At 74.6% G+C, this 53969-nt stretch carries 59 protein-coding genes and 1 tRNA gene; 31 read left to right on the top strand and 29 right to left on the bottom strand.

All coding sequences use genetic code 11. The features are described 5' to 3' along the window. Nucleotides 1-91: 91 nt before the first annotated feature. Genes ACI79U_RS16080 through ACI79U_RS16070 form a run of 3 tightly spaced genes read right to left on the bottom strand, consistent with a single transcriptional unit; the run spans nucleotide 92 to nucleotide 2322 of the window. Nucleotides 92-802: a DUF3618 domain-containing protein gene (locus tag ACI79U_RS16080; protein ID WP_457068464.1), complete on the bottom strand. Its 711-nt coding sequence runs from the start codon at nucleotides 800-802 to the stop codon at nucleotides 92-94. A 33-nt stretch (nucleotides 803-835) separates the two neighbouring features. After that, nucleotides 836-1513, bottom strand: coding sequence for a phage holin family protein (locus tag ACI79U_RS16075; RefSeq protein WP_457068462.1), 678 nt, complete (start codon nucleotides 1511-1513; stop codon nucleotides 836-838). Then, nucleotides 1510-2322 (bottom strand): hypothetical protein, encoded by an 813-nt coding sequence (locus ACI79U_RS16070; RefSeq protein ID WP_457068460.1) that lies wholly within the window; start codon nucleotides 2320-2322, stop codon nucleotides 1510-1512. Before ACI79U_RS16070 ends, ACI79U_RS16075 begins: the two co-directional genes overlap by 4 nt. 343 nt (nucleotides 2323-2665) lie before the next feature. On the opposite strand from ACI79U_RS16070, the gene ACI79U_RS16065 reads away from it, so the two are divergent. Then, nucleotides 2666-3529 carry a siderophore-interacting protein gene (locus ACI79U_RS16065; protein WP_457068458.1) on the top strand — a complete coding sequence of 288 codons (864 nt, stop codon included), beginning with the start codon at nucleotides 2666-2668 and terminating at the stop codon, nucleotides 3527-3529. A gap of 39 nt (nucleotides 3530-3568) precedes the next feature. Here the strand turns inward: ACI79U_RS16065 and ACI79U_RS16060 are convergent, their stop codons facing one another. After that, nucleotides 3569-4234 carry an NADPH-dependent F420 reductase gene (locus ACI79U_RS16060; RefSeq protein WP_457068456.1) on the bottom strand — a complete coding sequence of 222 codons (666 nt, stop codon included), beginning with the start codon at nucleotides 4232-4234 and terminating at the stop codon, nucleotides 3569-3571. 225 nt (nucleotides 4235-4459) lie between these two features. Between ACI79U_RS16060 and ACI79U_RS16055 the strand changes: the two genes are divergently transcribed. After that, complete coding sequence (locus ACI79U_RS16055; protein ID WP_457068454.1) at nucleotides 4460-4906, top strand: nitroreductase family deazaflavin-dependent oxidoreductase; 447 nt, start codon at nucleotides 4460-4462, stop codon at nucleotides 4904-4906. Between the two features lie 41 nt (nucleotides 4907-4947). After that, a complete protein-coding gene (locus ACI79U_RS16050) occupies nucleotides 4948-5757 on the top strand; it encodes an SDR family NAD(P)-dependent oxidoreductase (protein ID WP_457068452.1) in 810 nt (269 codons plus the stop codon). A gap of 1 nt (nucleotide 5758) precedes the next feature. On the opposite strand, the gene ACI79U_RS16045 is transcribed toward ACI79U_RS16050, so the two are convergent. Next, a complete protein-coding gene (locus ACI79U_RS16045) occupies nucleotides 5759-7342 on the bottom strand; it encodes an FUSC family protein (RefSeq protein WP_457068450.1) in 1584 nt (527 codons plus the stop codon). A gap of 182 nt (nucleotides 7343-7524) precedes the next feature. Between ACI79U_RS16045 and ACI79U_RS16040 the strand changes: the two genes are divergently transcribed. Next, entirely contained in the window at nucleotides 7525-8457 is a 933-nt protein-coding gene (locus tag ACI79U_RS16040) for an ABC transporter substrate-binding protein (protein WP_457068448.1), read from the top strand. A gap of 39 nt (nucleotides 8458-8496) precedes the next feature. Here the strand turns inward: ACI79U_RS16040 and ACI79U_RS16035 are convergent, their stop codons facing one another. The 3 genes from ACI79U_RS16035 to ACI79U_RS16025 are packed head-to-tail and all read right to left on the bottom strand — an operon-like array spanning nucleotide 8497 to nucleotide 11127. Next, nucleotides 8497-9468, bottom strand: a complete 972-nt coding sequence (locus tag ACI79U_RS16035) for an aldo/keto reductase (RefSeq protein ID WP_457068446.1) — start codon at nucleotides 9466-9468, stop codon at nucleotides 8497-8499. A 55-nt stretch (nucleotides 9469-9523) separates the two neighbouring features. Beyond that, on the bottom strand, nucleotides 9524-10576 hold the full coding sequence (locus tag ACI79U_RS16030; RefSeq protein WP_457068444.1) for a winged helix DNA-binding domain-containing protein: 1053 nt from the start codon (nucleotides 10574-10576) through the stop codon (nucleotides 9524-9526). Between the two features lie 38 nt (nucleotides 10577-10614). Beyond that, nucleotides 10615-11127: a GNAT family N-acetyltransferase gene (locus tag ACI79U_RS16025; protein ID WP_457068442.1), complete on the bottom strand. Its 513-nt coding sequence runs from the start codon at nucleotides 11125-11127 to the stop codon at nucleotides 10615-10617. Nucleotides 11128-11246: 119 nt separating this feature from the next. Here ACI79U_RS16025 and ACI79U_RS16020 point away from each other — a divergent pair, with 119 nt between their 5' ends. Continuing rightward, nucleotides 11247-12200, top strand: a complete 954-nt coding sequence (locus ACI79U_RS16020; RefSeq protein WP_457068440.1) for a 2-oxoglutarate and iron-dependent oxygenase domain-containing protein — start codon at nucleotides 11247-11249, stop codon at nucleotides 12198-12200. A 32-nt stretch (nucleotides 12201-12232) separates the two neighbouring features. After that, on the top strand, nucleotides 12233-12358 hold the full coding sequence (locus tag ACI79U_RS16015; RefSeq protein ID WP_457068438.1) for a hypothetical protein: 126 nt from the start codon (nucleotides 12233-12235) through the stop codon (nucleotides 12356-12358). On the opposite strand, the gene ACI79U_RS16010 is transcribed toward ACI79U_RS16015, so the two are convergent. After that, nucleotides 12341-13027, bottom strand: coding sequence for a phosphoribosyltransferase (locus ACI79U_RS16010; protein WP_457068436.1), 687 nt, complete (start codon nucleotides 13025-13027; stop codon nucleotides 12341-12343). The genes ACI79U_RS16015 and ACI79U_RS16010 overlap by 18 nt on opposite strands. 184 nt (nucleotides 13028-13211) lie before the next feature. On the opposite strand from ACI79U_RS16010, the gene ACI79U_RS16005 reads away from it, so the two are divergent. Next, nucleotides 13212-13454, top strand: a complete 243-nt coding sequence (locus ACI79U_RS16005) for a three-helix bundle dimerization domain-containing protein (protein ID WP_457068434.1) — start codon at nucleotides 13212-13214, stop codon at nucleotides 13452-13454. 43 nt (nucleotides 13455-13497) lie between these two features. Further along, entirely contained in the window at nucleotides 13498-15117 is a 1620-nt protein-coding gene (locus ACI79U_RS16000; protein WP_457068432.1) for an ABC-F family ATP-binding cassette domain-containing protein, read from the top strand. A gap of 62 nt (nucleotides 15118-15179) precedes the next feature. Here ACI79U_RS16000 and ACI79U_RS15995 read toward each other — a convergent pair whose 3' ends face one another. The 4 genes from ACI79U_RS15995 to ACI79U_RS15980 form a co-directional block, all read right to left on the bottom strand. After that, nucleotides 15180-16424, bottom strand: coding sequence for an amino acid deaminase/aldolase (locus ACI79U_RS15995; RefSeq protein WP_457068430.1), 1245 nt, complete (start codon nucleotides 16422-16424; stop codon nucleotides 15180-15182). 67 nt (nucleotides 16425-16491) lie between these two features. Then, a complete protein-coding gene (locus ACI79U_RS15990) occupies nucleotides 16492-17385 on the bottom strand; it encodes an oxidoreductase (RefSeq protein WP_457068428.1) in 894 nt (297 codons plus the stop codon). 35 nt (nucleotides 17386-17420) lie between these two features. After that, nucleotides 17421-18629: an MFS transporter gene (locus ACI79U_RS15985; RefSeq protein ID WP_457068426.1), complete on the bottom strand. Its 1209-nt coding sequence runs from the start codon at nucleotides 18627-18629 to the stop codon at nucleotides 17421-17423. 182 nt (nucleotides 18630-18811) lie between these two features. Beyond that, nucleotides 18812-19993 (bottom strand): zinc-dependent alcohol dehydrogenase, encoded by a 1182-nt coding sequence (locus ACI79U_RS15980; protein WP_457068424.1) that lies wholly within the window; start codon nucleotides 19991-19993, stop codon nucleotides 18812-18814. Nucleotides 19994-20305: 312 nt separating this feature from the next. On the opposite strand from ACI79U_RS15980, the gene ACI79U_RS15975 reads away from it, so the two are divergent. Both ACI79U_RS15975 and ACI79U_RS15970 read left to right on the top strand, forming a co-directional pair. Then, a complete protein-coding gene (locus ACI79U_RS15975) occupies nucleotides 20306-21472 on the top strand; it encodes a M23 family metallopeptidase (protein WP_457068422.1) in 1167 nt (388 codons plus the stop codon). Nucleotides 21473-21809: 337 nt separating this feature from the next. Further along, on the top strand, nucleotides 21810-22739 hold the full coding sequence (locus tag ACI79U_RS15970; protein ID WP_457068420.1) for a cation diffusion facilitator family transporter: 930 nt from the start codon (nucleotides 21810-21812) through the stop codon (nucleotides 22737-22739). Between the two features lie 58 nt (nucleotides 22740-22797). Here the strand turns inward: ACI79U_RS15970 and ACI79U_RS15965 are convergent, their stop codons facing one another. Then, nucleotides 22798-24345: an MFS transporter gene (locus ACI79U_RS15965; protein ID WP_457068418.1), complete on the bottom strand. Its 1548-nt coding sequence runs from the start codon at nucleotides 24343-24345 to the stop codon at nucleotides 22798-22800. 78 nt (nucleotides 24346-24423) lie between these two features. Between ACI79U_RS15965 and ACI79U_RS15960 the strand changes: the two genes are divergently transcribed. Together ACI79U_RS15960 and ACI79U_RS15955 are read left to right on the top strand one after the other, a co-directional pair. Beyond that, a complete protein-coding gene (locus ACI79U_RS15960) occupies nucleotides 24424-24939 on the top strand; it encodes a metallophosphoesterase family protein (RefSeq protein WP_457068416.1) in 516 nt (171 codons plus the stop codon). After that, on the top strand, nucleotides 24936-25784 hold the full coding sequence (locus ACI79U_RS15955) for a putative RNA methyltransferase (RefSeq protein WP_457068414.1): 849 nt from the start codon (nucleotides 24936-24938) through the stop codon (nucleotides 25782-25784). The genes ACI79U_RS15960 and ACI79U_RS15955 overlap by 4 nt, the downstream gene beginning before the upstream one ends. A 103-nt stretch (nucleotides 25785-25887) precedes the next feature. Here ACI79U_RS15955 and ACI79U_RS15950 read toward each other — a convergent pair whose 3' ends face one another. After that, a complete protein-coding gene (locus ACI79U_RS15950; protein ID WP_457068412.1) occupies nucleotides 25888-26181 on the bottom strand; it encodes a GlsB/YeaQ/YmgE family stress response membrane protein in 294 nt (97 codons plus the stop codon). A gap of 287 nt (nucleotides 26182-26468) precedes the next feature. On the opposite strand from ACI79U_RS15950, the gene ctaD reads away from it, so the two are divergent. Next, nucleotides 26469-28229: an aa3-type cytochrome oxidase subunit I gene (gene ctaD / locus ACI79U_RS15945; RefSeq protein ID WP_457068410.1), complete on the top strand. Its 1761-nt coding sequence runs from the start codon at nucleotides 26469-26471 to the stop codon at nucleotides 28227-28229. A gap of 160 nt (nucleotides 28230-28389) precedes the next feature. Continuing rightward, nucleotides 28390-29631, top strand: coding sequence for a phosphoserine phosphatase SerB (gene serB / locus ACI79U_RS15940; protein WP_457068408.1), 1242 nt, complete (start codon nucleotides 28390-28392; stop codon nucleotides 29629-29631). A gap of 202 nt (nucleotides 29632-29833) precedes the next feature. Here serB and ACI79U_RS15935 read toward each other — a convergent pair whose 3' ends face one another. After that, complete coding sequence (locus ACI79U_RS15935) at nucleotides 29834-30403, bottom strand: nicotinamidase (protein ID WP_457068406.1); 570 nt, start codon at nucleotides 30401-30403, stop codon at nucleotides 29834-29836. Between the two features lie 100 nt (nucleotides 30404-30503). Further along, the gene (locus ACI79U_RS15930) at nucleotides 30504-31799 is read right to left on the bottom strand and encodes a nicotinate phosphoribosyltransferase (RefSeq protein ID WP_457068404.1); all 1296 of its coding nucleotides are present in this window, start codon (nucleotides 31797-31799) and stop codon (nucleotides 30504-30506) included. 78 nt (nucleotides 31800-31877) lie between these two features. On the opposite strand from ACI79U_RS15930, the gene clpS reads away from it, so the two are divergent. Together clpS and ACI79U_RS15920 are read left to right on the top strand one after the other, a co-directional pair. Then, the gene (clpS, locus tag ACI79U_RS15925; RefSeq protein ID WP_457068402.1) at nucleotides 31878-32174 is read left to right on the top strand and encodes an ATP-dependent Clp protease adapter ClpS; all 297 of its coding nucleotides are present in this window, start codon (nucleotides 31878-31880) and stop codon (nucleotides 32172-32174) included. Continuing rightward, nucleotides 32171-32668 carry a DUF2017 family protein gene (locus ACI79U_RS15920; RefSeq protein ID WP_457068400.1) on the top strand — a complete coding sequence of 166 codons (498 nt, stop codon included), beginning with the start codon at nucleotides 32171-32173 and terminating at the stop codon, nucleotides 32666-32668. Before clpS ends, ACI79U_RS15920 begins: the two co-directional genes overlap by 4 nt. On the opposite strand, the gene ACI79U_RS15915 is transcribed toward ACI79U_RS15920, so the two are convergent. Beyond that, complete coding sequence (locus tag ACI79U_RS15915; RefSeq protein WP_457068398.1) at nucleotides 32607-32960, bottom strand: hypothetical protein; 354 nt, start codon at nucleotides 32958-32960, stop codon at nucleotides 32607-32609. The genes ACI79U_RS15920 and ACI79U_RS15915 overlap by 62 nt on opposite strands. 111 nt (nucleotides 32961-33071) lie before the next feature. On the opposite strand from ACI79U_RS15915, the gene ACI79U_RS15910 reads away from it, so the two are divergent. The 7 genes from ACI79U_RS15910 (at nucleotide 33072) to ACI79U_RS15880 (ending at nucleotide 38388) form a co-directional block, all read left to right on the top strand. Next, a complete protein-coding gene (locus ACI79U_RS15910) occupies nucleotides 33072-33506 on the top strand; it encodes a Mov34/MPN/PAD-1 family protein (RefSeq protein ID WP_457068396.1) in 435 nt (144 codons plus the stop codon). Nucleotides 33507-33719: 213 nt separating this feature from the next. Further along, on the top strand, nucleotides 33720-33998 hold the full coding sequence (locus ACI79U_RS15905; RefSeq protein WP_457068394.1) for a MoaD/ThiS family protein: 279 nt from the start codon (nucleotides 33720-33722) through the stop codon (nucleotides 33996-33998). Nucleotides 33999-34070: 72 nt separating this feature from the next. Next, entirely contained in the window at nucleotides 34071-35021 is a 951-nt protein-coding gene (locus ACI79U_RS15900; protein ID WP_457068392.1) for a PLP-dependent cysteine synthase family protein, read from the top strand. After that, nucleotides 35021-35740 (top strand): HAD-IA family hydrolase, encoded by a 720-nt coding sequence (locus ACI79U_RS15895; RefSeq protein WP_457068390.1) that lies wholly within the window; start codon nucleotides 35021-35023, stop codon nucleotides 35738-35740. Before ACI79U_RS15900 ends, ACI79U_RS15895 begins: the two co-directional genes overlap by 1 nt. A 37-nt stretch (nucleotides 35741-35777) precedes the next feature. Then, on the top strand, nucleotides 35778-36596 hold the full coding sequence (murI, locus tag ACI79U_RS15890; protein WP_457068388.1) for a glutamate racemase: 819 nt from the start codon (nucleotides 35778-35780) through the stop codon (nucleotides 36594-36596). Continuing rightward, nucleotides 36593-37333, top strand: coding sequence for an MBL fold metallo-hydrolase (locus ACI79U_RS15885; protein ID WP_457068386.1), 741 nt, complete (start codon nucleotides 36593-36595; stop codon nucleotides 37331-37333). The genes murI and ACI79U_RS15885 overlap by 4 nt, the downstream gene beginning before the upstream one ends. A gap of 101 nt (nucleotides 37334-37434) precedes the next feature. After that, on the top strand, nucleotides 37435-38388 hold the full coding sequence (locus tag ACI79U_RS15880) for a DNA polymerase domain-containing protein (protein WP_457068384.1): 954 nt from the start codon (nucleotides 37435-37437) through the stop codon (nucleotides 38386-38388). A 60-nt stretch (nucleotides 38389-38448) separates the two neighbouring features. Here ACI79U_RS15880 and gndA read toward each other — a convergent pair whose 3' ends face one another. Continuing rightward, on the bottom strand, nucleotides 38449-39888 hold the full coding sequence (gene gndA / locus ACI79U_RS15875) for an NADP-dependent phosphogluconate dehydrogenase (protein WP_457068382.1): 1440 nt from the start codon (nucleotides 39886-39888) through the stop codon (nucleotides 38449-38451). Between the two features lie 372 nt (nucleotides 39889-40260). On the opposite strand from gndA, the gene ACI79U_RS15870 reads away from it, so the two are divergent. Beyond that, the gene (locus tag ACI79U_RS15870) at nucleotides 40261-41268 is read left to right on the top strand and encodes a zinc-dependent alcohol dehydrogenase (RefSeq protein WP_457068380.1); all 1008 of its coding nucleotides are present in this window, start codon (nucleotides 40261-40263) and stop codon (nucleotides 41266-41268) included. A 29-nt stretch (nucleotides 41269-41297) separates the two neighbouring features. On the opposite strand, the gene bcp is transcribed toward ACI79U_RS15870, so the two are convergent. Together bcp and ACI79U_RS15860 are read right to left on the bottom strand one after the other, a co-directional pair. After that, on the bottom strand, nucleotides 41298-41786 hold the full coding sequence (gene bcp, locus ACI79U_RS15865; protein ID WP_457068378.1) for a thioredoxin-dependent thiol peroxidase: 489 nt from the start codon (nucleotides 41784-41786) through the stop codon (nucleotides 41298-41300). A gap of 82 nt (nucleotides 41787-41868) precedes the next feature. Next, the gene (locus ACI79U_RS15860) at nucleotides 41869-42273 is read right to left on the bottom strand and encodes a YjbQ family protein (protein WP_457068376.1); all 405 of its coding nucleotides are present in this window, start codon (nucleotides 42271-42273) and stop codon (nucleotides 41869-41871) included. Nucleotides 42274-42336: 63 nt separating this feature from the next. On the opposite strand from ACI79U_RS15860, the gene rph reads away from it, so the two are divergent. Both rph and rdgB read left to right on the top strand, forming a co-directional pair. Then, on the top strand, nucleotides 42337-43059 hold the full coding sequence (gene rph, locus ACI79U_RS15855) for a ribonuclease PH (RefSeq protein ID WP_457068374.1): 723 nt from the start codon (nucleotides 42337-42339) through the stop codon (nucleotides 43057-43059). Then, complete coding sequence (gene rdgB, locus ACI79U_RS15850; RefSeq protein WP_457068372.1) at nucleotides 43056-43664, top strand: RdgB/HAM1 family non-canonical purine NTP pyrophosphatase; 609 nt, start codon at nucleotides 43056-43058, stop codon at nucleotides 43662-43664. The genes rph and rdgB overlap by 4 nt, the downstream gene beginning before the upstream one ends. Nucleotides 43665-43671: 7 nt before the next feature. On the opposite strand, the gene ACI79U_RS15845 is transcribed toward rdgB, so the two are convergent. Continuing rightward, entirely contained in the window at nucleotides 43672-44298 is a 627-nt protein-coding gene (locus ACI79U_RS15845; protein ID WP_457068370.1) for a hypothetical protein, read from the bottom strand. Beyond that, a complete protein-coding gene (locus ACI79U_RS15840; RefSeq protein ID WP_457068368.1) occupies nucleotides 44295-46253 on the bottom strand; it encodes a glycosyltransferase in 1959 nt (652 codons plus the stop codon). The genes ACI79U_RS15845 and ACI79U_RS15840 overlap by 4 nt, the downstream gene beginning before the upstream one ends. 193 nt (nucleotides 46254-46446) lie before the next feature. Between ACI79U_RS15840 and ACI79U_RS15835 the strand changes: the two genes are divergently transcribed. Next, nucleotides 46447-47064 (top strand): TasA family protein, encoded by a 618-nt coding sequence (locus ACI79U_RS15835; RefSeq protein ID WP_457068366.1) that lies wholly within the window; start codon nucleotides 46447-46449, stop codon nucleotides 47062-47064. 72 nt (nucleotides 47065-47136) lie between these two features. Here ACI79U_RS15835 and ACI79U_RS15830 read toward each other — a convergent pair whose 3' ends face one another. Next, nucleotides 47137-47577 carry a hypothetical protein gene (locus tag ACI79U_RS15830; protein ID WP_457068364.1) on the bottom strand — a complete coding sequence of 147 codons (441 nt, stop codon included), beginning with the start codon at nucleotides 47575-47577 and terminating at the stop codon, nucleotides 47137-47139. A 234-nt stretch (nucleotides 47578-47811) separates the two neighbouring features. Continuing rightward, nucleotides 47812-48189, bottom strand: coding sequence for a PadR family transcriptional regulator (locus ACI79U_RS15825; RefSeq protein ID WP_457068362.1), 378 nt, complete (start codon nucleotides 48187-48189; stop codon nucleotides 47812-47814). 93 nt (nucleotides 48190-48282) lie between these two features. On the opposite strand from ACI79U_RS15825, the gene ACI79U_RS15820 reads away from it, so the two are divergent. After that, complete coding sequence (locus ACI79U_RS15820) at nucleotides 48283-49203, top strand: DUF6910 family protein (RefSeq protein WP_457068360.1); 921 nt, start codon at nucleotides 48283-48285, stop codon at nucleotides 49201-49203. Nucleotides 49204-49255: 52 nt separating this feature from the next. Here the strand turns inward: ACI79U_RS15820 and ACI79U_RS15815 are convergent, their stop codons facing one another. Beyond that, a complete protein-coding gene (locus tag ACI79U_RS15815; protein WP_457068357.1) occupies nucleotides 49256-50878 on the bottom strand; it encodes an ABC transporter substrate-binding protein in 1623 nt (540 codons plus the stop codon). 203 nt (nucleotides 50879-51081) lie between these two features. After that, complete coding sequence (locus tag ACI79U_RS15810; RefSeq protein WP_457068355.1) at nucleotides 51082-51747, bottom strand: hypothetical protein; 666 nt, start codon at nucleotides 51745-51747, stop codon at nucleotides 51082-51084. A gap of 87 nt (nucleotides 51748-51834) precedes the next feature. Between ACI79U_RS15810 and ACI79U_RS15805 the strand changes: the two genes are divergently transcribed. Then, a complete protein-coding gene (locus tag ACI79U_RS15805; RefSeq protein ID WP_457068466.1) occupies nucleotides 51835-52215 on the top strand; it encodes an ArsR/SmtB family transcription factor in 381 nt (126 codons plus the stop codon). A gap of 8 nt (nucleotides 52216-52223) precedes the next feature. After that, a complete protein-coding gene (locus tag ACI79U_RS15800) occupies nucleotides 52224-52871 on the top strand; it encodes a cation diffusion facilitator family transporter (protein WP_457068353.1) in 648 nt (215 codons plus the stop codon). Between the two features lie 24 nt (nucleotides 52872-52895). Here ACI79U_RS15800 and ACI79U_RS15795 read toward each other — a convergent pair. Together ACI79U_RS15795 and ACI79U_RS15790 are read right to left on the bottom strand one after the other, a co-directional pair. After that, nucleotides 52896-52976, bottom strand: a tRNA-Leu gene (locus ACI79U_RS15795). A gap of 50 nt (nucleotides 52977-53026) precedes the next feature. Further along, entirely contained in the window at nucleotides 53027-53257 is a 231-nt protein-coding gene (locus ACI79U_RS15790; protein ID WP_457068351.1) for a hypothetical protein, read from the bottom strand. Between the two features lie 257 nt (nucleotides 53258-53514). Between ACI79U_RS15790 and ACI79U_RS15785 the strand changes: the two genes are divergently transcribed. Further along, a complete protein-coding gene (locus tag ACI79U_RS15785) occupies nucleotides 53515-53844 on the top strand; it encodes a DUF3618 domain-containing protein (protein ID WP_457068349.1) in 330 nt (109 codons plus the stop codon). Nucleotides 53845-53969: the final 125 nt, after the last annotated feature.

Here is a 53969-nt window from a genome sequence, read left to right as displayed (position 1 = left end):
CCCCCCCCCCCCCCCCCCCCCCCCCCCCCCCCCCCCCCCCCCCCCCCCCCCCCCCCCCCCCCCCCCCCCCCCCCACGTGCGTTGCGGTCGATCAGGAGGAGGACTTCTCCTGGACCTTCTGGCGGGACTCCTGCGCCGAGCCCTTGACGTCCTGCGCGGCGTGCTGGCCCTCGTCCTTGACCTCCTTGGCGCCCTGGGCAGCCGTGGAGAGGACCGAGCCCGCAGCGCTCACGGCGGCCGGCTTCAGGTTGTTGCCGATCTCCTGAGCCACGTTCTTGGCCTGCTCCTTGGCCTGCTCCTTGAGCGGCTCGGCCTGCTCCATGAGCGCCGACTCCGCCTGCGAGGCGAGCTGCTTCTCCTTCTCGCTGGTGGGCAGCAGGGAAGAGGTGAGCCAGCCGACGCCGAAGGCGATCAGCCCGGCGGCCAGGGGGTTGCCCTGGGCCTGCCGCTGGATCGTCTCCGGAGCGTGCTGCACGGCGCCCATGGCGTCGTGCGCGGCGCCCTGCACGCTGTCCGCCGCGCCGTGGGCGGCACCCTGCACGCTGTCCGCCGCGCTGTGGGCGGCGCCCTGGGCACTGCCCTGGGCGTGCGAGGCGCGGTTGCTCACCTGGTCACGGGTGTCGTGGGCGGCGCCGAAGACCTTGTCCCGGAAGCCGGACATGGTGCTCTTCGCCTTGCCGACGCGCCGGTCCATCACCCGGTTCGGGCTGACCTTCTCGTTCAGCGCGTCGACGTCGTAGCTCAGGTTGGCGCGGGTGTCCTCGATCTGGCGCCGGATCACGTCCGGGTCACTGCTGGTCATGAGGAATCTCCTGTCGTACTAGCTGGGAAGAGGTCAGTGGGGCTTGAGCGCGCCGGGCACCTGCTGAAGCGTGTCGACCGTCTGCTCAGGCTTCGGGTTGATCGTCTTCAAGCGGCTGAGGTCGACCTGCTTGAGCCGCTGGAGGTCGACTTGCGTGACCCGCTTGGGGTCGACCTGCTTGAGCTTCTTCTTGCCCATCGCGGCCAGGACGGCCGCTGCGATGCCCCAGAGGACGGCGACGATCAGCGCGGCCCAACCGGTGGGGATGACGCTGGCGAGCGCCCACATCAGCGCGAGGCTGAGGAACAACGCCAGCATGTAGCCGGCGAAGGCGGCGCCACCGAGCATCCCGGCGCCCTTGCCGGCCTTGGCTGCCTCTTCCTTGGCGATGCCGCTGGCCTTGTTCGCCTCTTCCTTGGCGATGGCAGTGGCCTTGTTCGCCTCTTCCTTGGCGATGGCGGTGGCGTGGCCGGCCTCCTGCTTGAGCTCGGCCTTGGCCAGCTCCAGCTCCTGACGCATCAGGGTGGAGAGGTCGCGGCTGACCTCACTCAGCAGCTGACCGACCGACGTCTGCTCGACGTCGGGGTGCCCCTGGTCGGTCATCGGCTGTGCGGTGTTGCCGGCGTGCTCGGTCGCGGTGTAGCCGGTGGCCCCGCCAGCGGCGTAGCCGGTACCTGTCTGCCCGTAGGCCTGGCTGCCGGGGGCGGTCACAGTCGTCCCTCACCCGGGGTGCGGGACGGGTCGTCCCAGCCGGTGTCGGCGGCCGGGGTCACGGTGGTGCCCTCCGGCGGCAGGGTGCCGTACGGCGGCGGCGGGACCGAGCCGGTCGTGCCGGTGGTCGCGTACCCGGTGGTGCCGGCGGCGTAGCCGGTCTCCGGGGTGTCGGCGACGTAGTTGCCACCCGGGGCGGGGGAGCCGGAGCCGCGACCCTGCTGGCCGGAGCCGTTCTCGTCCTTGTGCGCCGCCACGGCGCCGGTGGTCAGCCGTCCGGCCACGACGCCGGCGAGCGCCGCACCCAGCAGGAAGGCGCCCGGCTTGCGGCGGGCGAAGGCGCGCACGTCCTGCAGCAGGTCGCCGGGCTCCCGGTTCTGCACCCAGCCGGCCACCTGCTCGACCTTGTCCCCGGCCTGGCGGACCAGGTCGGCGGCCGGGCCGCTCGGGGCCTCGCCCTTGCCCTCGGCCATGTTGCGCAGCTGGGTGGCGATGTCGCTGAGGCCCTGGCCCGCCTTCTGCTGCCCGGAGCGGGCCTGCTCGGTGAGCTGCTGGCGGCCCTGGCTCACGAGGTCCTGCACCTGGTGCTGGGTCTCGTGAGCGACGTTCTTGGCCTGGTCGGCGGCGGTCGAGGCGACCTGGCTGCCGGCCTCGCCGGCGCTGTGGCCGACGTTCTTGGCCTGGTCCTTGGCGACCTTGGCCTGGTCCTTGGCCTGGTCCTTGGCCTGGTCCTTGGTCGACTGGTTGCCCGAGCGGTCGGTCGCCCCGCTGGAAGGCGACTGTGTCGGGGTGTCGATGGAGTGCGTCATCGTTCCTCCTCGTCGTGCATCGGGCTCTGGGGGGTGGAGCTGGTCGTACGGCCGGGTCCGCGACAGGGAGCAAGACATCGCCGACCGGGCTGGGTCGGGTGCTCGTGCCTGTTCGCGGAGCGGCGTACGGACACCCGGAGGTGCCCAGGTCGGTGTCGCGCGGGTGGGCCCACCGTGGTCTCGGTGGACGCCGTTCCGTTGGACAGGCGGGTACCCGCCTGCGTCTACGCCGTAAACCGGTGAGATCGACATTCCGGCGCACCGGCCGTCCGGCGGGATGGCGTCCCGCGTAGCCTCCCCCCGGTAAGGGGAGCCTTCCCTGGCCTGGCAGGAGGAGAGTGGGATGACCGGAGCGACAGAGGTGGCGGTGGAGCCCAGGCCCCGGCGGCCGCGGGTGCCCCGGGTCGCGCAGGTGGTCCGCACCTCGCGGCTGACGCCGCACATGATCCGGGTGGTGCTCGGCGGCGACGGGCTGGCCGGTCTCCCCGTGGGGGAGTTCACCGACCACTACGTGAAGTTGCTGTTCCCACCCGCCGGTGCGCCCTACGGGGTGCCCTTCGACCCCGAGCAGGTCCGCACGGAGCTGCCTCGTGAGCAGTGGCCGGTCACCCGCACCTACACGGTGCGCGCCTGGGACCCGGCGGCCGCCGAGCTCACCATCGACTTCGTGCACCACGGCGACGAGGGCGTGGCCGGTCCGTGGGCGGCGGCGGCCCGGCCCGGCGACCGGATCCAGTTCTTCGGCCCCGGCGGGGCCTACACGCCCCGGCCGGAGGCCGACTGGCACCTGCTGGTGGGGGACGAGAGCGCGATCCCGGCGATCGCCGCCTCCCTGCCGCGGGTGACCGACGGCGCCCGGGCGCTGGTGTTCCTCGAGGTCGCCGGGCCCGAGGAGGAGCAGGCCGACGTGCCGGTGCCGGTCGGGGCCGAGCTGGCCTGGGTGCACCGCGGCGCCGGGGAGCCCGGTCGGGCGCTGGTCGACGCCGTCCGCGCCGTGCAGCTGCCGACGGGCCGGGGGCAGGTGTTCGTGCACGGCGAGGCCGGTCTGGTGCGCGAGCTGCGCCGTCACCTGCGCGCCGAGCGCGGGCTGGACCCGGAGTTCACCTCGATCTCCGGCTACTGGCGGGTCGGTCGCACGGAGGACCGCTGGCAGGCCGAGAAGCGCGACTGGAACGCGCAGATCGAGGCGGAGGAGCAGGCCGGCTGACTGCGGGGCCGCCCCGGCGGCCCCGCAGTCCGCCCGGCGTCACACGTCCCGGTAGCGCTTTGCCGCGGCGGTGGCGGCGCGCAGCTGGTCGGCGTCCATCCGCGGGCCGTAGCCCGGGGTGTCGCGCTGGATCCGCCAGCCCTCGGCCAGCGGGCCGAGGTCGACGACGTCGAAGCCGAGGTCGGCGATGAACTGCCCGACCTGCTCCTTGGCGGCCGCGTCGTCCCCGGCCACGGTCAGCGCCCGCCGGTGCGGGGTCCCCGCGGCCTGCCCGTGCTCGACGATCTCCCGGGCGCCGATGTGGTTGAACGCCTTGACCACGCGCGAGGCGGGCAGGTGGGCCTGTAGCAGCTCCGCCGTCGTCGTCGACTCGTCCTCCAGCTCGGCGATCCGGCCGTCGCGCTCCGGGTAGTAGTTGCCGGTGTCGATCACGGCCTTGCCCGCGAGCGGCTCGACAGGCACCTGGCCGACGTCCTTGAGCGGGATGGCCACCACTGCGAGGTCGGCCGCCGCAGCGGCCTCGGCCGCGGTGGCGGCGCGCACGCTGCCGCGCCTTCCGGGCCGCTGTTCGAGCGCCGTCACCAGCTCGGTGAGCGTCTCCGGGCCGCGGGAGTTGCTGAGCACGACGTCGTAGCCGGCGTCGAGGGCAGCCTGGGCGAGCGCAGTGCCGATGTTCCCGGCGCCGATGAGTCCGAGGGTCGTCATGGCCGGTGCAACCGCCGGTCGCCGGCGCCGCTTCCCGCCCGGCCTCAGCCGAGGTCGGCGACGGCGGACGTGTCGCACGGCACGGGGTCGCCGGTTCGAACCCGGTGGTGGACCAGCGCCTCCGTTCCGCGGCGGCACACGCGCCGTCGGCCTCCGGGAGCGTGGCAGGACCCCGGAGGCCGCACGTCCCGCGCGGCCGGACGCCTACCGCCCTAGGGTCGGGGCATGCCGCTGGAAGGTGAGTACGAGCCGAGCCCGGAGAAGTGGGTGCGCGACCAGGTGGAGGTCTACGAGCGCACCGGCGGGCGGGAGGGCAACACGCTGCCCGGCCGTGCCGAGCCGGTCGTCGTCTTCACCACCCGCGGCGCGAAGAGCGGCAAGGTCCGGAAGAACCCGCTGATGCGCGTCGAGCACGAGGGCGCCTACGCCATGGTCGCCTCCAAGGGCGGGGCGCCGGAGCACCCGACCTGGTACTTCAACCTCAAGGCCCACCCGGACCAGGTGACGGTGCAGGACGGCGACCAGGTGTGGGACGGCGTGGCCCGCGAGGTCACCGGCGAGGAGAAGGCGGCGTGGTGGGCGCGGGCGGTCGCCGCCTTCCCCGACTACGCCGACTACCAGACCCGCACCGACCGGGAGATCCCGGTGTTCGTCGTCGAGCGGGCGCGCTGAGCACGTCACCCGACGGCACGGGCGACCAGCGACCGGTCGCCGTGGTCACCGGGGCCAGCGACGGCATCGGAGCCGCGGCCGCCCGCCGGCTCCAGCGCGCCGGGTGGCGGGTGGTCGCCGTCGGCCGCTCCCCGGAGAAGACCGCGGCGATCGGGGCGGAGCTGGGGGTGGAGACCGAGGTCGCCGACTTCACCGGGCTCGAGGACGTGCGCCGGCTCGCCGCAGACCTGGCCGCGCGGCTGCCGCGCATCGACGTGCTGGCCGGCAACGCCGGCGCGACGTTCGGCCGGCCGGGGCGCACGGTCGACGGCATCGAGCAGACCTTCCAGGTCGACCACCTCGCCGCCTACCTGCTCACCCGGCTGCTGGAGGAGCCGCTGCGGGCCGGCCGGGCGCGGGTGGTGACCACCTCGTCGGCGGCGCAGTGGCTGGGCGGGGTCCGGCGCGGCCGGCTGGCCGCCCTCGCCGAGGTGCCCCGTCCCTACGCCGGCATGCTGGTCTACTCCCGCGCCAAGTGGGCCAACGTGCTGTTCACCCGTGAGCTGGCCCGCCGCTGGGCGCCGGAGGTGACCGCCACCTGCTTCGCGCCCGGGGCGGTGGCCACCTCGTTCGGGCAGGCCTCCACCGGGGTCACCGGGCTGGTCTTCCGCAGCCCGGTGCGGGCGTTCATGCGCACGCCGGCCCAGGGCGCGGACACCCTGGTCTGGCTGGCCACCGCCGACGAGGGCTGGCGCAACGGCGGGCACCACGGCGACCGGTCCCCGTCCCGGACGCTGCCCTCGGCGGCCGACGACGTCCGGGCCCGCGAGCTGTGGGAGCTCTCGGCCCGGCTGGTCGGGCTGCCCGACTGACTCACCCGGTCGGCCGGGTGACCGCACCGTCGTCGTCGAGCTCGGTGCGGATCCGTGCGGCGACCTGCCCGGCCAGTTCGTGCTCCCCGCGCGCCCGGGCACCCAGCAGCGCCCAGCCCAGGTCGCCGACCTGCCGGGCGCGGCGTCGCCACGCGTCGGCGCCGGGCGCGGCGAACAGCTCGGCCCGGGCCGCCGTGGTCACCTCCTCCTGGGCCAGCAGCGCGTCCTGCAGGGCGCGATCGGCGGGCGTGCCCGGCGGTGCGGCGGCGGCCGCGACGGCGTGCTGCCGGCTCGCCGTCACCGCACCGGGCAGCCGGCGGCTGCCGGTGTGCGGGAAGAGGAACAGGCCGGCGGCGAGGGCGACGGTGATCCCGATGAGCGTCTCGGCCAGCCGTACGGCGATCAGCTCGGTGCCGCTGCTCGACGGGTTCCCCAGGTGCACCAGCAGCAGCGCCAACGGGGTGATGCAGGCGACCGAGAGCACGTACTGGCTCGCGATCAGCAGCTCGACGGCCAGCATGAGCAGCCCCACGACGACCACGGTCGCCGCGACGGGGAGCTCGAGCCGGAACAGCAGCGCGGCCAGCCCGACGCCGGCCAGCGTCCCGGTCACCCGGTGCAGCGCACGGGCGCGGGTGTGCCGGGCGTCGGTGCCGAGCAGCACGGCGACGGCGGTGCTCACCGCCCAGTAGGGGCTGGGCAACCCGATCAGCGCGGCCACCGCCCCGGCGGTCGTGGCCCCCAGCCCGATGCGGGCGGCGGTGGGGGCCCAGACCGGCGTGGTGCGGCGTGGTGGGGGTTCCGGTGGGGTGGCGAGGGTGGCCCCGCTGCCCGGCGGCGGGGCGGTCGGCGGCAGCGCCCGGAAGAACCGCTCCTCGACCTCCTCCAGCTGCCGGCGCAGCGAGGGCCCCCGGCGACTGCCGCCGGCCACCGCGGCCACCGCGACCCGTACCGCCCGCGCGACCGATCCCGGCCGGGTCGTGCCCAGCCCGTCCCGCTCGACGGCGCGGACCGCGGCGTCGGCGGCGCGCAGCGACTGCCGCTCGGGTCCGGCCGGGTCCCACAGCCACGGCAGCATGACGACCACCCACGCCAGGCCGGCACCCCCGGCGGCCGCGGCGACGTGCTCGGCCACCGCGGTCGAGGAGTCGCCGAGCGTGCTGGCGCTCCCGCCGGCCAGCGCGATCATCAGCGGGCCGGGCGGGCCGATCCGCCAGATCGCGGTCGCGGCGGTGGCGGCGGCCACCAGGGTGCCCAGCACCACGGCCAGCAGCAGCGGGTGCGGACCGGCCAGGCCGCTGGCGCCCACGGTCGCGGTGAGCGCGACGCCCACCCCGCCGGAGACCGCCGCCCGCCGTCGGTAGGGCAGCGCGTGGCCGTAGACGGCGGTGAACCCGCCCAGTGCGGCCGCGGAACCCAGGTCCGGCCGGTCGAGCAGCACGAAGAGGACCAGTGGCGCGGTCACGGAGAAGGCGGCCGACAGCGCCCGGCGCCGGTGGGTGGCCCACAGCGAGGTGACCGCCGGCAACGGCGGGCCGAGCAGGTGCGGAGCCATCCGGCGGATCGGTGCGGAGGAGCCGGACACGGTCGCCATCGTCTCCCGCCGTCCCCGGCGGTGTCCTCGGTGCAGGTCACGAACGGGCGGTGACGTGGATCGCGGTCGGCGGTTTGGTTAGGCTGGCCTTACCCAGCGCATCGAGGCGGTGGGGTGACGAGAGGGTGGACAGGGTGGTGGGACGGCGAGCGGGCCGAGCAGGGGCCGGGCTGGTGGCGCTGGTGACGGCGCTGGCGCTGAACGGCTGCGGGGATGCGGGGAACGGGACGGAGGCGGCCGACCCCAGCCCGTCGGCGGAGGTGCGCACGGTCGGTCACGCCCTGGGCGAGGCGGAGATCACCGGCACGCCCGAGCGGGTCGTCGTGCTGGACACCGGGGAGCTGGACACCGTGCTGTCCCTGGGCGTCACCCCGGTGGGCGCCGTGCGCACCGACGTGAGCACCGCGCTGCCCGGCTACCTGACCGAGGCCGGCGCCGACCCCGACGAGATCACCGAGGTGGGCACGATCGCGGAGCCCAACCTGGAGGCGATCGCCGCGCTGGAGCCGGACCTGATCCTGTCCAACACCGCGCGGCACACCGAGCTCTACGACCAACTCCGGTCGATCGCCCCGACGGTGATGGGGGAGGGCGTCGGTGAGACCTGGAAGCAGAACCTCCCCGTCTACGCCGAGGCGCTCGGCCGGCAGCAGGAAGGGGTGCGGCTGCTCGCCGAGTACCAGGACCGGGCGGCCGAGGTGGGGGCTGTGTTCGGCGACCCCGCGGCGATCGAGGTGAGCGTCGTGCGGTTCGTCGGGACCGGCACGGCCCGGTTGTACGGCGAGGGTTCGTTCATCGGCACCGTGCTGGCCGACGTCGGCTTCGCCCGTCCGGAGATCCAGCGGACCGACGAGACGTTCGTCGAGGTGGGCCCCGAGGAGATCCGCCAGGCGGACGGCGACCTGCTCTTCTACTCCGCCTACGGCGCGGGCGGGGCGACCGAGCTGGCCGAGCTCACCGCCAGCGGGCTGTGGCAGTCGCTGGCCGCGGTCCAGCGGGGCGACGCCGTGCCGGTCGACGACGACCGCTGGTTCCTGGCCATCGGACCGCTGGGCGCCGGGCTGGTGCTCGACGACCTGGCCGAGGTCGCCCGGCAGCGGGCTTGAGCGGGGTGGGCCCGGGCCACCCGGGCCCACCCCGTCGCCTCAGGCGAAGCCGACCACCGCGTGCGGGGTGTACGGCTCCTCCAGCCGGGCGACCTCCTCGTCGGTCAGCTGCAGCTCCACGGCGGCGACGGCGTCGCGGAGGTGATGGTCCTTGGTGACCCCGACGATCGGCGCGGTGACCACCGGCTTGCTCAGCACCCAGGCCAGCGCCACCTGGGCACGGGGGACGCCGCGGGCCTCGGCGACCTCGGCCACCCGCTCGACGATCACCCGGTCGTCGTCGTTGTAGAGCTTGCTGCCGAACTCGTCGGTCTCCGACCGGGTGGTCGAGGAGTCCCAGTCCCGGGTCAGCCGGCCGCGGGCCAGCGGGCTCCACGGGATGACGCCGATGCCCTCGTCGGCGCACAGCGGCAGCATCTCCCGCTCCTCCTCGCGGTTGAGCAGGTTGTAGTGGTCCTGCATGGACACGAACCGGTGCCAGCCGTGCTCGCCGGCCCGGTGCAGCGCCTTGCTGAACTGCCAGGCCCACATGCTGGAGGCGCCGAGGTAGCGCACCTTGCCCGACCGGACGGCGGAGTCCAGCGCCTCCAGCGTCTCCTCGATCGGCGTCGCGGGGTCCCAGCGGTGGATCTGGTAGAGGTCGATGTAGTCGGTGCCCAGCCGGCGCAGCGACGCGTCGAGCTCGGCCAGCACCGCCTTGCGGGACAGCCCGGCGCCGTTGGGACCCGGCCGCATCCGGCCGTGCACCTTGGTCGCCACGACGACGTCCTCGCGGGCGGTGAAGTCGCGGACGGCCCGGCCGGTGATCTCCTCGCTGGAGCCGGCCGAGTAGACGTTGGCGGTGTCGAAGAAGGTGATGCCGGCCTCGACCGCCTGCTTGATCAGCTCCCGGCCCTCCTCCTCCGGCAGGCTCCACGGGTGCCCCCCGCGAGCCGGGTCGCCGAAGCTCATCATCCCCAGGCAGATGCGGGACACCTGCAGGCCGGTGCTGCCCAGACGCGTGTACTCCATGCCCCCGAGCCAACCCCCGGACCGCCCGGTCCGCGCGCCGAACGGGGCCGGCCGGTCAGGGGAGGGCGGCGTACCTGCCGGCGACCGCGGCCGCGACGTCGGGGGCCAGCTCGCCGAACGGCTCGAGCTCCAGCGCCCGCGCCCTGGTCCGGCCGGTGCGCCAGACGGCGACCACCTGCCCGCCGTGCACCACCGTGGCCCGGAACATGCCGTTGCTGCCCGGCACGATCCGGTCGGCGAAGGCCGCGGGCACCGTGCAGCTGCGGTCGGCGTAGCCCAGCACCAGCTCGTCGAAGCCGGGCAGCAGCAGCACCCCGGCCGCCTCCTCCCGGGCCGCGGCCAGCCGGCCGGGCGTCGACGGGTGCAGCCAGTACCCCGTGCCGTCGACCTCCAGCCGTTCCAGCCGGTCGCCGGCGAGGGCCAGTCCGGCCTTCCCGTCGCGGACCGTCAGCCCGGCCCAGCGCGCCAGGTCGTGGACCGTCGCCGGGCCGTGCGAGCTGAAGAAGCGCAACGCCAGCTCGCCGAGCGCCTCGTCGGGCTCCAGCCGCCGCGGGGTGGGCACCCACTCGTCGAGCAGCACGAACTGCTGGTCGCCGTCGGCGCTCGGGCCGAGCACGAGGGTGCCGGTCTGGGACAGGTACCAGAGCAGGTGGTAGCCACGCTGCCCGCCGGTGGGCACGCCGCCTCCGGCGATGGCCGCGAGCAGCGCCGCCCGGCCGAGCCGGCCGCCGCCGGTCAGGGCGGCGACGGCCAGCTCCCGTGCCCGCTCCAGCTCGCCCTCGGTGATCCCGACGGTCGCCCGCCGCTTCTCGACGCCGGCCAGGGCGCGGGGGCCGAGCAGCCCGAGCATCCAGGGCAGGTCCTCGGCCGCGGTCAGGTGCAGCGTGCCGCGCATCGGCCACGAGCGGACGACGCTGCCGTCGTCCAGCGCGGCGGTGACCGCCGCCCGGGTGCCGGGGGCGGAGCGCAGCGCCACCGACAGCAGCGCACCGGGCAGGTCCTGGCCCTGCACCGCGGTCAGCCACCGGACGGCGTCCGTGGGGGTCTCCGCGGGCGGGCCGACCAGTCGCTGGGCGGCCAGTCGCAGCAGCGCGAGCTCCGAGGTCACGGGGGCACCCTGGCAGCCGGCACCGACAGGACGGGGGATCAGCGCCGCAGGTGCAGGTAGAGCATGTCCTCGGCGTCGGGCTCGGTGGTCAGCGGGCGGAACCCGGCGGCCGCGGCCACCCCGAGGCTCGCCGCGTGGTCGGGCTCGATGCCCAGCACGAACTGCTCGACGTCGGCCAGCTCGGCGGCCGCGACGAAGGCGCGCAGCGTCGCCGTCCCGTACCCGCGGCGCCACCGGGCCGGGTCGACCACGTAGGCGGCGCCCATCGTGCGGCGCTCGTCGACGGCGGTCACCCGCTCGGTGGCCGGGTCCCACCGGGTCCAGCGGTCGTACACGTCACCGCCGACCTGCGCGACCGGGGCGCCGCCGTCGTCGAGGGCGACGTAGGTGTGCGCCCGCAGCACGAGCCGGCCGCGGAACTCCTCGCCCCGGGCGGCGTTGCGCAGCGCCAGCTCACGCTCGGGCCAGCTCGGGCCGCCCAGCCGGCGCTGCACCACCTCGTGGTCGAACCACGGCAGCACGCGGGGCAGCACCTCCGGTTCGAAGGGCACCAATCGGATGGGGGGTGCGACGGGCACCCGTCCACCCTGACGCACCGTCACGCCGACGTCATCCGGAGGCAATGGTCCGGCCCTAGCGTCACCGTCGACCGAGCCGGGGAGGACGTGCGATGACGATCGTGCCGCTGGTCGACCTGGCCCCCTGGTACCGCGGGGACGCCGTCGGGCGCCGGCAGGTGGCCACCGACGTCGACCGGGCGCTGTGCGAGGTGGGCACGCTGCTGGTCACCGGTCATCCGCTGGACGGCGCGGTGGGTGGGCAGCTGCGCCGGCAGGCCGCGGCGTTCTTCGCCCTGCCGGCGGCGGCCAAGGCGCGGCTGGCCACGTTCCCCGGCGGGCGCGGCTGGGTGCCGCCGGGGGTGCCGGCCACCGGGGGACCCGGCGCGCCGCCGGACCTGCACGAGTCGTTCCGCTTCGGCCCGGTGGAGGTGCCGGCGGCGGTGGCCGGCACGGCCGAGGAGTGCTGGTTCGGGCCGAACGCGTGGCCCGCCCTGCTGCCCGGGCTTCCCGCGGCGGCCCGGCGGTGGTCGGCCGGGGTCGCCGGGCTGACCGACGACCTGCTGCGGATCTGCGCTCTCGCCCTGGACCTGGCCGACGACCACTTCCTCGGCCCGGGCGCCTGCTGGTCGGCCGACCTGGTGTTCTGCCCGGCCTGGTCCGCGGTGGGCTCGGTGGAGCCGGGGCAGATGCGCGTCGGGGCGCACCCCGACCCGGGCACCCTGACCGTCCGGGACCGCCCGCCGGGTGCGGGCTGCAGCCAGCTGCGCACCGCCGAGGGGGAGTGGACCGAGGTGCCGGCGCTGCCGGGCGCGCTGACCGTGGACGCCGGGGACCTGCTCGCCCGCTGGACGGGTGACCGGTGGTGCTCACCGGTGCGCCGGGTGCTGCCGCCGCCGGCCGAGTCCCCGGCCGAGGAGCTGCTGGTGCTGCAGTTCGCGGCCGGCGCGGACCCGCTGGCCGAGGTGCGGACCGTGCCCACCCCCGCGGCGGGGCCGAGCCGTCACCCGCCGGTGACCGTGGGGGACTTCCTGCGCGCCCGCCGGGATGCGCTGGCCGCCGCGTGAGCTCGTCGCCGGGCGCGGGTAGCGTGCCGGGCGTGATGGGCATGGGTGGGGCCGAGGGTCCCGAGGCGGACCGGCGGCGCCGGCTGGTGGCCACGGTGCTCGTGGTCGCCCTCCTGCTGAGCGTGGGCGCCACGCTGCTCTCACTGCTGCTGGGCTGAGCCCCACCCCCCGGACGCGCCCGCCCCGACCCGGTCGGCCACCGCCCGGCGCAGCTGGTCCACGACCTCGTCGTCGGTGATCTGCCCGAAGCACCGGTAGGCGTCGCCCACCGCACGGAACGGGTCCGGGGTCTCCAGGCAGACCAACTCGTCGACCGCCGTCCGCAGCCGGGCGGCCGCACCCGGCGCGCAGACCGGGACGGCCAGCACCACCCGGCTCGCGCCGCAGACCCGGACCGCGGCACACGCCGCCCGGGCGGTCGCGCCGGTGGCGACGCCGTCGTCGACCACCACGGCCGTGCGCCCGGCGAGCGGCAGCCGCGGGCGCAGCCCCCGGAAGCGCTGCACCCGCCGGGTCAGCGCCACCTGCTCGCGGTCGAGGGCCGACCGGAACTGCTCCGCGGTCACCCCCGCCCGCGCGGTCACCCGGTCGTCGCGGACCACCGCGCCGCCCTCGGCGAGCGCGCCCATGGCGACCCCGGCGGCGGCCGGCAGCGGGATGCGCCGGACGACGACCACGTCCAGCGGGGCGTGCAGCGCGGCGGCGACCTCGGCGGCCACCACCGTGCCGCCGCACGGCAGGCCCAGGACGACGACGTCCGCGCCGGCGACGTGGGTCAGCTCGGCGGCCAGCCGCCGCCCGGCCTCGGTGCGGTCTCGGAAGGACACCGTCCACCTCCACCCACGGGGAACCCGACGTCTCCATCGTCCTCCGCGGTGGCGCCGCTGCCCACCCCTCCCGGCCCGGGACGTTGGGCCCTGGCGTGTCGGCCGGCGTCCGGGGCACGGTGGACCGGCACGCGCGTCGCCCAGCCCCGCGGCGGCGCCACCGACCACCCGCTGAGGATCGCCGGTGTCCGCTCCCTCCCCGTCCACCCCGCCCCGGACCCCCACCACCACCCGGCCCACCGACCCTTCCGACGACGCCGTCGGCCAGGCCGTCGACCGGCTCGTCCGCGAGTTCGCCGGCCGCCCGCCCGCGACGGTGACCGCGATCGTCCGCGGCGCCCGGACCGAGCTCAGCGGCGCGCCGGTGGGGGCGCTGCCCGAGCTGGTCGAACGGCTGGCCCGCCAGCGGCTGCGCGCCACGGGCTGAACCGGGCGGGAACCGGTTTGCCCGGCCCGGCACGATGGCCGACGTGGGCTACGTCGACGTCACCGGGATCCGGCACACCCTCCCCGACGGGAGGGTGCTTCTCGACGACGTCTCCTTCCGGGTCGGCGAGGGCGCCTGCGCGGCCCTGGTCGGGGAGAACGGCGCCGGGAAGACCACCCTGCTGCGGATCATCAGCGGCGACCTGACGCCGGAGGCCGGCTCGGTCGCCCTGGTCGGTGGGCTGGGGGTGATGCGCCAGTTCATCGGCGCGGTGCGCGACGACACCACCGTGCAGCGGTTCCTGGTCGGGCTCGCGCCGCCCGCCGTCCGGCAGGCGTGGGACGCCGTCGAGAGCACCGAGCTGCGGCTGATGGAGACCGACGACGAGCCGGCGCAGATGGCCTACGCGAACGCGCTGGCCCAGTGGGGCGACGTCGGCGGCTACGACGTCGAGGTCACCTGGGACACGGTGACCGTCGCGGCGCTCGGCGTCCCGTACGAGGGCTGCAAGTACCGGGAGCTGAACACCCTCTCCGGCGGGGAGCAGAAGCGGCTGGCGCTGGAGTGCCTGCTGCGCGGGCCCGACCAGGTGCTGCTGCTCGACGAGCCGGACAACTACCTGGACGTGCCCGGCAAGCGCTGGCTGGAGGAGCGGCTGCGCGAGACCCGCAAGACGGTGCTGTTCGTCAGCCACGACCGGGAGCTGCTCTCCCGGGTCGCCGACCGGGTGGTCACCGTCGAGGGCGGGACGGCGTGGGTGCACGGCGGCGACTGGGCCGGGTACCCGGCCGCCCGCGCCGCTCGGCACGACCGGATGGCGGAGCTGCGCAAGCGCTGGGACGAGGAGCACGAGCGGCTGGTCGAGCTGGTGCGCACCCTCCAGCAGCAGGCGAAGAACTCCCCGGACATGGCCGCGCGCTACCACGCGATGCAGACCCGGCTGGCCAAGTACGAGGCGGCCGGCCCGCCGCCGGAGCGGCCGCCGGACCAGTCGGTGACGATGCGCCTGCGCGGGGGCCGCACCGGCGTGCGGGTGCTGGTCGCCGAGCAGCTGGAGCTCAGCGGGCTGATGCGCCCGTTCGACCTGGAGGTCGACTACGGCGACCGGGTCGCGGTGCTGGGGTCCAACGGGGCGGGGAAGTCGCACTTCCTGCGGCTGCTGGCCGGCCAGGACGTCCCGCACGCCGGTGACTGGCGGCTCGGGGCGCGCGTCGTCCCCGGGTTCTTCGCCCAGACCCACGCCCACCCCGAGTGGCTGGACCGCACCCTCGTCGATCTGCTCTGGCACGGCGAGCCGGGCCGGCCGGGCGTCGACCGGGGGCGGGCGATGGCCACGTTGCGCCGGTACGGGCTGGCCGGGCAGGGCGACCAGCTGTTCCGCTCGCTGTCCGGTGGGCAGCAGGCCCGGTTCCAGGTGCTGCTGCTGGAGCTGTCCGGCGCCACGCTGCTGCTGCTCGACGAGCCCACCGACAACCTCGACGTGCTCTCCGCCGAGTCGCTGGAGGCGGCGCTGGCCGCGTTCGACGGCACGGTCCTGGCGGTCACCCACGACCGCTGGTTCGCCCGCACCTTCGACCGGTTCGTCGTCTTCGGCGCCGACGGGCGGGTGTACGAGTCCGGCGAGCCGGTGTTCGACGAGGCCCGGGTCCAGCGCGCCCGTTAGTCGAAGGACCCCCGTGCTCCCCACCGCTCGCACGCTCGCGGCGGGCCCCTGCACGGGGGCCGTCAGCCGAAGGCGCGGCCCTGGCCGCGGTAGGTGGGGACGACGGCGGTCACCGCGTCGCCGCTGAGCAGGTGCAGCTCGTCGACCCGCTCGCACAGCTCGCCGGCCTTGGCGTGCCGGAACCACACGCGGTCACCGATCGCGAGCTCCGCCGTCCCCGGGCCGCGCAGCGGGGTCTGCACCTCCCCGGCTCCCTCGGCCGGCAGCAGGCGCAGGCCGGCCGGGTGGACCGGCGTCGGGGACCGGTCCTGCCCGGGCGGGCCCGAGGCGATCCACCCGCCGCCGGCCACGGTGACCACCCCGGCCGCCGGACGGCGGGTGACCGGCAGCGCGAACAGCGCCGCCGGGCGACCGCGGAAGGCCCGGTAGCCGTCGAACAGGGTGGGGGAGTACAGCCCCGAGCCGGCCGCCAGCTCGGTGACCGACTCCTCGGCCGCGGTGCGCTCCAGGCTGCCGGTGCCCCCGCCGTTGACGAACCGCAGGTCGGCGACCTCCCGGACGGCGGCCACCGCGGCGGCCCGCCGCCCGGCGAGCTCGCGCACCGAGGCCCGCTGCATGCCGCGCACCGCCAGCCCGCGCACCGGGTGCCCGGCCGGGGCGTCGCCGAGCCCGGCGATCTGCGCCTCGTAGGCCATCACCCCGACCAACCGGACCCCCGGGCGGGCGACCACGGCCCGGGCCAGCGCCGCGGCCTCGGCGGGGGCGTGCACCGGCGAGCGGCGCACCCCGACGTGCGCCGGGCCGACCCGCCAGGAGGCGTCCAGGTCCAGGCAGACCTGCACGACCGGACGGCTCGCGGGCGGCGCGACGGCGTCCAGCAGGTCGAGGTGCTCCACCGAGTCGACCATCAGCGTGACCCGGTCGGCGAGCTGCTCGTCGGCGGCCAGCCGGCGCAGCGCCGCGCGGTCGACCGTGGGGTAGCCGACCAGCACGTCGGTGCACACCGGGTCGTTGCCGCCGGCCAGCCACAGCGCCTCGGCCAGCGTGTAGCCCAGCACACCGGCGAATCCGGGCCGGTCCAGCACCCGCCGCAGCAGCGCCCGGCAGCGCACCGACTTGCTGGCCACCCGGATCGGCCGGTCGCCCGCCCGGCGCACCAGGTCGGCGGCGTTGGCGTCCAGCGCGTCGAGGTCGACGACGGCCAGCGGCGGTTCCAGGTGCGCGGTCGCGGAGTCCAGCCGCGCACGCGCCGCCGGGTCCCGCGGGGGCGCGGCCGCCGGGGTGGCCGGGGCGACGCGCGTCGTCATGGTGCCGGAGCCTCCCGGTCCCACCGGGGGTGGTCAAGGGACTGGGGCGCCCGACCCGGTTCCTTCCTCAGAGGTCGACGTCGGGTTCGCCGGAGCCACCGATCCGGTCCAGCTCCTGCAGCTCCACCGGCCCGAGCACCCGCATGCCGGCCCGCACGTTCTCCTCCAGGTGCTGCACCGACCGGGTGCCGGGGATCAGCAGCAGGTTGGGGGAGCGGGCCAGCAGCCAGGCCAGCGCGACCTCCATCGGGGTGGCCTCCAGCCGCCGGGCCACCGTGTCCAGCGCCGCCGACTGGATCGGGCTGAACCCACCGAGCGGGAAGAACGGCACGTAGGCGACGCCCTCGCGGGCCAGGGCGTCGATCATCGGGTCGTCGGCGCGGTGCACCAGGTTGTAGTGGTTCTGCACGCACACCACCCGGGTGATGGCCTGCGCCTCGGCGAACATCTGCGGCGTCACGTTGCTCACGCCGATGTGGGTGACCAGGCCCTCCTGCTGCAGCTCCGCGAGGGCCTCCATCGGCTCGGCCAGCGAGCGCTGCACCGGCTCGGCGAACCCGGGCATCCGCAGGTTCACCACGTCCAGGGCCTCGACGCCGAGGTGCTCGAGGTTGTCGTGCACGGCCTGGCGCAGCTCGTCGCGGGACAGCGCCTCGGGCCACCCACCCTCCGGCGTGCGGCGGGCCCCCACCTTCGTGACGATGGTCAGGTGCTCCGGATAGGGGTGCAGCGCCTCGCGGATGACCTCGTTGGTGGCGTGCGGGCCGTAGTAGTCGCTGGTGTCGATGTGGTCGACGCCGAGCTCGACGGCGCGGCGCAGGACGGCGACCGCGCCCGGCCGGTCGGCCGGCGGGCCCATGACGTGCGGGCCGGAGAGCTGCATGGCGCCGTAGCCGATGCGGTGCACCGTGCGGTCGCCGAGGGGGAACTGGCCGGACTTCTCCGCGGTGGGGGTGGTCATGTCCGCCGCCTACCCGGCAGCCGCGGCGCTGAACGTCAGCCGCCCCGGACCGGTTGTCGCGCCCCCTCGGTCGCCTCCTCGACGACGGGTCCCGAGCTCGGCCGGGCGTGGTCCAGGACGACCGCGACGAGGGCCATGACCGCGCCGGTCAGCGCGAGCCCGACGCCCACCCACATCGGTGCCGTGTAGCCGAGTCCGGCCGAGAGCGCGGCGGCCCCGAAGGCGGCCCCCAGGGCGTTGGCCACGTTGAACGCCGCCTGGTTGGCGGCGGAGACCAGGCTGCCGCCGGGCACCCGGGCCACCTCGATCACCCGGTTCTGCAGGACCGGGCCGAGGGAGAACGTGGCGGTGCCGAACAGCACGGTCAGCACGATCGCGGCCACCGGGAAGCGGGCCAGCAACGCGAAGGCCACCAGCAGGGCGGCGGCCGTGGCGAGCACACCGGTGACGAACGCCATGCCCCAGCGGTCGCCCAGCCGGCCGCCGATCAGGGTGCCGACGGTGGCGCCGACCCCGAAGACGGCGAGCACGGGGGTGACCCAGCTCTCCGGCAGACCGGCCAGCTCGGTGAGGATCGGGCTGATGTAGCTGTAGACGGCGAACATGGCGGCGCAACCGATCGTGGTGACCCCCAGCACCAGCCAGACCGCAGGGCGACGGAACGCGACCAGCTCGCTGCGCAGGTCCGCGCGCTCCCCGGAGACCGGCGGCAGCCAGGCGAGCAGCCCGGCGATGGTGACCAGGCCCAGCCCGGCGACCACCCCGAAGACCAGCCGCCAGCTCAGCTGCTGGGCGAGGAGTGTCCCCAGCGGGACGCCGACCACGTTGGCGAGGGTGAGGCCCACGATCATCAGCGAGATGGCCTGTGAGGCGCGGTGGGCGGGCACCAGCCGGCGGGCCGCGACCGCGCCCACGCCGAAGAACGCCCCGTGCGCCAGCGCGGTGAACACCCGGGCGCCCATCAGGGTGGCGTAGTCGGGGGCGAGCGCGGACAACGCGTTGCCCACGGTGAACACCACCATCAGCCCGACCAGCGTCTGCCGCGGGGTGAAGCGCACCCCGAGGGCGGTCAGCGTGGGGGCGCCGATCACCACGCCCAGGGCGTAGCCGCTGATCAGCAGCCCGACGGCGGAGACCGAGACGGAGAAGTCGGCGGCCACCTGGGGGAGCATCCCCATGATCACGAACTCGGTGGTGCCGATGCCGAAGGCGCCGATGGCGAGCGCGAGCAGGGCGCGGGGCACGGGCGGGCTCCTCAGGGCGGGGCGGGGCGGGGGAGGGGGACGTCGTCGTCCCTCTCGCACCCAACGGCATCCGCGGCCCGATGCCGTGCCCCCGGGCCCATGAGGCTCATCACGTCGCCCCACGCACCACGGGCCGGTGTGCGGCAGCAGTCGCCCACCGGCCCGCAGCCGTCGCGCGGGGGTCAGGGCTGGAGCAGCACCTTCACCGCGCCGTCCTGCTTCTGCCGGAAGGTCTCGTACGCCTGCGACGCCTGCTCCAGCGGCACGTGGTGGGTGGCGAAGCTGTCCACGCCGAGCGGGTCGGTGTCGGTGAGCAGCGGCAGGATGTCGGGCACCCAGCGCCACACGTTGGCCTGGCCCATCCGCAGCTCGATCTGCTTGTCGAACATCCGCATGAGCGGCATCGGGTCGGTCGCCCCGCCGTACACGCCGGACAGCGAGATGGTGCCGCCGCGGCGCACCGCCTCGATCGCGGTGTTCAGCGCGGCCATCCGGTCGGCGCCGGCCACCGTCATGACCTTCTCCATGATGGCGTCGGGCACCAGGGCGCTGGCCTTCTGGGCGAACTTCGCGACGGGGGAGCCGTGCGCCTCCATGCCGACGGCGTCGATGACGGCGTCCGGCCCGCGACCGTCGGTCTTGTCCCGCACCCAGGCGACGACGTCGGCCTGGTCGGTGGAGTCCAGCACGTCGATCCCGTTGGCGCGGGCCCGGGCCAGCCGCTCGGGCACGGTGTCCGACGCGAGCACCTGGGAGGCGCCGAGGTGCTTGGCGATCCGGGTGGCCATGTCGCCGATCGGGCCGAGGCCGAGCACCAGCACCGACCCGCCGGGGACGACGCCGGCGTACTGCACGGCCTGCCAGGCGGTGGGCAGCACGTCGGAGAGGTAGACGAAACGGTCGTCGGCCGGCCCCTCGGGCACCTTGATCGGCAGCGTGTTGCCGAAGGGCACCCGCAGGTACTCGGCCTGGCCGCCGGGCACCTGGCCGTAGAGCTTGGTGTAGCCGAACAGCGAGGCACCGAAGCCCTGCTCGCGGTTCTGCGTGGTCTCGCACTGGCTCTGCAGCCCCTGGTTGCACATCCAGCAGGTGCCACAGGAGATGTTGAACGGGACGACGACCCGGTCACCGGCCTTGAGCTCGGTGACCCCGGGCCCGACCTCGCGCACGATGCCCATCGGCTCGTGGCCCAGCACGTCGCCGACGGTCATGAACGGCGCCATGACCTCGATCAGGTGCAGGTCCGATCCGCAGATGCCGCTGGAGGTGATCTCCACGATGACGTCGGTGGGATCGACGATGGTGGGGTCGGGGACGGTGTCCACCCGGACGTCGTCCCGGCCGTGCCAGGTCACTGCGCGCATGCGTGAACTCCTCGGTCGCGGGGAGGCCCCGGACCGGCCGCGATCGCGTCGGGAAACCGGGTCGAGGGCCGTGATGTCCCTCGCACCTACCCGTGACGGCGCGTTCGACTCATGACCCGCCGGCAGTCCTGACGTCACGCAGGGTGCACATTTGGCAGACCTTGTTGTGACCCTGATCACTTGACCACCCATGCCTACCCGGTCGGGCACATCACGAACCCATCACGACGTGTTTACATGGGCGCCGCTCCCCGCCGGTCGGTCACTCCCTCGGGCGGGGCGCAGTCCTGTTCCCGACGGAAGACTGGTGCCTTGGACCCGCAACATCTCGACCGGCTCGACGACGACGGGACGATGCGCCGCAGTCGCATCGGCACCGCCGGCAGCTCCACCGCCGGCCCGTCGACCGTGAGCCCCGAGGTGCTCCCGGTGGAGCCGGTCCTCCGGCTCGTCCGCACCGACGCCGCCGCCCCGGCCGCGGCCTCCCTGGAAGTGGTGGCCCTGGGGGCCGAGCTCGAGGTCTCCGCGGCCTCGCTGACCGCCGGCTGGCCGCTCCCGGTGCAGCCCGCCGGTCACCCGTCGCAGGCGGCGCCCGCCGCCGCGGGGTCCGACGCCTGGCCGCTGCCGGCGACGGCGGAGGTCGCCGACGACCGGGCCGCGGAGCGGTTCGCCGATGCGGTCGCCGGCCGGCGCGACCCGGAGCTGCCGGCCCACGAGGTCGTCGCCGCCGTCGCCGCGGGCGGGCGGCGGCGCCTGCCCGCGGCGGCCCGCCGTCGCTCGCTGCACCTCGCCGCCGGGCTGGTCGGCGCCGCCGGTCTCGCGTTCACCGTGGCCGGCAGCCCGACCGGCCAGCCTGCGGACGCCGCCGAGCCGGTGAGCGTCGCGGAGGAGCTCGGGCTGGTGGCGTCCGACCGCCCGACGCTGAGCGGCGACGCCGCCACCTCGCGGCTGCGGGACCTGGTCGCCACCCGCGCCGAGCGCGAGGACGCCCAGGTGGCCGCGGCCCAGGCGCAGGCCGACGCCGACCGGGTCGCCGCCGAGGCAGCCGCGGTGGCCGCGGCGGCCGCGGCCGAGGCGGCCCGCCCCAAGGCCGTGCTGCCCGTCCAGGGCGCCCGGCTGACCAGTGGCTTCGGCAACCGGTGGGGCACTCTCCACGCCGGGGTTGACTTCGCCGCCCCGCTCGGCACCCCCGAGTACGCCGTCATGGACGGCGTCGTGCTCAGCGCCGGACCGGCCAGCGGGTACGGGCTGGCGGTCTACATCCAGCACCCCGACGGCGACGTCACCGTCTACGGCCACATGCAGGAGATCCTGGTCTCCGAGGGGCAGCACGTCCGGGCCGGCGACACCATCGCCCTGCTCGGCAACACCGGTCAGTCGACCGGGCCGCACCTGCACTTCGAGGTACACCGCGGGGGTCTGGACGGGGAGAAGGTCGACCCGCTGCCCTGGCTGCGGGGCCACGGCGTCGACATCTGAGAAAGGACCCCGTCCTCCTCACCCCTCGCACGCTCGGGGCGAGCCTCTGGACGGGGCCGTTCCAGTACGTCACCTGCTCGGGTCGGGACCCTGCGAGGGGGCCGTTCCAGGACGCCACCTGCTCGGGGCGAGCCTCTGGACGGGGCCGTTCCAGCATGTCGCCTGCTCGGGTCGGGACCCTGCGAGGGGGCCGTTCCAGTACGTCACCTGCTCGGGGTGAGCCTCTGGGCGGGGCCGTTCCAGCACGTCACCTGCTCGGCGGGAGTCCTCGGTGGTGGCGCGAACGCCTGGCATGCGAGATGGTGCATGTGAGCAGTTCGATCGCGGGAGGGCGTTGATGGGGCACGGACACGGGCACGCCCATGGGCACGCGTCGGGGACGGTGTCCGCGGCGCACCGCGGCCGGCTGGCGCTGGTGCTGGTGCTCACCGGCACCGTCTTCGTCGTCGAGGTCATCGGCGCCCTGATCTCCGGTTCGCTGGCCCTGCTGGCCGACGCCGCCCACATGGCCACCGACGCCCTCGGCATCGGCATGGCGCTCGCGGCGGTCACCCTGGCCCAGCGGCCGGCCCGTGGGCGGCGCACCTTCGGTGTCCAGCGGATCGAGGTGCTGGCCGCCGGCGCCAACGGACTGCTGCTGCTGGTCGTCGGTGGCTACGTGGTCGTCGAGGCGGTGCGCCGGGTCGGGAACCCGCCGGAGATCCACTCGGGCTGGATGCTCGGCGTCGCCGTCGTCGGGCTGCTGGTCAACCTGGGCTCGCTCGCGCTGCTGCGCCGCGGCCAGGGGGAGTCGCTGAACACCCGCGGCGCCTACCTCGAGGTCGTCGGCGACGCGCTCGGCTCGGTCGCGGTCATCGTCGCCGGCATCGTCATCTGGACCACCGGCTGGACCGGTGCCGACGTCGTCGCCTCCCTCGCCGTCGGCGCACTCGTGCTGCCGCGTGCCTGGTCGCTGCTGCGCGAGGCGCTGGACGTGCTGCTGGAGGCCGCGCCGCGGGGGGTCAACCTCGACGAGGTGCGCACCCACGTGCTGGGCGTGCCCGGCGTGCTGGAGGTGCACGACCTGCACGCCTGGACGATCACCTCCGGCCTGCCGGTGCTCTCCGCCCACGTCGTCGTCACCGACGAGGTGCTCGCCGAGGGGCACGGCGGCCGGGTGCTCGACGCCCTCTGCGCGTGCCTGGGCGACCACTTCGACCTCGAGCACTGCACCTTCCAGCTCGAGGGCGCCGGGCACGCCGACCACGAGGCGCCCGTGCACGAATGACGACGGAGCCCGCCTCCCCGATGGGGGAGACGGGCGCCGTCGGGTCACGCCGGGGGGCTCAGCCGGCGTGGACGATCGCCTCGGGCCCGGTGGGCAGGTCCTCCTTGGTGGCCTTGATCAGCACCGCGGAGACCAGGGCGCCGATGACCAGCAGCACCGAGGCCCAGGTGAAGGCCGTGGTGTAGCCCTCCACCTGCGCGGCCAGTCCGACAGCCGGGTCCGTCGGGTCCTGCCCGGCGGTGACCGCGTCGGTGACGGCCTGGGTGATCGCACCCACCGACAGCGTCGCGAGCAGGGCCGTGCCGATCGAGGCGCCCACCTGCTGCGTGGCGTTGAGCAGGGCACTGGCAGCCCCGGCGTCGTGCTCACCGGCGCCGACCAGCGCCAGGTTGGACAGCGGCACGAAGGTGAAGCCCAGGCCCAGGCCCAGCAGCAGCTGGCCGGGGAAGGCCAGTGCCCAGAACGAGGTGTCCACGTCCAGGAAGGACATGGTGAACAGCCCGGCGGCGGCGAGCAGCCCGCCGAGGACCATCAGCGGCTTCGGGCCGACCCGCGGCACCAGCCCGCTGGCTGCGCCTGCGGAGATCAGCACGCCCAGCGTGGTCGGCAGCGAGGCGAAGCCCGCCGCGACCGGCGTGTAGGCGAGCACCTGCTGGAAGTACAGGCTCAGGAAGAAGAACGCGCCGATGAGCCCGGCGCCGACCAGGGTCGAGGTGAGGAAGGCGCCGCCCCGGTTGCGGTCCAGCACCAGCCGCATCGGCAGCAGCGGGTTGCGCACCCGCAGCTCCAGCACGACGAACGCGGCGACCAGCAGCACGCCGACGGCGATGAAGGTCAGCGCCGGGCCGTTGGTCCAGCCGCTCGCGGTGCTGCCGATGTCGGCGTTGGTCTGGGCGGCCTCGGCCACCCGGGTGAAGCCGTAGACGAAGGAGGCCAGGCCCAGGGTGATCAGCACGGCGCCGGGGATGTCGTAGCTGGTCTCCCCGGGGGCCTTGCTCTCCGGGACGACCGGGATCGCCGCGACGATGGCGATGATCGCCACCGGCACGTTCACCCAGAAGCACCAGCGCCAGTCGGCGTACTCGGTCAGCACGCCGCCGAGCAGCAGGCCGACGGCCGAGCCGCCGCCGGCGATCGCGCCGTAGACGGCGAAGGCCTTGGCGCGCTCCTTGGCGTCGGTGAACAGCACCGTGATCAGCGCCAGCGAGGCCGGGGCGAGCAGTGCGCCGAAGGCACCCTGCAGTGCGCGGGCGGCGAACAGCAGCTCCTCGTTGGGCGCGAACCCACCCAGGGCGGAGGCGACCGCGAACCCGGCGGCGCCGACCAGGTAGGTCCGCTTGCGGCCCCAGAAGTCGGCGATCCGGCCGCCGAGCAGCAGGAAGCCGCCGAAGGTCAGGGTGTACGCGGTGACGATCCACTGCTGGGACGCCGGGCTGATGTCCAGGTCGGTGGAGACCGCGGGCAGCGCGATGTTCACGATCGTCGCGTCGAGGATGACCATCAGGACGGTCACCGCGACGACCGCGAGGGCGAGCCACCGCTTCGGGTAGGGCTCGGAGTGCTGGGTGATCCCCACGTCCGCGGAGGTGGGGGAGGGGTCGCTCACGTCGTCGTCCTCAATCGTTCGTACCGGTCGGCCGATGCGTCGGCCGGAGGGAAGGTAGCGGGCTGCGACGATGCAGTCGTGGCGGTTTCCGTGGTGTTCATCTCTGACACCCACGTCCCCAAGCGAGCGCGTGACCTGCCTCATTCCCTCTGGACGGCGATCGAGGCGGCCGACGTCGTGGTGCACGCCGGGGACTGGGTGGACGTCGCGCTCCTGGACGAGCTGGAGCGCCGGTGCCGGCGGCTCGTCGGGGTGCACGGCAACAACGACCACGGGGTGCTGCGCGAGCGGTTGCCGGAGGTGGCCCGCGTCGAGTTGGCGGGGGTGCGGGTCGCCGTCGTCCACGAGACCGGCGACGCGAAGGGCCGGGAGCGCCGCTGCGCCGAGCGGTTCCCCGACGTCGACGTGCTGGTGTTCGGCCACAGCCACATCCCCTGGGACACCACCACGGACACCGGCCTGCGGCTGCTGAACCCCGGCTCGCCCACCGACCGCCGACGGCAGCCGCACGCCACCTACCTGACCGGGGTCGCCGATGCCGGCCGGCTGACCGACGTGGTGCTGCACCGGCTCCCACCGCGGACCCCGGCATGAGCCCGCCGCAGCTCCCGCCCGCGGCGGTGGCGATGCTGGCCTGCCCGGTGTGCGGCGCGCGCCTGCACGAGCGGCCGGCCGGGCTGGGCTGCCCGGCCGGGCACGCGTTCGACCGCGCCCGGCAGGGGCACGTCACGCTGCTGCCGGCCGGCGGGTCACCGCACTCCGGCGACTCGGCGGAGATGGTGGCCGACCGCGCCGAGTTCCTCGCCGCCGGCCACTACGCGGGCATCACCGCGGCGCTCGCGGAGGCGGCCCTGGCCGGGCCGCCCGCGCACACCCTGCTGGACGCCGGTGGCGGTACCGGTGCCCACCTGGCCGGCGTGCTGGAACGCGCCCCCGACGCCGCCGGTGTCGTGCTGGACGCCTCCCGCTACGCCGCCCGCCGGGCGGCCCGCGCGCACCCGCGGGCACTGGCGGTCGTGGCCGACAGCTGGTCGCGGTGGCCGGTGCGCGACGCGGCCGTGGACCGGGTGCTGGTGGTCTTCGCCCCGCGCAACGGTGTCGAGACCGCGCGGGTGCTGCGCCCCGGCGGCCGGCTCGTCGTGGTCACCCCCGCCGCGGAGCACCTGGCGTCGCTGGTCGGGCCGCTCGGGCTGCTCACCGTCGACCCGGCGAAGGCCGACCGGCTGGCCGCCGCGCTCGGGCCGCACCTGGAGCCGGTCGCGGCGGTGGAGCACCGCCAGGAGCTGCTGCTCGACCACTCCGCGGTCCGCACGCTGGTCGGGATGGGGCCGCACGCCCGGCACCTGGCGCCCGGCGAGCTCGCCGGGCGGGTGGCCGCGCTGCCCGAGCCGGTGCCGGTGCCGGTCGCGGTCGACGTCACCAGCTGGACCGTGGCCTGAGCCCTGAGCCCTGAGCCCTGGGCCCGACACACGACGAGGGCCCGGCCGCAGTGGCCGGGCCCTCGTCGTGAGGTGTGCTGCCCGCGTCGAACGCGGGCGGGCGTCACCGGGTGACGCGGCGGTTCTTGTTGGTGACGGCCACGTAGATGCCGAGCACCACGATGGCGCCGATGATCGAGCCGATCACGCCAGAGGTGCCCAGTTCGAACTCACCGTTGAAGATGAGACTGCCGAGCAGGTTCCCGACGAACGACCCGATGATGCCGAGCACGACGGTGGCGAGGATGCCCATCGACTGCTTGCCCGGGATGACCGCGCGGGCGATGAAGCCGGCGAGGGCGCCGATGACGATCAGGACGAGGATGTTCCAGAGCACGGTGGTGACCTCCGATGACACGGCGCTACCGCCGGCGCCGGGGCATCCGGCGCAAGATCATCGATGCCCGCTGCGTCGGAGCTCGAAACCAGTGGGACCGCCCGGAGCCGTCCAAGATCACCCGATCGGGTGACCGCGCACATCCCGGTTGTGCGCGTCTGACCAGCAGGGACGCGACCGGTGCCGGCGGGCGCCGTGGCGGGGGTGGTCGCCGCCGTGAGGGGGCTCCGGCGTGCGGCGCTGCGGCACGCCGCACCGAGTGCCTCTCCCGCCGCGTCGGCCGCGAACCGACCGTCTAAGCTCCGAGCGTGACGATCGCACCCGCCCCGATCGTGAGCCGGCCCAGTCCGGCCCACGAGGCCGAGAAGGGGTCGCGGCTCCTGGGTCTGCTGCGCACCACCGACCACAAGACCATCGGCCTGATGTACACCGTCACGGCGTTCATCTGGTTCTTCGTCGGTGGCTTCATGGCGCTGCTGATGCGTGGCGAGCTGGCCCGGCCCGAGCTGCAGTTCCTCTCGCCCGAGCAGTACAACCAGCTGGTCACGATGCACGGCACGATCATGCTGCTGTTCTTCGCGACGCCGATGTTCTTCGCCTTCGCGAACCTGATCATGCCGTTGCAGCTGGGCGCCCCGGACGTCGCCTTCCCGCGGTTGAACGCCTTCTCGTACTGGCTGTTCCTGTTCGGGTCGCTGCTCGCCGTCTCGGGCTTCCTGACCCCCGGTGGCGCCGCCGACTTCGGTTGGTACGCCTACACCCCGCTGTCGACCGGGGCGCACAGCCCCGGCGCCGGTGGTGACCTGTGGATCACCGGCCTCGCGGTCAGTGGTCTGGGCACCATCCTGGGTGGGGTCAACTTCATCGCCACCATCGTCTGCCTGCGGGCACCGGGGCTGACGATGTTCCGGATGTCGATCTTCACCTGGGGTGCGCTGACCACCAGCATCCTGATCCTGCTGGCCTTCCCGATCCTGACCGCCGCGCTGTTCGCGCTGCTGGCCGATCGGCACCTGGGCGCGCAGATCTACACGCCGGAGAACGGCGGGCCGATGCTGTGGCAGCACCTGTTCTGGTTCTTCGGCCACCCCGAGGTCTACATCATCGCGCTGCCGTTCTTCTCGATCATCAGCGAGGTCATCCCGGTCTTCAGCCGGAAGCCGCTGTTCGGCTACAAGGGCATGATCTTCGCCCTGATCGGGATCACCGCCCTGTCGCTGGCGGTGTGGGCGCACCACATGTTCGCCACCGGTGCGGTGCTGCTCCCGTTCTTCGCCTTCCTGACGTACCTGATCGCCATCCCCACCGGCATCAAGTTCTTCAACTGGATCGGCACCATGTGGCGGGGCCAGATCACCTTCGAGACGCCGATGCTGTTCTCGATGGGCTTCCTGATCACCTTCCTGCTGGGTGGCCTGACCGGCGTCCTGCTGGCCAGCCCGCCGCTGGACTGGCACGTGAACGACAGCTACTTCGTCGTCGCCCACTTCCACTACGTCGTCTTCGGCACCGTGGTGTTCGCCGCCTACGCGGGGCTGTACTTCTGGTTCCCGAAGATGTGCGGCCGGATGATGGACGAGCGGATCGGCAAGCTGCACTTCTGGCTGACCTTCATCGGCTTCCACGCCACGTTCCTCATCCAGCACTGGCTGGGCAACGCGGGCATGCCGCGCCGGTACGTCGACTACCTGGGCACCGACGCCGGTGGTGACTTCACCTGGATGCACACGGTCTCCACGATCGGGTCGTTCATCCTCGGCGCCTCGGTGATCCCCTTCGTCTACAACGTCGTCAAGTCGTGGAAGCACGGCCGGCTGGCGCTGCGCGACGACCCCTGGGGTCACGGCAACTCCCTGGAGTGGGCGACCTCGTCCCCGCCGCCGCGGCACAACTTCGTCGAGATCCCGCGGATCCGCTCCGAGCGCCCGGCGTTCGAGCTGCACTACCCGCACCTGGCGGATCGGCTGCAGATGGAGGCGCACGCCGGCAAGGGCCACGAGCCCTACGCCAGCGAGGCGGGGCTGACCGGTGGCAGCCGGCAGGGCCCGGCCGACAAGGACCCGACCTGATCGAGGGCCTCTGATCGAGGGCACAGCGGCCCTCGTCCGCCAGCCCGGGCCACCCCCTGGGTGAGGCCACGGACCGCCCCGCCAGCCGACAGGCTGGCGGGGCGGCCGCGTTCCCGGGGGACCACGCAGCGCCTCCGCGGCCATCCGGCACGATGACCGGGTGACCGACCGCGCCACCGCCCCCGCGCCGCCCGAGGCCGCACCGGACTCCCGTCCAGGAGCCCTGCTGACCGTCACCGGCGCCGACCGTCCCGGGGTGACCGCCGCGCTCTTCGCCGCGCTGGCCGAGCTCGGCACCCCGGTCGAGGTCGTCGACGTCGAACAGGTGGTCGTGCACGGACAGCTGGTGCTCGGCGTGTTCGTCGGGCCCGCCGGGGAGGTCACCGACCCCGCCGACCTGGCCGGCCGGATCCGCCCGCTGGCCGACCGGGTCGCCGCGCAGACCGGCGTGCAGATCGTCGTCGAGGCCTCCGGCGGCGCCGGTCCCACCTCGCGGACGGCCCGCCACCACGTCACCGTGCTCGGCCGCCCGGTGCCGCCGGCCGCCGTCGCCGGCGCCGCCCGGGCCATCGCCGGCGTCGGGGGCAACATCGAGGCCATCCGGCGGCTCTCGGACTACCCGGTGACCAGCTTCGAGCTGACCGTCTCCGGCGGCGAGCCGACCGAGCTGCGCACCGCGCTCGCCACCGTCGCCGCCGAGACCGGCACCGACGTCGCCGTCGAGCGGATCGGGCTGGCCCGCCGCAGCAAGCGGCTGATCGTGCTCGACGTCGACTCCACCCTGGTCCGCGGCGAGGTGATCGACGAGCTCGCCGCCCGCGCCGGCCGGGCCGCCGAGGTCGCCCGGATCACCGCCGCCGCGATGAACGGCGAGCTGGACTTCGAGCAGTCACTGCGGGCGCGGGTGGCCGTGCTGGCCGGGTTGCCGGCCGGGGTGCTCGACGAGGTCCGCGAGCACCTGGTGCTCACCCCCGGCGCGCGCACGCTGATCCGCACGCTGCAGCGGCTCGGCTTCCGCTGCGGGATCGTCAGCGGCGGCTTCAGCCAGATCACCGACCCGCTGGCCGCGTCCCTCGGGCTGGACTTCGCCGCCGCCAACACCCTCGAGGTCATCGACGGCCGGCTCACCGGCGGGCTGGTCGGCGAGGTCGTCGACCGGGCGGGGAAGGCGCGGGCGCTGGCCCGGTTCGCTGCGGAGCACGGCATCCCGCTGGAGCAGACCGTCGCCGTCGGCGACGGCGCCAACGACCTCGACATGCTGAACGCCGCCGGCCTGGGCATCGCCTTCAACGCCAAGCCCTTCGTCCGGGAGCAGACGCACGCAGCCCTCAACCAGCCCTACCTGGACGCGGTGCTCCAGGTGCTCGGCTTCACCCGGGACGAAGTCCTCGACGCGGTGTGATCTGTCGTCCTACCGGACGACACCGCGGCCAGGGGGCGTGCCCCTGGGGCGCTGAGCCGTTGCCCGCTCCTCCTCGACGAGGCCTCCGGCCCCGGTCGTCGGAGCGGATGCGGCTCCGCCGCAGTGTCCGTACCGGTGGTCGCGTTCCTCGGGGTCGCGCTTCCTCGGGGCGGTTTCCTCGTGGTCCGGTCGGGTGCCTGGTTCACGCGGGGCGGTGGACGGTGCCTTCGAGCTGGACGCCGGCGGTGCGGAGCTGGTCGAGGGCGGCGTCGGTGCTGGCCTCGGCGACCCCGGCGGTGAGGTCGAGCAGCACCCGGGTGGTGAACCCGGCCGCGACCGCGTCCAGTGCGGTGGCCCGCACGCAGTGGTCGGTGGCGATGCCGACGACGTCCACCTCGTCGACGTCGTGCGCCCGCAGCCAGTCGGCCAGGCCCACGCCGTCGCTGACGCCCTCGAAGCCGGAGTAGGCCGCGGCGTACTCGCCCTTGTCGAACACCGCCTCGATCGGCCGGCGGTCCAGCCGGGGGTGCAGCTCGACGCCGGCGGTGCCGACGACGCAGTGCGGCGGCCAGGTCTCCAGGAAGTCCGGCCGCTCGGCGAAGTGGTCGCCCGGGTCGACGTGGTGGTCGCGGGTGGCGACCACGTGCGCGTAGCCGCCCTGCGCCATGTGCGCACTGACCGCGCGCGCGACCGCCTCACCGCCGCTGACCGCGAGGCTGCCGCCCTCGCAGAAGTCGTTCTGCACGTCCACGACGACCAGAGCCCGAGTCATGCCCCCCATCCTGCCTGTTCCCGTCCGGTGTGGCCCTGTCCAGAGCCCCGCCCCGAGCGTGCGGGGGGTGAGGGAGACGGGGTCCTTGAGGGGTCCTTCCTCAGGCGGAGACGGTGTCGATCGCGGGCTCTCCGCGCATCAGGGAGAAGGCCTCGGTCGGCAGGGTGTCGCGCAGCTCGCGGTGCCGCTCGCAGGCCGCGGCCAGCGCCTCGGCGGGCGAGCAGGGATCGACCAGCTCGCCGTGCCGCACCAGCGGCACCAGCAGGTCCCGGTCACCGTCGCGGTGCGCCACCGGACCGGACGTGACCACCTCGGCCGTCGCCGTCCCGTCGGCGTCGTGCCGGCGGACGGCGTGCTTGCGGCCACCCACCGACCGCTTGCCCTCGGAGTTCTTCGCCACCGGGACGCCGTCCCGCTCGACGAGCTTGTAGACCATCCCGACGGTGGGGGAGCCCGAGCCGGTCACCAGCGAGGTGCCCACGCCGTACCCGTCGACCGGCGCGGCGGCGAGCGCGGCGATCGCGTACTCGTCCAGGTCGCTGGTGACGATCACCTTGGTCTCCGTGGCGCCGAGGGAGTCCAGCAGTTCGCGGGCCCGGGTGGCCTGCACGGTGAGGTCCCCGGAGTCCAGCCGGACGGCGCCCAGCCCGGGTCCGGCCACGTCGATCGCGGTCCGGATGCCCTGCTCGACGTCGTAGGTGTCCACCAGCAGCGTGGTGCCGACGCCGAGGGCGTCCAGCTGCGCACGGAAGGCGGCTGCCTCGTCGTCGTGCAGCAGGGTGAAGGCGTGCGCGCTGGTGCCGGTGGTGGCGATGCCGTACCGGGCGCCGGCGGCCAGGTTGGACGTCGCGGCGAACCCCACCAACGCCGCGGCCCGGGCCGCCGCGACCGCGGCCTCCTCGTGGGTGCGCCGGGAGCCCATCTCGATGCACGGCCGCCCGCAGGCAGCGCCGACCATCCGGGCGCCGGCGGAGGCGATCGCGCTGTCGTGGTTGAGGATCGACAGCGCGAGGGTCTCCAGCAGCACCGCCTGGCCGAACGGCGCCCGGACGGTGAGCACGGGGGAGCCGGGGAAGTACAGGTCGCCCTCGGCGTAGCCGTCGACGTCCCCGGTGAACCGGAAGTCCGCCAGGTGCTCCAGCAGCCGGGGGTCGTCGACGCCCTGCCGCCGGAGCGCGTCGAGCTCGGCCTCCCCGAAGCGGAAGTCGGGCAGCATCTCCAGCAGCCGGCCGGTGCCCGCCAGCACGCCGTACCGCCGGCCGTGCGGCAGCCGGCGGGCGAACACCTCGAACACGCACTCGCGCTCGGCCGTGCCGTCGGCCAGCGCGGCGGCCAGCATGGTGAGCTCGTAGCGGTCGGTGAGCAGCGCGGGGCTCAGCTGCGGCGTCGGCGGCATGGACAGGGACGATAGGTGGCGACCGTCGGCACCGCTCCCGGGCGTCGTCCCCGGGCGCGGTCGTCCTAGAGTGAGGTCGTGGCCGGACCGCTCGCTCCCGAACGGGTCCCCGACACGACGACGGACACCGAGTTCGAGGTCGACCGCCCCTGGGTGACGATCGTCTGGGACGACCCGGTGAACCTGATGACCTACGTGACGTTCGTCCTCCAGGAGCTGTTCGGCTTCGACGAGGCGACGGCGACGGAGCTGATGCTGCAGGTGCACCACGAGGGCAAGGCGATCGTCAGCTCCGGCCCGCGGGAGCGGATGGAGCACGACACCAACCGGCTGCACGCCTACGGGCTGTGGGCCACGTACCAGCGCGACGCATGAGGCCGTTCCGTCGCAAGGGTGACGAGGTGGTGGCCCGGCTGGTCGACGCCGAGGCCGGCATCGTCTCGTTGCTGCTGGACCAGCTGGAGCAGCTGCTGTCGGCCGACCGCGCCGACACCGGCGGTGACCCGGTGGTCGAGCGGCTGCTGCCGCCGGGCAACGTCGACGACCCGGAGATCGCCGCGGACTACCGGGACCTCACCGAGACGTCGCTGCGCGCCGGCAAGGCCGACGACCTGGCCACCGTCCGCGCCACCCTGCCGACCGGGGGCGGGGAGGTCCGGCTGGACGCCGACCAGGCCCGCGCGTGGCTGCGCACCACCAACGACCTGCGCCTGGCGCTGGGCACCCGGCTGGGGGTCACCGCCGACACCGAGCCACCGGAGGACGCCGGCGGCGACGAGGAGCAGCAGTTGGCCGTCTACTACTGGCTCACCGCCGTGCAGGGGTCCCTCGTCGACGCGTTGGCGGCCGGGTCAGGCGGCCGACGGTGAGCAGCACCAGGAGGGCCACCAGCAGGTCGGCGATGAAGAAGACGTAGACCAGGCTGTGCACCTGCACGTCGCGCACGATCGCCCCGATGCAGGCCACCAGGGTGACCGCGGAGAGCGCGGCCAGCAGGAGCAGGCCGATCAGCCGGCCGGTGACCAGCAGCACCAGCTCGATCCGGTCGCTGCGCTCGTCGGTCGCCCGTCCACTGCGGTGCAGCAGCCGCATGCTGCCGATGACCAGCGCCGGCAGGGGCACGAGCACCACGCCGATCGCCATCAGCACCTCGATCACCACGGACGTGGACGTTAGCGGTCAGCCACCCGCACGGCACAGTCCGTTCCCCCGGCGGTCACCCCGAGCGGGGGCCGGGAGGCCGGCCCGGGCCGTCGGCCTAGACTGACCGGCGTGCTGCGCATCGACCGCGCGACCTACGACGCCATCGTGGCCCACGCCCGGGCAGACCACCCGGACGAGGCCTGTGGTGTCGTGGCCGGGCCCGAGGGCTCCGACCGCCCCGAGCGGCACATCCCGATGCTCAACGCGGCGCGCTCACCGACGTTCTACGAGTTCGACAGCGGCGACCTGCTGAAGCTGTACCGGGAGATGGACGACCGCGACGAGGTCCCCGTCGTCATCTACCACTCGCACACCGCCACCGAGGCCCACCCCTCGCGCACCGACATCAGCTACGCCTCCGAGCCCGAGGCGCACTACGTGCTGGTCTCCACCCGCGAGCACGGCGCGCAGACCGGGCTGGCCGGTGACGACGTCGAGTTCCGCAGCTTCCGGATCGTCGACGGCCAGGTCACCGAGGAGGACGTCGAGGTGGTCGGGTCCTGATGGTCCAGTCCTGCCTGTTCGGCCACTCGCCGACCACCGTCGTCTACGACTGAGCCCCAGCTCACCCCCGTCCGGGGGACCGCGGCCGGAATCCCCGGCCGCAGTGCGTCGTTGCCCCGAGCAGCCGCACCCGGCGCCGGCGACGGCGTCGCTGCACCCACGTCCGAGCACCCCACCGCACGAGCACCCCACCCACGAGGAGTTCTGAGAGCAATGGCCATCGAGGTCCGGATCCCCACCATCCTGCGCACCCACACCGGCGGCAACAAGACCGTCGAGGGGTCCGGTGACACCCTCGGCGCGCTCGTCGACGACCTCGACTCGCAGCACCCGGGCCTCAAGGGCCGGCTGGTGACCGAGGAGGGCAAGCTGCACCGCTTCGTCAACGTGTACGTCAACGACGAGGACGTGCGCTTCACCGGTGCGCTGGACACCTCCGTCAAGGACGGCGACTCGGTGACGATCCTCCCGGCGGTCGCCGGCGGCTGCTGAGCGGCCCACCGTGCGCGCTGCGCACCTGAGCTGAGCCCAGCACCCCCCACCCCGTCTCCCGGAAGAGCTCCCATGGCCCGCTTCTCCTCCCTCGTCGAGAGCCTCGGCAACACCCCGCTGGTCGGGCTGCCGCGGCTGTCACCCACCCCGGACGTCCGGCTGTGGGCCAAGCTCGAGGACCACAACCCGACCGGGTCCATCAAGGACCGGGCCGCCATCTCGATGATCGAGGCGGCGGAGAAGGAGGGGCGGCTCCGGCCCGGGGCGACCATCCTGGAGCCGACCAGCGGCAACACCGGGATCTCCCTGGCGATGGTGGCCCGGCAGCGCGGCTACAAGCTGATCTGCGTGATGCCGGAGAACACCTCGATCGAGCGGCGTCAGCTGCTGGAGATGTACGGCGCGCAGATCATCAGCTCCCCGGCGGCCGGTGGGAGCAACCAGGCCGTCGCCGTCGCCAAGGGCCTCGCCGCGGAGCACGAGGACTGGGTGATGCTGTACCAGTACGGCAACCCGGCCAACGCCGAGGCGCACTACACCGGCACCGGCCCGGAGATCCTCGCCGACCTCCCCTCGATCACGCACTTCGTCGCGGGCCTGGGCACCACCGGCACGCTGATGGGCGTCTCCCGCTTCCTGCGGGAGCACAAGCCCGGTGTCCAGGTGATCGCCGCCGAGCCGCGCTACGGCGAGCTCGTCTACGGGCTGCGCAACATCGACGAGGGGTTCATCCCCGAGCTCTACGACGCCGACCTGCTCGACGGCCGGTTCTCCGTCGGCCCGGACGACGCGGTGCACCGCACCCGTCAGCTGGTGGAGAAGGAGGGGATCTTCGCCGGGATCTCCACCGGCGCGATCCTGCACGCCGCCCTCGGTGTCGCCGACAAGGAGGTCGCGGCCGGCCGCAAGGCCGACATCGTCTTCATCGTCTGCGACGGCGGCTGGAAGTACCTCTCCACCGGCGCCTACGCCGGCACCCTCGAGGAGGCCACCGCGGCGCTCGAGGGGCAGCTCTGGGCGTGATGAAGGACCCCGCTGCCCCCCACCACTCGCAAGCTCGCGGTGGGCCCCTGCAGCAGGGCCGTTCCAGCGACGTCACCCTGCCCGCGCGGGGGCTGCTGTTCGACAACGACGGCGTGCTCGTCGACTCGGAGGTCAGCGTCGTCACCTCGTGGCGCCGCTGGGCGAAGGAGCTCGACCTGGACCCCGACGCGGTCATGGCCGCCGTCCCCGGCCGCCGCGCCGCGGACACCGTGGCCCTCTTCGTCCCCGCCGACCGGGTCGCCGCGTCGGTCGCGACCGTCACCCGGCTGGAGCTGGAGGGTGCCGAGTCCACCGTGGCGGTGCCCGGGGTGCTGGACCTGGTGCCGCAGCTGGCCGGCGTCCCGTGGGCGGTCGTCACCTCCGGCGTCCGCGAGCTGGCCACCGCCCGCCTGCGCGGCGCCGGCATCGACCTGCCCGACGTCCTGGTCACCGCGGAGGACGTCGCCGCGGGCAAGCCCGACCCCGAGCCCTACCTGGCCGGGGCGGCGCGGCTGGGCATCGACCCCGCCGAGCTGATCGTGCTCGAGGACAGCCCCAGCGGGGTGGCCGCCGGTCTGGCCGCCGGGTGCACCGTCCTCGGCATCGGCGCGCCGGCGCTGCAGACCGAGGCGACCGCCGTCGTCCGGGACCTGACCGGCGCCCGCTGGACCGGAGCCGGGCTCCACCTGCCGGCCGCGGCGCTGCTCCGCCGCCCCTGACCCGACCGTCGGCACCGGCCGCTAGCCTGGCTGCGTCATGAGCACCGCTTCCTCCGCCGACGCCCCGATCGGCATCTTCGACTCCGGGGTGGGTGGCCTCACCGTCGCGCGGGCGGTGCTCGACCAGCTGCCGCAGGAGTCGATCCGCTACGTCGGCGACACCGCGCACGGGCCCTACGGCCCGCTGCCGATCGCCGAGGTGCGCCGCCACTCCCTCGCGGTGATGGACGACCTGGTCGAGGCCGGCGTGAAGATGCTCGTCGTCGCCTGCAACTCCGCCAGCGCCGCCTGCCTGCGCGACGCGCGGGAGCGCTACGACGTCCCGGTCGTGGAGGTCGTGCTGCCGGCGGTGCGCCGCGCCACCGCGGCCACCCGCAACGGCCGGATCGGCGTGATCGGCACCCAGGCCACCATCACCAGCGGTGCCTACGAGGACGCGTTCGCCGCCGCCCCGCAGCTGACCGTCACCAGCGCCGCCTGCCCCAGCTTCGTCGACTTCGTCGAGCGCGGTGTCACCAGCGGCCGCCAGCTGGTCGGCCTCGCGCAGGCCTACCTCGACCCGTTGCTGGCCGCCGGTGTCGACACCGTGGTGCTCGGCTGCACCCACTACCCGCTGCTGACCGGCGTGCTGTCGCTGGTGCTCGGCGAGGAGGTCACGTTGGTGTCCAGTGCCGAGGAGACGGCCAAGGACGTGTACCGGGTGCTCACCCGCACCGACCTGCTGCGCGACCCCCACGGGCCGCCGCCGGAGCACCGGTTCCTGGCCACCGGCGACCCGGAGCCCTTCGCCCGGCTCGGCCGGCGCTTCCTCGGCCCCGAGGTGGAGAGCGTGCTCCGCGCCGGGGAGGCCGCATGAGGCTCACCGTCGTCGGCTGCGCCGGGAGCGCGCCCGGCCCCGCCTCGCCGGCCTCCTGCTACCTCGTCGAGCACGACGAGTTCGTGCTGCTGCTCGACCTGGGCAACGGCTCGTTCGGCTCGCTGCTGGCGCTGCGCGACCCCGCGGAGGTCGACGCGGTCTACCTGTCGCACCTGCACGCCGACCACTGCCTGGACGCTGCGCCGTTCATCGTCTGGCACCGCTACTCCGGGCAGTCCGACGGCCGGGCGATGCCGCTGTACGCGCCGGTCGGCGCCGACCGGCGGCTGGCCGCGGCCTACGACGCCGACGGCGGCCCGATCGACGACGTCTTCGACGTGACGCCGGTCGGGCCCGGCAGCTGGACGATCGGCCCGTTCGAGGTGACGACGGCGCGCACCGCCCACCCGGTGGAGTGCTACGCGGTGCGACTGACCGCGGGCGGCCGGTCGCTGGTCTACACCGGCGACACCGGCCCGTCCGAGGCGATCGTGGAGCTGGCCCGCGGCGCCGACGTGCTGCTCGCCGAGGCCGCCTACGCCGAGGGCCCCGACCTGCCCCCCGGCCTGCACCTGACCGGCCGGCAGGCCGGTGAGCACGCGGCCGCGGCCGGGGTGGGGCGGCTGCTGGTCACGCACGTGCCCGCCTGGGTCGACGCCGAGGCGCAGCTGGCCGCCGCCCGCGCGGTGTTCCCGAACAGCGACCTCGCCCGGCACGCCGCCGTCCACGACATCTAGCGGAAGGACCCCCTCCTCCCCGCCCTTCGCAGGCTCAGGGCGGGCCCCTGGAGGGGGCCGGATGGGTTGCCGGCCGACGCGGGTGCGGGCACGGTGACGGGGTGGCCGAGGAGGAGCGGGACGGCGTCCGGCTGAGCAGCCTGGACTCACCGCTGGGCGACGGGCTCGAGGTGACCAAGCGAGACCTGGTCGACCACTACGACGCCTTCGCCGACCGGCTCGTCCCGCTGCTCACCGGACGGCCGCTGACGATCAAGCGGGTCCGTCCCGGCGCGGCGCCGTTCATCCAGCGCGACGTCCCGAAGGGCGCCCCGGACTGGGTGCGCACCGTGCCGACCTGGTCCGACCGCGCGCACCGCGAGGTGCACCAGGTGCTGTGCGAGGACCGCCGGACGCTGCTGTGGCTCGCCAACCAGCGGGCGGTGGAGCTGCACGTGCCCTTCGGCCGGGTGGGCGAGGAGGAGCCCACCGGGCTGGTGCTCGACCTCGACCCGCCGGACGGCGCCGACTTCACGGTCGTGGTCACCGTCGCGCGGCTGGCCCGGCAGGCGCTCGCCGACGCCGGGCTCGCCGGTGCGGTGAAGACCAGCGGCTCCACCGGGCTGCACGTCGTCGTCCCGGTGCGCGGGGCATCCCCGGAGGACGTCGCCGCGGCGACCCGGGCACTGGCGGCGCGCACCGAGCGGCTGGACCCGGCGGTGGCGACCACCGCCTACGTCGTCGCCGAGCGCGGTGGCCGGGTGTTCGTCGACTCGACGCGGTCGGGGCGGGGGACGATCGCCGCCGCCTACAGCCCCCGGGCGCGGCCCGGGCTGCCGGTGTCGACGCCGGTCGCCTGGGACGACCTCGACGGCGTGCGGCCCGGCGACGTCACCGTGCGCACGGCCCGGCAGCGGATCGGCGACGCCGACCCGTGGGCGGCCGCGCTGCCGGAGCCCCAGCGGCTTCCCGCCGATCTGGTGGCCGAGGGGCACACCATCCCGGTCGCCCGGGTGGCCGCGATGCACGAGGGGAAGCGCCGGGCCCGCGCCCGCGCCCAGGAGCAGCCCGGCTGACGCCGGCACCGCGCGGTCGTCGGGGCATCCGGCCCGCGGGACACCCCGACGACTGCGCACTCAGGTGGTCTGCACCTCGCGACCGTCCTCGCCCCACATCGTGTGGAACGAGCCCTCGGCGTCCACCCGGCGGTAGGTGTGCGCGCCGAACAGGTCCCGCAGGCCCTGGATGAGCGCCGCCGGGAGCCGCTCGGCGCGCAGCCCGTCGTAGTAGGCCAGCGCGCTGGCGAACCCGGGCACCGGCACCCCGTGCCGGGCGGCGCCGGCGACGATCTGCCGCCACGCCTCCTGCCCCTCGCTCACCGCGCCGCGGAAGTAGTCGTTGGTCAGCAGGGTCGTGACGTCGGGCTCGTCGGTGTACACCTGCGCGATCCGGTCGAGGAACTTCGCCCGGATGATGCAGCCGCCCCGCCAGATCCGGGCCAGCGCGGCGCGGTCGATGTCCCAGCCGTGCTGGTCGGCGCCGGCGGTGATCTGGTCGAACCCCTGCGCGTAGGCGACCACCTTGGAGGCGTAGAGCGCCTGCCGCACCGACTCGATGAACGCAGCCCGGTCGGCGACCTGCTCGTCCCACTCCCGGTCCGGACCGGGGAGCACGCGCTGGGCGGCCTGCCGCTGCTCGCGGTGGCCGGACAGCGCCCGGGCGAAGACCGCCTCGGCGATGCCGCTCACCGGCACCCCCAGGTCGAGCGCGGACTGCACCGTCCAGCGCCCGGTGCCCTTCTGCTCGGCCTCGTCCACCACGACGTCGACGAACGGCTTCCCCGTCCGGGCATCGGTGTGCCGCAGCACCTCGGCGGTGATCTCGATCAGGTAGCTCTCCAGGTCGCCCTCGTTCCACGAGGCGAAGACGTCACCGATCTCCGCCGGCGAGAGCTCGAGCCCCTGGCGCAGCAGGTCGTAGGCCTCGGCGATCAGCTGCATGTCGGCGTACTCGATGCCGTTGTGCACCATCTTCACGAAGTGCCCGGCCCCGCTCGCGCCGACGTGGGTGCAGCACGGCTGCCCGTCGACGACGGCGGCGATCGACTCCAGCAGCGGGCCGACCAGCTGGTAGGCCTCCGCCGAGCCGCCGGGCATGATGCTCGGCCCGTTGAGCGCACCCTCCTCGCCGCCGCTGATCCCGGTGCCCACGAAGTGCACGCCCTGCCCGGCGAACGCCTCGGTGCGGCGGATGGTGTCGGTGAACTGGGCGTTGCCGCCGTCCATCAGCACGTCGCCCTCCTCCAGCAGCGGGGCGATCTCGTCGATCACGGCGTCGGTGGGCCCACCGGCCTGCACCATGACGATGATCTTGCGGGGGCGGCGGAGGGCACCGACGAACTCGGCCAGCGTGCCGGTGGGCACGAAGTCGCCCTCGCTGCCGTACTGCTCGACGAGGGCGTCGGTGCGCCCCCTGCTGCGGTTGTGCAGCACCACCTGGTGGCCGTGCCGGGCCAGGTTGCGGGCCAGGTTCGCGCCCATGACAGCCAGCCCGGTGACGCCGATCTGATCACTCATGCGCGGAACCCTGCCGCATCGGACCGGTCGCGGCCAGGCCCTGACGGTCCCTGGACGGGCCCGGTCGATCGGGTGCCGGTCATGCACGAGGGGGCGTGCGGGCGGACCTGGGCGATCGGCCGGGGCGGGCCGCCGAGGATCCGCGGGTGTCGCTAGCGTCACACTCCGGCGCCCTCCGCGGACACGGGCGGCGCCTCCCGATGCGCCCGGTCAGCACACCCGTCAGCACGCCATCAGCGAAGGAGACTCCATGCGGGTCGACACCGCACCCTCGACGTCCTCCGGGTCGGCGCCGCCGTCCGGTGCACACGCCGACGCCCCGAGCTCCGGAGCGGAGCCGGCCGGTCAGCGCCGCCGAGCCGTGCCCGCCCGATGAGGGCCGTCGTCTGCGTCCCCGGCGGCACGGAGGTCGCCGAGCTCGCCGACCCGGCCCCGGCGCCGGGCGGGGTGGTCGTGGAGGTGACGGCGTGCGGCCTGTGCGGCTCCGACGTGCATGCCATCGAGCGTGGTCAGTCCGCCGAGGGCCAGGTCCTCGGCCACGAGATCGGCGGCCGGGTGATCGCGCTCGGCCGCGGGGTGACCGGCGTGCGGATCGGCCAGCCGGTCGCGGTCAACCCGCTGGGCTCGTGCGGCACGTGCCGCGACTGCCGACGCGGCCTCCCCTTCCGCTGCGCCGTGGTGCCCAACCTCGGGGTGACCGCCCCGGGGGGCTACGCGGAGTTCGTCGCCGTCCCGGCCACCCAGCTGGTCCCGCTGCCGGACGACGTGCCGGTGGAGTGGGGGGCGCACGCCGAGCCACTGGCGGTCGCGGTGCACGCCGTGGCGATGGCCGGGGTCGGCCCCGGTGACGCCGTCCTGGTGTACGGCGTGGGGACGATCGGGCTGAACGCGATCATGGCGCTCAAGGCCGCCGGCGTGGACCTGGTGGTGGGCGCCGGCCGCTCACCGGGTCGGCGGGCGGCGGCGGTCCGCGCCGGTGCCGACGTCGTCCTGGACACCCGCGAGTCCTCGGTCCGCGACCACGTGGCCGCCACCGGGCGGCGGTTCGACGCCGTGCTGGAGTGCTCCGCCGCTGCCGGAGCCATCGTCGAGTCGATGGAGGTGCTGGCCCCGGGCGGCACCTGCGTGGAGGTGGCGCTGTCGGAGGAGTCGCCGCCGGTGCCGCTGCTGCCGCTCGTCGGTGGCGGGCTCCGCCTGGTCGGCAGCTGCGCCTTCGACCACCCGGAGTTCGACGCGGCGGTGGCCGCCGTCGTCGGCCGGCAGCTGCCCGTGACCGACCTGATCAGCGAGCGGGTCGCTCTCGCGGACACCCCGGAGGCGCTGGTGCGGCTGCGCCGCCCCGGTGACCTGGTCCGGGTGCTCACCATGCCGGGCCTGTGACGTCCTGCCGCGCCCGGCCGGTGGGGAGGTCACCCCAGGCCGAGGTCGCGGCGGAGCTTGGCCACGTGCCCGGTCGCCTTCACGTTGTAGGCGGCCTGCTCGATCCGGCCCTCGGCGTCGACGACGAAGGTCGAGCGGATCACCCCGACGACCTCCTTGCCGTACAGCTTCTTCGGGCCGTACGCGCCGTAGGCGGCGAGGACCTGCTTCTCCGGGTCCGACAGCAGGGTGATCGACAGCGACTCCTGCTCGCGGAACCGGTGGAGCTTCTCCGGGGTGTCGGGGGAGATGCCGATGATCTCCAGCCCGGCCTCGGCCAGGTCGCCGGCGGCGGCGGTGAAGTCGACCGCCTGGGTGGTGCAGCCCGGGGTCAGCGCCGCCGGGTAGCAGTAGACGATGACCCGCCGGCCGCGGTAGGACGCCAGCGACACCGGGGTGCCGTCGGCGTCGGGGAGGGTGAACTCCGGCGCCGGGTCACCGGGGGCGAGGCGGACGGGTGCGACGTCGGTCTCGGTCATGCTGCGCATCGTGCCGCACCGGGACGACGTTTCCCAACGATGGCCACCGCCGGGCGGGAGCCGGATCCCGCCGGAGGTGACCTCAGCCGGCCAGGAAGCTGAACCGCACGTGCCGCGACGGGTTGTCGACGTTGGTGTCGACGAAGCAGATCCGCTGCCAGGTGCCCAGCGCCAGCCGCCCCTCGAGCACCGGCACCGTGGCATGCGGCGGCACGAAGGCGGGCAGCACGTGGTCGCGGCCGTGCCCGGCGGCCCCGTGCCGGTGCCGCCAGCGGTCGTCGCGGGGGAGCAGCTCGTCCAGCTGGGCCAGCAGGTCGTCGTCGCTGCCCGCGCCGGTCTCGATGATCGCGATGCCCGCGGTGGCATGCGGCACGAACACCTGCAGCAGCCCGTCGCCCTCGGCGCGGACGAACTCCGCGCACTCGTCGGTCAGGTCGACGACGGAGGGGACGCCCCCGGTCCGGACGGCTCGCAGCTCGGATCGCATGGGTCCACGATGACAGCAGCACCCGGCAGAGCGGGCGGTGCCTGCGCACTACCCTTCCTCCACGTGACCCGCCCCGACGGCCGCAGCGCCGACCAGCTCCGCCCGGTGACCATCACCCGCAACTGGCTCGACCACGCCGAGGGCTCGGTGCTGGTCGAGTTCGGCCGCACCCGCGTGCTGTGCGCCGCCAGCGTCACCGAGGGGGTGCCGCGCTGGCGCCGCGGCTCGGGCCTGGGCTGGGTGACCGCCGAGTACTCGATGCTGCCGCGGGCCACCCACACCCGCAGCGACCGCGAGTCGGTCAAGGGCCGGATCGGTGGCCGCACGCACGAGATCAGCCGGCTCATCGGCCGCTCGCTGCGCGCCAGCATCGACCTGGCGGCGCTCGGGGAGAACAGCATCGCCCTGGACTGCGACGTCCTGCAGGCCGACGGCGGCACCCGCACCGCCGCCATCACCGGCGCCTACGTGGCCCTCGCCGACGCGGTGAGCTGGCTGGGCGAGCGGGGCAAGCTGGCCAGCAGCACCCCGCTGCCGAACTCGGTGGCCGCGGTCAGCGTCGGCGTCATCGACGGCGAGCCCCGCCTGGACCTCGCCTACGAGGAGGACGTGCGCGCCGGCACCGACATGAACGTGGTCTGCACCGGCGACGGCGGCTTCGTCGAGGTGCAGGGCACCGCGGAGGGCGCCGTCTTCGACCGGCCCACCCTCGACGCCCTGCTCGACCTCGCCGTGGCCGGCTGCGCCGAGCTGACCCTGGCCCAGCAGGTGGCGTTGTCGGCATGACCCAGCTGCTGCTCGCCACCCGCAACGCCGGCAAGCTCGCCGAGCTGCAGCGGCTGCTGGCCACCGCCGTCCCCGGCGTCGAGGTCATCGGCCTGCGCGACGTCGCCGAGTACCCCGAGGCGCCCGAGACCGGGGCCACCTTCGAGGAGAACGCCCTGCTCAAGGCCCGCGAGGCGGTCCGGTACACCGGCCTGCCCGCGGTGGCCGACGACTCGGGCCTGACCGTCGACGCGCTCAACGGGATGCCGGGGATCCTGTCCGCCCGCTGGTCGGGCCGGCACGGGGACGACGACGCCAACACCGCCCTGCTGCTCGGCCAGCTCGCCGACGTCCCCGACGAGCGGCGGGGTGCGGCGTTCGTCTGCGCCGCCGCGCTGGTCACCCCCGACGGCGCGGAGCACGTGCTGCGCGCCGAGTGGCGGGGCGCGGTGATCGGCGAGAAGCGGGGCACGAACGGGTTCGGCTACGACCCGGTCTTCGTGCCCGACGGGCTGGAGGTCACGTCGGCGGAGCTCTCGCCGGCGGAGAAGGACGCCCGCAGCCACCGCGGGCAGGCGTTCGCCGCCCTGGTGCCGGTGCTCGCCGAGGTGCTCGGCGGTCGCTGACCGCGGGTCAGCGGCCGCTGCTCCAGCCCATGAACCACAGCGAGAAGGCCGCCAGCGACGGGTGGAAGGCCAGCACCAGGAAGGCCGCGAACACCCGGTCGGTCCGCCAGTAGGTGCGCAGCCGGACCCCACGGGTCCACAGCCGGCTGCGGTCTCCGGACAGCGCGCGCTGGGCCAGGGCCGCCTCCTCCTCGGCGGTCAGCGACCGCGAGCGGGTCGCCTGCCAGGCCTCCACCCGGGCCCAGCCCGGCGCGAAGCCGCAGGCCAGCGCCAGCGCCGCGGCACCGGCGAGCAGCGGCAGGAGGGTGGCCTGGTCCAGCACCACCAGGCCGGCGGCGGCCGCCCCGGCGGCGAAACCGGCCACGGTCACCGCGGCCAGCACGAACACCAGGCCGAAGGTGGCCATCAGGATCACGTAGCCGGGCAGCAGGACCTCGTCCCAGCTGCGGTCGGTGACCAGCAGCGCCGTCGTCTGCACGGCGAGCACGGCGGCGCAGGTGGCCATCACCCGGCCCATCCGCAGGCGGGGGAGCTCCGCGGTCGTGGCCAGCCGGGCGCGTGCCTCGGCGAAGCTCGCCGCCTCGGCGGGGGAGGCGTCGGCCCGGGTCGCGGCCGGCGGGTGGACGGCGGTCATGCGCGGATCTCCGGTCGGGGGCCGTCGAGCACCGCCGGTGCCTCGTCGGCCTGCACGTGGCTGGACAGCCCGTGGTTGGTCTTCTCCCAGTAGAACGGGTTGACCAGCAGCTGCCACAGCGCCTTGTACGAGGCGATCGAGTGCAGCAGCCAGTAGACCGGGGAGAACAGCGCGAACGGCACCAGGCCGTAGGTGCGCCGCTTGAACCCGGCCAGCAGCGACAGGTAGATGATCACGCCGTTGCCCAGCAGCAGGTTCGCGAAGCTGACCTGGACCAGCCAGTCGGGCAGGGTGGGCACCAGGACGCCGGGCCGGACCAGCTCCACGATCATCAGCGCGTAGAGCCACGGCGTGGCCAGGAACATCAGCGGGGTGCCGCCGATGAGCAGCGCGAACCCGGCCGTCTGGCGGGGGCCGACGCTGCGCAGCAGCCGCCACGGGTGCCGGGTGTGCACCAGCACGGTCTGCATGTACCCCTTGATCCAGCGGCTGCGCTGCCGGATCCAGTTGCCGACGGCCATGTTGGCCTCCTCGTACGTCGTCGAGTTGACGACGGCGACGCGGTGGCCGCGGGCGGAGGCGCGGATGCCGAGGTCGGCGTCCTCGGTGACGTTGTAGGGGTCCCAGCCGCCGAGGTCGCGCAGCATGTCGGTGCGGAAGTGGTTGCTCGTGCCGCCCAGCGGGATCGGCAGCCGCAGCTTGTCCAGGCCGGCCAGCGTGTAGTCGAACCAGGAGGAGTACTCCAGGGTGAACATCCGGGTGAGCAGGTTCTCCCGGGCGTTGAAGTAGTTCAGCGCCGCCTGCACGCAGACCAGGTCGTCCCCGCCCTTGTGGAAGGCGACGATCGACTTCTTCAGCTGGTCGGGGTCGGGGCGGTCCTCGGCGTCGTAGATCACCACGTACTCGCCCCGGGCGAAGGCCAGCCCGACGTTGCACGCGCGGGGCTTGGTCTTGGGCAGCGAGTGCGGCACGACGACGATCCGGACGATGTCCGGCGGGGCGGCGGCGAGCGCGGCCGTCAGGGTCTCCGGGTCGTCCTCCTCCAGCAGGAGCAGGATCTCCAGCTTCTCCCGCGGGTAGTCCAGGTCGGCGAGGTTGCGCATCAGCAGGCCGACGATCCCGGCTTCCTTGTAGACCGGCACCAGGATCGTGTAGATGGGCAGGTCGTGGTCGTCCAGCGCGGCGACCTCCTCGTCGCTGACCTGCTCGACGGTCTCCCAGGCGGTGCCCACGGTGCTGATCACCGCCTTGGCCCCGACGGCGAGCGCCACGGCGACGTTCACCGTCGCGACCAGCGCGACCAGGGTGGCGGGCAGGTCCAGGACGGCGCCGGCGACCAGGGCGGCGACCACCAGGACGGCGCCGACGACCTGCTTGCGCACGAACACGGTGGACGCCGACTCGTCGGGCCGCCGCTCGGCCAGCGAGGTGACCGCGTCGTGCACCAGCTCGTCGCGCCAGACCGTGCGCAGGGCGCGCTGCACGTCCCAGTCGGTCGTGACCACCTGGCGCACCCGGTGGATGCCGGTGCGCTGCACCACCTCGTCGGCGACGTGCGCCGACGGGCGACCCGCGGTGGCCACGACCACCTGCAGCTCACCCTCGTCGTCCTGCTCGACGCGGAGCGGCAGCCACATCTCGCGGGCCAGCATCGCCGCGGGGAACAGCCGGGCCAGCTCCTCGTCGACGTCGACGGGGTCGACGAACGCGAGGTCGGCGTCCCACACCTCGGCCAGCGCCACGTACAGCTGGCGGCGGGTGACCCAGCCGCGGGCCAGCACGATCGCGCCCAGCGGGGCGCCGACGCGGTGCTGGTGCTCGAGGGCCTCGGCCAGCTGCTCCTCGGTCAGCGCGCCCTGCTCCAGCAGGACGTCGCCCAGCCGTTCGGGTGCGGCGTGCCGGCCACGGCCGCGCCGGGGCGCGGGCACGGCATCGCCCGGTGCGGAGACTGTCACCTGGAGGACGTCGGCGACCGACGGCCCGGACTGTCGTCGTGCGGGCGGGCCCTCACCCGTTCGGGCGACGTCGCGGGCGGGAGGCGGTCTTGCGGAGTCCTTGCGGTTGCCTGCGGCCGGGCGTGCGGTTGGCCGTCCAGAGTCGGCGCTGTCGGCGGGAGAGCCCCCGACGCGCACCGACCCGAGGAGCACGGTGAACGCCAGCCGCACCACCGCCAGCAACGCCCGCCGGGCGACCGCCGCCAAGGTCCTGGGGTCCGTCGGGGTCATCGGCGCGGCCGCTGTCGTCGCCGGCATGGGCACCTTCGGCGCCTTCACCGACAGCACCGACCCCGCCGAGGTCGCCGTCGAGTCCGGCGTCGTCTCGATCGACCTGACCGCCGGCGACGGCTCGGCCACCGTGCCGTTCAGCTTCGACGGCATGGCGCCCGGGGCATCGGTCACCCGCCCGGTGAACCTGGTCAACGACGGGGACTCGGCGCTCGCCTCGGTGGAGCTGGCGACCGTCGCCACCGGTTCCAGCCTGCTGGACAGCGACACCACGAACGGCCTGCAGATGTCCGTGCGCTCCTGCTCGGTGGCCTGGGCCGCCGACCTCACCTGCGACGGCACCGTGCGCACGCTGCTGGCCGCCGGTCCCGTCGTCCGGACCGCTGACCTGGCAGACCCGGCCAGCCTGGCCGTCGGCAGCACCGACCACCTGGCCGTCACCCTCGCGCTGCCGGCGTCGGCCGGCGACGCCTTCAAGGGGCAGACCAGCGAGCTGGCGCTCACCTTCACCGCCACCCAGCGCGCCGGCGCCGCCCGCTGACCCCCGCCGCCCGCCCGCCCGCCCGGCCCCTGACCCGACCGGGCAGTCGACGGGCTCCGGCCGGTCCCGGGATCAGCCCCGGACGTCCTCGGTCTCGGCGTCCTCCGCCGCCGAGCGCAGCGCCCACCACCGGGACGCCGCGAGGGCCGCCAGGACCGAGACGGCCACGACCAGGGCCTGGACCACCACGGTGGCCGGACCGGCCGTGGAGTCGGGTCGCTGCGCGACGAGCAGGGCAGCCGCGATGCCGATGGCCGCCGCCGCCGGGACCAGCAGGGCGGCCCGGCGCACGGTGGCCGGACCGGCCGGCCGGCCGGCCATCAGCCATCGCAGCGCGGCCAGCGCCGCGAGCACGGCCAGCACCGCAACGGCGGTGAGGGCCACGACCGGTCCGGCGGTCGGGAAGCTGCCCTCGAGGGTGAACACGGCCGCCATCACCGGGGTGGCCAGCACGACGACGAGGACGTAGGCGACGACCACGCCCAGGACCGCGGCCAGTCCGCCGCCGCCCACGACGCGCGCGTACGACGTGGCGCGGGGCCGGTACCCGCCGGTGTCGACCGTCTCCCGGGCGAACGCGTCGACATCCGGGCCGATGAGCGCCCGGGGTCGACGCCGTCGGCTGCCGCGGTCTCCAGGTCGCCGCGGACGTCGGTCAGGATCACGCGGCGGTCCCGCCCGGTGACGCGCAGCCGTCGGAGGCTCGCCTCCAGCGCGGCGAGCGCGGCCGGGATCCGGGTCGCGGGGTCAGGTTGGGACACGGGGGGTCTCCTCGGAGGGGTCGAGGGCTCCGGTGGTGGTGAGGAGCCCGGTGACTGCGGACGTCGTGTCGACCCACTGCCGGGTCCACGCGGTGAGTGCGGCCCGCCCCGCGGGGGAGACCTCGAAGACCTTGCGAGGCGGCCCGCTGGGGCTCGGTTCGGTGCGCTCGGTGACCAGGCCCTGCCGGCGCAGCCGGCCCATCAGGGGGTAGACGGTGCCGTAGCCGACGCCCGGCAACCCGTGCTGTTCGAGCTGGACGACCAGGTCGTAGGCGTGGGTGGGCCGGCGGGCGAGCAGGGCCAGCAGGCAGGTGTCCAGCGCACCACGCAGCAACTGGGTGCGGCGATCGGGGTCCGGTGCCATGTGAGACAAGGTAGCTCAGCTATCAGGTCTCGCCCAGTACTCTCGGCGCGGCTCGGTGGATTGCCCGACGCGGTCGGCGGGCACCCTGGTCGGATGCGGATCACGGTGGACGACGTCCGGGAACTGCACTTCGACGACGGGGCGCCGGTGACCGCGGCGTCGGCGATCGCCCCGCTGGGCGAGGGCTGGCTCGTCGCCCCGGACGACGCGACGGTCGCCGCCTGGGTCGTCGCGCAGCGGGTCTCGCCGGTGCGGCTGCTGCCGCCGGTCGAGGGGCTGGACCACTTCACCGAGGCAGCGGGGACCAAGCACCTCAAGCCCGACGTCGAGGTCGCCTGCCCGGCGGAGGTCGACGGTGAGCCGGCCGTGCTGCTGCTCGGGTCCGGCTCGACCCCCCGCCGGATGCGCGGCGTGCTGGTGCGCCTGGTGGACGGGCGGCCGGTCGTGGCGGCCGGCGAGCTGGCCGGGCTCTACGCGCGGGTCGCCGAGCGGCTGGAGCTCCCCGACGGGCAGCTGAACATGGAGGGCGGGAGCCGGCACGGCGACACCGTCCGCTGGTTCAACCGGGGCAACCTGGTCGCCGGGGTGTTCCCCGGCAGCGTCGACGTGCCGCTGGCCGCGCTGGTCGACGCCGTCCTCGGCCGGGCCGCCGCGGCGACGGTCCCGGTCGAGCACCCCCGGTCCTACGACCTCGGCCAGGTCCAGGGGGTCGGCCTGGCCGTCACCGATGCGGTCACGCTGCCCGACGGCCGGCTGCTGCTCAGCGCCGCGGCGGAGGACACCCCGAACGCCGTCGACGACGGCCCGGTCGTGGGGGCCGCGCTCGCGCTCGTCGCGGACCACACGGTGCAGGACGTCGCGGCGGTGCCCGAGGTCGGCGGCGGGGTGGTCAAGGTGGAGGGGCTGGCGGTGCGCGGCGTGACCGACGGGGTGGTGGACCTGCTGGGCGTGGTGGACGTCGACGACCCCACGGTGCCCTCGCTGCTGCTGACGCTGCGCGTGCAGCTGGACTGAACGCCACCCCGGCCCGACCCGGCGTACCGGGTCGGGCCGGGGTGGGCGGACGTCAGTCCCGCGTCGTCCAGACCCGGTCCCAGAGGGGGTTGGTGTTGACGGCGAGCGCGGGGATCGAGGTCGTCAGCCCGGGCCCGTGGACGTCCTCCAGGGCGACGTTCGCCGGCGCGAACGCCAGCCCGAAGGGCGCGTAGTGGTTGGCCGCGAGCAGCTCGGCCGCCTGCTGGTACAGGTCACCCCGCTGGTCGGCGTCGGTCGCGCTGGCCGCCTCGGCCAGCAGCTCGTCCAGCTGCGGGTCCGTGACGCCGCTGAACGGCGACTCGGAGTCGAAGCGGAGGCTGACGCCCACGCCGGCCGCCGGGTCCCAGGCCCCGGCCGTCTGCAGCATCGCGGTCCAGTTGCCGGAGGTGAACCGGTCGATCACGCCGGACAGCGGCAGGCTCTCGGTGTTCACCGTGATGCCGACCTCCTGCCACTGGGTCTGCAGCGCGGTCATGACCTGCTCGGCCACGTAGACGCCGGTGGTGCCCAGGGTGATGTCGATGCCGCCCAGCTCCTGCACCAGCTGCTCGGCCAGCTCCGGGTCGTAGCCCTGGTAGCCGTCGACCTCCGGCTCGTGGAACTTGCCGCCCGGCGCGGTGAAGGACTGGCTGACCTCGTACTTGCCCTGGAACAGCCCGGTGGCGATGGCGTCCCAGTCGGTGGCGGCGTAGATGGCCTGCCGGGCCCGCTCGTCGTCGAACGGGGCGGTCCGGGTGTTCAGCTGGATGACGTAGGGCGAGGTGGCCGGCTGGACGGTCACCTGCAGTTGGTCGTTCTGCTGGGCCTGGTCCAGCAGCGGGGTCGTGCTCAGGCCGTTGTAGGCCTGGGCCTGGCCGGCCAGCAGGGCCTGGTAGGCCGGCTGGTCACCGCCGACGGTCTGGAAGGTGAGCGCGTCCAGGTAGGGCAGGCCCTCCTTGAAGTAGTTCGGGTTCTTCGTCAGCTCCAGGGTGGAGTTGAGCTGGTTGGAGACGACGGTGAACGGGCCGGCGCCGACCGGGTTGATCGCGAAGTCCTCCTCGCCCTGGGCCTGCACCGCGGTGGGGGAGGCGATCCAGTTGACGTTGCTGACCGGGAAGTTGGCCTCCACCGCGCCGAACGGCTCGTTGAACTGGACGACGACGGTGAGCGGATCGGTGGCGGTGATGTCGTCGGGGTTGCCGGCCAGCGGCCAGCGCGGCTTGCAGGCGCAGGTGGACTGCAGGTCGCGCTGCCAGTTCCACACCACGGCCTCGGCGTCCAGCGGGGTGCCGTCGCTGAACTCGATGCCCTCCCGCAGCTTGACGGTCATGGTCATGCCGTCGTCGGAGAGCTCGAGGCTCTCGGCCTGGTTGGGCTCGATCCGCGCGTTCGAGCCGTCGTCGTCCGCCTCCAGCAGGAACAGCCCACCGAAGATGGCCTGGTTCATGTCCAGGTTCGCGCCACCGGTCAGGTTGCTGGCCGGGTCGAGGCCGGTGGGCCACGAGCCGGCGAAGCCCGCGTCCTGCAGCACGGTCAGCTCCCCGCCGCTCTGCGGCTCGCCGGCAGCCGACTCACCGGGGTCGCTGGGGTCGCCGGACGCGGAGCTCCCACCCCCGCAACCTGAGAGGGCCAGCGCCGTCGCCAGCGCCATGGCCAGCGTCGGGGCCGTCGTCATCCGTCGTCTCATGGGGTGCTCCCGTCTGTGTGGTCGTCGCTGACCACGTGGGCGGTGAGTGGTGCCGCGGAGAACGGTCACCACGCGCCGTGATGCAGATCACTGCGCAGCGCACAGCGTCGAGATCCGGCCCGGCTGCGGGCACATCGTTTTCTCCCTGCGGAAGAGGTATGTCCGGCGGGGCACGGGGCGGTCGGTCCCGGTCAGCCGGCCGGCTGGTCGTCGCCGGGGTGGCGCTGCTGCAGGAAGTAGGCGCCCAGCGCGCCGGCGAGGGTGGCGAACACGGCGACGGAGTACACCGCCAGCGCCACCTCGAGGAAGCGGGCGAAGCCGTGCTCGGTGTCCAGCACCTGGCCGGTGACGGTGGCCAGCGCGGCGTCGTGCAGCGCAGGCCCGTACGTGTCGTAGGCGCCCAGCACGTACAGCAGCTGGCTGCTGGCCAGCACGACGACGCCGGTGATGGCGGTGAGCCAGCCGATCCGGCCGGTGAGCAGCCGGCCGGCCGAACGGGAGCCGCGGACGGCCGCGGACAGCACCCCGCCGACCCGGGCGGTCCGCAGCAGGGTGAGGGCCCGGGCGAAGCGCAGGAACGGGAGGGCGAGGAAGAGCAGCTGCCACCAGTTGCGCAGCCAGAACCGCCGCTGGCTCTCCGCCCGGAACGCGCGGAAGGCGAACTCGCTGACGAACACCGCCCAGCACACCCAGCCCGCGACGGTCAGCGTCGTCACCAGCCACGGTTCCCGGGCCAGCGACTGGCCCAGCACGATCAGCACGAACACCAGGCCGAGGACGCCCATGGGCCGGTCGAGTCGCTTGGCCAGCCCCTCGGTCTCGGCCGGGTCCTCGTCGGTCACGCGGTCGCCGGTCATGGGCTGCCGGTACCCGGGTGTCGCCGGGCACACCGGACGTCCTGCTCGACCTCACCGGCCGTCCGGCACTAGCATCGCTGTGTGGCGATGAAAGCGACCGATAGAGATGCCGGTGTCGACGAGGCGGCGGCCCTGTCGGCCGCCTCCTGCATGTTCCGGAGCCTGGGGGACCCGGCCCGGCTGGCGATCCTGCGGCACCTGGCGCTGGGGGAGCACCGGGTGGTGGACCTGACCGCCCACCTCGGCCTCGCGCAGTCGACCGTCTCGGCGCACCTCGCCTGCCTGCGCGACTGCGGGCTGGTGACCTCGCGCCCCCAGGGGCGCGCGTCCCTCTGGTCGCTCCAGCACGCTGCCGACCTGGTCGGCCTCCTGGCCGCCGCCGAGCGACTGCTCGCGGCCACCGGCGACGCGGTGGCACTGTGCCCGACCTACGGGGCACCCGCCCGGGACGACGAGGCCGGGTCGTGAGCGGCGGGGTGAGCGCCACGCGCACGTCGGCGGAGACCGAGCGGCTGACCCGGCGGGGCCTGCGGCTGGCGCAGTTCACCGTCGGCTACAACGTCGTCGAGGGCGCGATCGCGATCACGGTCGGCGTCCTGGCCGGCCTCGTGTCGATGATCGGTTTCGGGCTGGACTCGGGCATCGAGTCGGCCGCCTCCGTCCTGGTCGGCATCCGGCTGGCTGCCCGGCTGCGCAACGGGACCTCGGATGAGGTCAAGGAGCGGCGCACCCTCAAGGCGGTCGCCGTCACCTTCTTCGTGCTGGCGGCCTACGTCGTCGTCGAGGGGGTGCGCAGCCTCGTCGCGGGCCAGGCCCCGGACACGTCGATCGTCGGCCTGGTCCTGCTCGCCGCCTCGGTCGTCGTCATGCCGCTGCTGGCCCGCGCGAAGCGCCGGGTCGGTGAGCAGCTCGGGGGCGACCGGCTGATCCTCGCGGACGCGGCCGAGACCCGGATCTGCGTCCTGCTGAGCATCTCCACCCTGATCGGGCTGGGTCTGTACGCACTCGTCGGGTGGGTGTGGCTCGACCCGGTCGCCGGCTTCGTCATCGCCGCCTTCGCCGTCCACGAGGGCCGCGAGGCGTGGGAGGGCGAGCTGGTCGAGGACGACGATGACGACGACTGAACCGGTGTGGCGGACCGCTGCCCGTGCGGGAGGGGGGAGTCGAACCCCCACGCCCGAAGGCACCAGATCCTAAGTCTGGCGTGGCTGCCGTTACACCACTCCCGCGTGCGGGCGAGTCTAGGAGCGCCTGGTCGGTCGCCTCACGCTGGACGGGATCACCGGCTGTCCCGCCAGGGTGCGATGCAGCAGCCGTCGCACTCGTGGGCCCCGGAGGCACCACCGAGACCCTGCAGGTGGACGACGTCGTCCGGGTCGGGGTGCGCGACGCCGTGCGGGCAGCTGCGGGTGAAGAGATCGCGCTCCCGCTGCCAGGTCAGCGGCCACTCGCGCATGTGGTGCTGGCTGGCTTCCCGCGCGGGGAACTCGCGAGGGGGGTTGCCGGGCACGTCGGCGTCCTCCCGGCTCGGTCGGACGGGGGCCGTCACTGCGGCGGTGTGGTGGGGAACGGCGTGGGCGGGCACGGTGCCACGGTCGACGGGCCGGCGAGCACGGCGCTGTGCCGAGGATGTGCGCCACCTGTGCATCGCCGCCGTCCCCTGGGGCCCTGGGTCCGGCGGGGCCGTCGTCGCAGCACTCCCGCCTGCGGGTGAGTGTACGAGCGCCTGGCCGGGCCCCCGGCGAGCGCATCTGGCAGGCTGTCGGCGTGCCGCGCAGCCCCGAGCAGATCCAGCAGGAGATCGACGCCGCCCGCGAGTCGCTGGGCGCGACCCTGGACGAACTGGCCTTTCGCACCAACCCCCAGCGCCTGAGTGACCAGGCGAAGGCGAAGGTGCAGGAGTTCCTGGCCAGCCCGCCCGGTGTCGCGATCGTCAGCGTGGTCGGCCTGGGCATCACCTTCGTCGTGACCCGGGGGATCGTCCGCCGCATCCGGCACACCGGTCCCCGGCGCGAGACCCCGGTCACCTACCGGTGGGTCGCTGACCCGGACGTCGTCGTCCAGCGGCGACGGGTGCGCGCCTCGCGCGCGAGGTAGGAGCGCACCGCGCGTCATTCGGCGCCGGGGGGGGGGGGGGGGGGGGGGGGGCGGGCGGGGGGGGGGCGCGGCGCCCCCCGCCCCCCCCCCCCCCCCCCCGCCGCCCCGGCCTGCATCCCCCCCCC

The sequence above is a fragment of the Modestobacter sp. SYSU DS0904 genome, assembly GCF_054051115.1.
This window is presented reverse-complemented; position numbering and strand designations above follow the sequence as displayed.

Excerpts from the sequence above, each read along its gene's own strand:
- ACI79U_RS15825 (WP_457068362.1), bottom strand. The coding sequence starts at position 48,189 with ATGGCACCGGACCCCGATCGCCGCACCCAGTTGCTGCGTGGTGCGCTG.
- ACI79U_RS15990 (WP_457068428.1), bottom strand. The coding sequence starts at position 17,385 with ATGACCACCCCCACCGCGGAGAAGTCCGGCCAGTTCCCCCTCGGCGAC.
- ACI79U_RS15955 (WP_457068414.1), top strand. The coding sequence starts at position 24,936 with ATGAGCCCGCCGCAGCTCCCGCCCGCGGCGGTGGCGATGCTGGCCTGC.
- ACI79U_RS15970 (WP_457068420.1), top strand. The coding sequence starts at position 21,810 with ATGGGGCACGGACACGGGCACGCCCATGGGCACGCGTCGGGGACGGTG.
- ACI79U_RS15810 (WP_457068355.1), bottom strand. The coding sequence starts at position 51,747 with ATGACCGGCGACCGCGTGACCGACGAGGACCCGGCCGAGACCGAGGGG.
- ACI79U_RS15905 (WP_457068394.1), top strand. The coding sequence starts at position 33,720 with ATGGCCATCGAGGTCCGGATCCCCACCATCCTGCGCACCCACACCGGC.
- ACI79U_RS15900 (WP_457068392.1), top strand. The coding sequence starts at position 34,071 with ATGGCCCGCTTCTCCTCCCTCGTCGAGAGCCTCGGCAACACCCCGCTG.
- ACI79U_RS15980 (WP_457068424.1), bottom strand. The coding sequence starts at position 19,993 with ATGCGCGCAGTGACCTGGCACGGCCGGGACGACGTCCGGGTGGACACC.
- ACI79U_RS16055 (WP_457068454.1), top strand. The coding sequence starts at position 4,460 with ATGCCGCTGGAAGGTGAGTACGAGCCGAGCCCGGAGAAGTGGGTGCGC.
- rdgB (WP_457068372.1), top strand. The coding sequence starts at position 43,056 with ATGACCCAGCTGCTGCTCGCCACCCGCAACGCCGGCAAGCTCGCCGAG.
- gndA (WP_457068382.1), bottom strand. The coding sequence starts at position 39,888 with ATGAGTGATCAGATCGGCGTCACCGGGCTGGCTGTCATGGGCGCGAAC.
- ACI79U_RS16035 (WP_457068446.1), bottom strand. The coding sequence starts at position 9,468 with ATGGAGTACACGCGTCTGGGCAGCACCGGCCTGCAGGTGTCCCGCATC.
- ACI79U_RS16065 (WP_457068458.1), top strand. The coding sequence starts at position 2,666 with ATGACCGGAGCGACAGAGGTGGCGGTGGAGCCCAGGCCCCGGCGGCCG.
- ACI79U_RS15820 (WP_457068360.1), top strand. The coding sequence starts at position 48,283 with ATGCGGATCACGGTGGACGACGTCCGGGAACTGCACTTCGACGACGGG.
- ACI79U_RS15805 (WP_457068466.1), top strand. The coding sequence starts at position 51,835 with ATGAAAGCGACCGATAGAGATGCCGGTGTCGACGAGGCGGCGGCCCTG.
- murI (WP_457068388.1), top strand. The coding sequence starts at position 35,778 with ATGAGCACCGCTTCCTCCGCCGACGCCCCGATCGGCATCTTCGACTCC.
- ACI79U_RS15920 (WP_457068400.1), top strand. The coding sequence starts at position 32,171 with ATGAGGCCGTTCCGTCGCAAGGGTGACGAGGTGGTGGCCCGGCTGGTC.
- ACI79U_RS15870 (WP_457068380.1), top strand. The coding sequence starts at position 40,261 with ATGAGGGCCGTCGTCTGCGTCCCCGGCGGCACGGAGGTCGCCGAGCTC.
- ACI79U_RS15815 (WP_457068357.1), bottom strand. The coding sequence starts at position 50,878 with ATGACGACGGCCCCGACGCTGGCCATGGCGCTGGCGACGGCGCTGGCC.
- ACI79U_RS15885 (WP_457068386.1), top strand. The coding sequence starts at position 36,593 with ATGAGGCTCACCGTCGTCGGCTGCGCCGGGAGCGCGCCCGGCCCCGCC.
- ACI79U_RS16060 (WP_457068456.1), bottom strand. The coding sequence starts at position 4,234 with ATGACGACCCTCGGACTCATCGGCGCCGGGAACATCGGCACTGCGCTC.
- ACI79U_RS16080 (WP_457068464.1), bottom strand. The coding sequence starts at position 802 with ATGACCAGCAGTGACCCGGACGTGATCCGGCGCCAGATCGAGGACACC.
- ACI79U_RS15935 (WP_457068406.1), bottom strand. The coding sequence starts at position 30,403 with ATGACTCGGGCTCTGGTCGTCGTGGACGTGCAGAACGACTTCTGCGAG.
- ACI79U_RS16020 (WP_457068440.1), top strand. The coding sequence starts at position 11,247 with ATGACGATCGTGCCGCTGGTCGACCTGGCCCCCTGGTACCGCGGGGAC.
- ACI79U_RS15895 (WP_457068390.1), top strand. The coding sequence starts at position 35,021 with ATGAAGGACCCCGCTGCCCCCCACCACTCGCAAGCTCGCGGTGGGCCC.
- ACI79U_RS15845 (WP_457068370.1), bottom strand. The coding sequence starts at position 44,298 with ATGACCGCCGTCCACCCGCCGGCCGCGACCCGGGCCGACGCCTCCCCC.
- bcp (WP_457068378.1), bottom strand. The coding sequence starts at position 41,786 with ATGACCGAGACCGACGTCGCACCCGTCCGCCTCGCCCCCGGTGACCCG.
- ACI79U_RS15860 (WP_457068376.1), bottom strand. The coding sequence starts at position 42,273 with ATGCGATCCGAGCTGCGAGCCGTCCGGACCGGGGGCGTCCCCTCCGTC.
- ACI79U_RS15995 (WP_457068430.1), bottom strand. The coding sequence starts at position 16,424 with ATGACGACGCGCGTCGCCCCGGCCACCCCGGCGGCCGCGCCCCCGCGG.
- ACI79U_RS15930 (WP_457068404.1), bottom strand. The coding sequence starts at position 31,799 with ATGCCGCCGACGCCGCAGCTGAGCCCCGCGCTGCTCACCGACCGCTAC.
- ACI79U_RS16070 (WP_457068460.1), bottom strand. The coding sequence starts at position 2,322 with ATGACGCACTCCATCGACACCCCGACACAGTCGCCTTCCAGCGGGGCG.